The 57,671-nt window shown below is 70.5% G+C and carries 44 protein-coding genes and 3 pseudogenes; 20 read left to right on the top strand and 27 right to left on the bottom strand.

Annotation, left to right across the window (positions count from 1 at the left end):
• Positions 1 to 12: 12 nt before the first annotated feature.
• A complete protein-coding gene (locus QOZ89_RS11325; protein WP_071054731.1) occupies positions 13 to 1,182 on the bottom strand; it encodes a thiolase C-terminal domain-containing protein in 1,170 nt (389 codons plus the stop codon).
• A complete protein-coding gene (locus tag QOZ89_RS11320; protein WP_071054734.1) occupies positions 1,179 to 1,580 on the bottom strand; it encodes a Zn-ribbon domain-containing OB-fold protein in 402 nt (133 codons plus the stop codon). The genes QOZ89_RS11325 and QOZ89_RS11320 overlap by 4 nt, the downstream gene beginning before the upstream one ends.
• 54 nt (positions 1,581 to 1,634) lie before the next feature.
• Here QOZ89_RS11320 and QOZ89_RS11315 point away from each other — a divergent pair, with 54 nt between their 5' ends.
• Positions 1,635 to 2,687, top strand: coding sequence for an amidohydrolase family protein (locus QOZ89_RS11315; protein ID WP_071054737.1), 1,053 nt, complete (start codon positions 1,635 to 1,637; stop codon positions 2,685 to 2,687).
• Positions 2,684 to 3,382, top strand: coding sequence for a TetR/AcrR family transcriptional regulator (locus QOZ89_RS11310; protein ID WP_083420144.1), 699 nt, complete (start codon positions 2,684 to 2,686; stop codon positions 3,380 to 3,382). Before QOZ89_RS11315 ends, QOZ89_RS11310 begins: the two co-directional genes overlap by 4 nt.
• Before the next feature lie 127 nt (positions 3,383 to 3,509).
• Here QOZ89_RS11310 and QOZ89_RS11305 read toward each other — a convergent pair whose 3' ends face one another.
• The 3 genes from QOZ89_RS11305 to QOZ89_RS11295 all read right to left on the bottom strand — a co-directional run bounded on the left by QOZ89_RS11305 (position 3,510) and on the right by QOZ89_RS11295 (position 6,510).
• Entirely contained in the window at positions 3,510 to 4,397 is an 888-nt protein-coding gene (locus tag QOZ89_RS11305) for a nuclear transport factor 2 family protein (RefSeq protein WP_071054742.1), read from the bottom strand.
• Positions 4,398 to 4,932: 535 nt separating this feature from the next.
• Positions 4,933 to 5,844: a crotonase/enoyl-CoA hydratase family protein gene (locus QOZ89_RS11300; protein ID WP_071054744.1), complete on the bottom strand. Its 912-nt coding sequence runs from the start codon at positions 5,842 to 5,844 to the stop codon at positions 4,933 to 4,935.
• Positions 5,845 to 6,042: 198 nt separating this feature from the next.
• Positions 6,043 to 6,510, bottom strand: a complete 468-nt coding sequence (locus tag QOZ89_RS11295; RefSeq protein ID WP_083420151.1) for an SRPBCC family protein — start codon at positions 6,508 to 6,510, stop codon at positions 6,043 to 6,045.
• A gap of 357 nt (positions 6,511 to 6,867) precedes the next feature.
• Here QOZ89_RS11295 and QOZ89_RS11290 point away from each other — a divergent pair, with 357 nt between their 5' ends.
• The 3 genes from QOZ89_RS11290 (at position 6,868) to QOZ89_RS11280 (ending at position 10,152) form a co-directional block, all read left to right on the top strand.
• Positions 6,868 to 8,205 carry an aldehyde dehydrogenase family protein gene (locus QOZ89_RS11290; RefSeq protein ID WP_312623720.1) on the top strand — a complete coding sequence of 446 codons (1,338 nt, stop codon included), beginning with the start codon at positions 6,868 to 6,870 and terminating at the stop codon, positions 8,203 to 8,205.
• Between the two features lie 127 nt (positions 8,206 to 8,332).
• Entirely contained in the window at positions 8,333 to 9,199 is an 867-nt protein-coding gene (locus tag QOZ89_RS11285) for an SDR family NAD(P)-dependent oxidoreductase (protein ID WP_157910644.1), read from the top strand.
• Positions 9,200 to 9,327: 128 nt separating this feature from the next.
• Positions 9,328 to 10,152 carry an SDR family NAD(P)-dependent oxidoreductase gene (locus tag QOZ89_RS11280; protein ID WP_071054750.1) on the top strand — a complete coding sequence of 275 codons (825 nt, stop codon included), beginning with the start codon at positions 9,328 to 9,330 and terminating at the stop codon, positions 10,150 to 10,152.
• Between the two features lie 124 nt (positions 10,153 to 10,276).
• Here QOZ89_RS11280 and QOZ89_RS11275 read toward each other — a convergent pair whose 3' ends face one another.
• From QOZ89_RS11275 to QOZ89_RS11240, 8 genes are all read right to left on the bottom strand, one after another.
• A complete protein-coding gene (locus tag QOZ89_RS11275) occupies positions 10,277 to 11,350 on the bottom strand; it encodes an amidohydrolase family protein (RefSeq protein WP_083420148.1) in 1,074 nt (357 codons plus the stop codon).
• A gap of 68 nt (positions 11,351 to 11,418) precedes the next feature.
• Complete coding sequence (locus QOZ89_RS11270) at positions 11,419 to 13,932, bottom strand: CaiB/BaiF CoA transferase family protein (RefSeq protein WP_312623719.1); 2,514 nt, start codon at positions 13,930 to 13,932, stop codon at positions 11,419 to 11,421.
• Between the two features lie 616 nt (positions 13,933 to 14,548).
• Positions 14,549 to 15,163 carry a TetR/AcrR family transcriptional regulator gene (locus tag QOZ89_RS11265; protein ID WP_312623718.1) on the bottom strand — a complete coding sequence of 205 codons (615 nt, stop codon included), beginning with the start codon at positions 15,161 to 15,163 and terminating at the stop codon, positions 14,549 to 14,551.
• On the bottom strand, positions 15,160 to 17,022 hold the full coding sequence (locus tag QOZ89_RS11260) for an acyclic terpene utilization AtuA family protein (RefSeq protein WP_312623717.1): 1,863 nt from the start codon (positions 17,020 to 17,022) through the stop codon (positions 15,160 to 15,162). The genes QOZ89_RS11265 and QOZ89_RS11260 overlap by 4 nt, the downstream gene beginning before the upstream one ends.
• Entirely contained in the window at positions 17,019 to 17,918 is a 900-nt protein-coding gene (locus QOZ89_RS11255; protein WP_312623716.1) for a TIGR03084 family metal-binding protein, read from the bottom strand. Before QOZ89_RS11255 ends, QOZ89_RS11260 begins: the two co-directional genes overlap by 4 nt.
• 1 nt (position 17,919) lies before the next feature.
• Positions 17,920 to 18,729 carry an enoyl-CoA hydratase/isomerase family protein gene (locus QOZ89_RS11250; protein WP_312623715.1) on the bottom strand — a complete coding sequence of 270 codons (810 nt, stop codon included), beginning with the start codon at positions 18,727 to 18,729 and terminating at the stop codon, positions 17,920 to 17,922.
• Positions 18,726 to 20,726, bottom strand: coding sequence for an ATP-binding protein (locus QOZ89_RS11245; protein WP_312623714.1), 2,001 nt, complete (start codon positions 20,724 to 20,726; stop codon positions 18,726 to 18,728). The genes QOZ89_RS11250 and QOZ89_RS11245 overlap by 4 nt, the downstream gene beginning before the upstream one ends.
• 4 nt (positions 20,727 to 20,730) lie before the next feature.
• Entirely contained in the window at positions 20,731 to 22,338 is a 1,608-nt protein-coding gene (locus QOZ89_RS11240) for an acyl-CoA carboxylase subunit beta (RefSeq protein ID WP_241842461.1), read from the bottom strand.
• A 355-nt stretch (positions 22,339 to 22,693) separates the two neighbouring features.
• Between QOZ89_RS11240 and QOZ89_RS47280 the strand changes: the two are divergent.
• The 4 genes and pseudogenes from QOZ89_RS47280 to QOZ89_RS11220 form a co-directional block, all read left to right on the top strand.
• Positions 22,694 to 22,949: pseudogene (locus tag QOZ89_RS47280) on the top strand (amidohydrolase family protein); the annotation flags it as partial.
• 108 nt (positions 22,950 to 23,057) lie between these two features.
• A pseudogene (locus QOZ89_RS11230) lies at positions 23,058 to 23,411 on the top strand (integrase); the annotation flags it as partial.
• Positions 23,412 to 23,872: 461 nt separating this feature from the next.
• Positions 23,873 to 26,311: an ABC transporter permease gene (locus QOZ89_RS11225; RefSeq protein WP_312623713.1), complete on the top strand. Its 2,439-nt coding sequence runs from the start codon at positions 23,873 to 23,875 to the stop codon at positions 26,309 to 26,311.
• Positions 26,312 to 26,658: 347 nt separating this feature from the next.
• Positions 26,659 to 28,401: a protein kinase domain-containing protein gene (locus QOZ89_RS11220; RefSeq protein WP_312623712.1), complete on the top strand. Its 1,743-nt coding sequence runs from the start codon at positions 26,659 to 26,661 to the stop codon at positions 28,399 to 28,401.
• Between the two features lie 163 nt (positions 28,402 to 28,564).
• Here the strand turns inward: QOZ89_RS11220 and QOZ89_RS11215 are convergent, their stop codons facing one another.
• The 3 genes from QOZ89_RS11215 to QOZ89_RS11205 all read right to left on the bottom strand — a co-directional run bounded on the left by QOZ89_RS11215 (position 28,565) and on the right by QOZ89_RS11205 (position 32,120).
• On the bottom strand, positions 28,565 to 30,820 hold the full coding sequence (locus QOZ89_RS11215) for a bifunctional polysaccharide deacetylase/glycosyltransferase family 2 protein (RefSeq protein WP_312623711.1): 2,256 nt from the start codon (positions 30,818 to 30,820) through the stop codon (positions 28,565 to 28,567).
• Positions 30,817 to 30,942: a hypothetical protein gene (locus QOZ89_RS11210; protein WP_274536643.1), complete on the bottom strand. Its 126-nt coding sequence runs from the start codon at positions 30,940 to 30,942 to the stop codon at positions 30,817 to 30,819. The genes QOZ89_RS11215 and QOZ89_RS11210 overlap by 4 nt, the downstream gene beginning before the upstream one ends.
• A 98-nt stretch (positions 30,943 to 31,040) precedes the next feature.
• Positions 31,041 to 32,120 (bottom strand): LacI family DNA-binding transcriptional regulator, encoded by a 1,080-nt coding sequence (locus QOZ89_RS11205; protein ID WP_312623710.1) that lies wholly within the window; start codon positions 32,118 to 32,120, stop codon positions 31,041 to 31,043.
• Between the two features lie 212 nt (positions 32,121 to 32,332).
• Here QOZ89_RS11205 and QOZ89_RS11200 point away from each other — a divergent pair, with 212 nt between their 5' ends.
• Entirely contained in the window at positions 32,333 to 32,473 is a 141-nt protein-coding gene (locus QOZ89_RS11200; protein WP_312623709.1) for a hypothetical protein, read from the top strand.
• A gap of 10 nt (positions 32,474 to 32,483) precedes the next feature.
• Here QOZ89_RS11200 and QOZ89_RS11195 read toward each other — a convergent pair whose 3' ends face one another.
• The gene (locus QOZ89_RS11195) at positions 32,484 to 32,960 is read right to left on the bottom strand and encodes a helix-turn-helix domain-containing protein (protein WP_071054784.1); all 477 of its coding nucleotides are present in this window, start codon (positions 32,958 to 32,960) and stop codon (positions 32,484 to 32,486) included.
• Positions 32,961 to 33,091: 131 nt separating this feature from the next.
• Between QOZ89_RS11195 and QOZ89_RS11190 the strand changes: the two genes are divergently transcribed.
• The 3 genes and pseudogenes from QOZ89_RS11190 to QOZ89_RS11180 all read left to right on the top strand — a co-directional run bounded on the left by QOZ89_RS11190 (position 33,092) and on the right by QOZ89_RS11180 (position 37,644).
• Positions 33,092 to 34,825, top strand: a complete 1,734-nt coding sequence (locus QOZ89_RS11190) for an ABC transporter ATP-binding protein (protein ID WP_312623708.1) — start codon at positions 33,092 to 33,094, stop codon at positions 34,823 to 34,825.
• Positions 34,822 to 36,774 carry an ABC transporter ATP-binding protein gene (locus QOZ89_RS11185; RefSeq protein ID WP_312623707.1) on the top strand — a complete coding sequence of 651 codons (1,953 nt, stop codon included), beginning with the start codon at positions 34,822 to 34,824 and terminating at the stop codon, positions 36,772 to 36,774. Before QOZ89_RS11190 ends, QOZ89_RS11185 begins: the two co-directional genes overlap by 4 nt.
• Before the next feature lie 97 nt (positions 36,775 to 36,871).
• A pseudogene (locus tag QOZ89_RS11180) lies at positions 36,872 to 37,644 on the top strand (SDR family NAD(P)-dependent oxidoreductase).
• 145 nt (positions 37,645 to 37,789) lie between these two features.
• Here QOZ89_RS11180 and QOZ89_RS11175 read toward each other — a convergent pair.
• The 3 genes from QOZ89_RS11175 to QOZ89_RS11165 all read right to left on the bottom strand — a co-directional run bounded on the left by QOZ89_RS11175 (position 37,790) and on the right by QOZ89_RS11165 (position 41,425).
• On the bottom strand, positions 37,790 to 38,632 hold the full coding sequence (locus QOZ89_RS11175) for an acyl-CoA dehydrogenase family protein (protein WP_491723649.1): 843 nt from the start codon (positions 38,630 to 38,632) through the stop codon (positions 37,790 to 37,792).
• A 74-nt stretch (positions 38,633 to 38,706) separates the two neighbouring features.
• Positions 38,707 to 39,894, bottom strand: a complete 1,188-nt coding sequence (locus tag QOZ89_RS11170; RefSeq protein WP_312623706.1) for a cytochrome P450 — start codon at positions 39,892 to 39,894, stop codon at positions 38,707 to 38,709.
• Positions 39,895 to 40,234: 340 nt separating this feature from the next.
• Positions 40,235 to 41,425 carry an amidohydrolase family protein gene (locus QOZ89_RS11165; protein WP_071054794.1) on the bottom strand — a complete coding sequence of 397 codons (1,191 nt, stop codon included), beginning with the start codon at positions 41,423 to 41,425 and terminating at the stop codon, positions 40,235 to 40,237.
• Positions 41,426 to 41,583: 158 nt separating this feature from the next.
• Here QOZ89_RS11165 and QOZ89_RS11160 point away from each other — a divergent pair, with 158 nt between their 5' ends.
• The 4 genes from QOZ89_RS11160 (at position 41,584) to QOZ89_RS11145 (ending at position 46,044) form a co-directional block, all read left to right on the top strand.
• A complete protein-coding gene (locus tag QOZ89_RS11160) occupies positions 41,584 to 42,342 on the top strand; it encodes a TetR/AcrR family transcriptional regulator (RefSeq protein WP_312623705.1) in 759 nt (252 codons plus the stop codon).
• A 288-nt stretch (positions 42,343 to 42,630) separates the two neighbouring features.
• Positions 42,631 to 43,467, top strand: a complete 837-nt coding sequence (locus QOZ89_RS11155) for a mycofactocin-coupled SDR family oxidoreductase (protein WP_071054796.1) — start codon at positions 42,631 to 42,633, stop codon at positions 43,465 to 43,467.
• Between the two features lie 150 nt (positions 43,468 to 43,617).
• Positions 43,618 to 44,916, top strand: coding sequence for an acyl-CoA dehydrogenase family protein (locus tag QOZ89_RS11150; protein ID WP_312623740.1), 1,299 nt, complete (start codon positions 43,618 to 43,620; stop codon positions 44,914 to 44,916).
• Positions 44,917 to 44,949: 33 nt separating this feature from the next.
• Positions 44,950 to 46,044, top strand: coding sequence for a phosphotransferase family protein (locus QOZ89_RS11145; protein WP_071054800.1), 1,095 nt, complete (start codon positions 44,950 to 44,952; stop codon positions 46,042 to 46,044).
• A 105-nt stretch (positions 46,045 to 46,149) separates the two neighbouring features.
• Here QOZ89_RS11145 and QOZ89_RS11140 read toward each other — a convergent pair whose 3' ends face one another.
• From QOZ89_RS11140 to QOZ89_RS11120, 5 genes are all read right to left on the bottom strand, one after another.
• On the bottom strand, positions 46,150 to 47,868 hold the full coding sequence (locus QOZ89_RS11140; RefSeq protein ID WP_312623703.1) for an AMP-binding protein: 1,719 nt from the start codon (positions 47,866 to 47,868) through the stop codon (positions 46,150 to 46,152).
• A gap of 335 nt (positions 47,869 to 48,203) precedes the next feature.
• On the bottom strand, positions 48,204 to 49,379 hold the full coding sequence (locus QOZ89_RS11135) for a CaiB/BaiF CoA transferase family protein (RefSeq protein WP_312623739.1): 1,176 nt from the start codon (positions 49,377 to 49,379) through the stop codon (positions 48,204 to 48,206).
• A 77-nt stretch (positions 49,380 to 49,456) separates the two neighbouring features.
• Entirely contained in the window at positions 49,457 to 50,554 is a 1,098-nt protein-coding gene (locus QOZ89_RS11130) for an NAD(P)H-dependent amine dehydrogenase family protein (RefSeq protein ID WP_312623702.1), read from the bottom strand.
• A 100-nt stretch (positions 50,555 to 50,654) separates the two neighbouring features.
• Positions 50,655 to 51,569 carry a TIGR03564 family F420-dependent LLM class oxidoreductase gene (locus QOZ89_RS11125; protein ID WP_312623700.1) on the bottom strand — a complete coding sequence of 305 codons (915 nt, stop codon included), beginning with the start codon at positions 51,567 to 51,569 and terminating at the stop codon, positions 50,655 to 50,657.
• Between the two features lie 106 nt (positions 51,570 to 51,675).
• Entirely contained in the window at positions 51,676 to 52,239 is a 564-nt protein-coding gene (locus QOZ89_RS11120) for a nuclear transport factor 2 family protein (RefSeq protein ID WP_071054806.1), read from the bottom strand.
• A 361-nt stretch (positions 52,240 to 52,600) separates the two neighbouring features.
• Between QOZ89_RS11120 and QOZ89_RS11115 the strand changes: the two genes are divergently transcribed.
• Both QOZ89_RS11115 and QOZ89_RS11110 read left to right on the top strand, forming a co-directional pair.
• The gene (locus QOZ89_RS11115) at positions 52,601 to 53,206 is read left to right on the top strand and encodes a TetR/AcrR family transcriptional regulator (protein ID WP_071054808.1); all 606 of its coding nucleotides are present in this window, start codon (positions 52,601 to 52,603) and stop codon (positions 53,204 to 53,206) included.
• 582 nt (positions 53,207 to 53,788) lie between these two features.
• Positions 53,789 to 54,910: a phosphotransferase gene (locus tag QOZ89_RS11110; RefSeq protein ID WP_083420157.1), complete on the top strand. Its 1,122-nt coding sequence runs from the start codon at positions 53,789 to 53,791 to the stop codon at positions 54,908 to 54,910.
• Positions 54,911 to 54,933: 23 nt separating this feature from the next.
• On the opposite strand, the gene QOZ89_RS11105 is transcribed toward QOZ89_RS11110, so the two are convergent.
• The gene (locus QOZ89_RS11105; RefSeq protein WP_312623697.1) at positions 54,934 to 55,545 is read right to left on the bottom strand and encodes a TetR/AcrR family transcriptional regulator; all 612 of its coding nucleotides are present in this window, start codon (positions 55,543 to 55,545) and stop codon (positions 54,934 to 54,936) included.
• Between the two features lie 82 nt (positions 55,546 to 55,627).
• On the opposite strand from QOZ89_RS11105, the gene QOZ89_RS11100 reads away from it, so the two are divergent.
• Positions 55,628 to 56,863: an alpha-amylase family protein gene (locus QOZ89_RS11100; RefSeq protein WP_312623696.1), complete on the top strand. Its 1,236-nt coding sequence runs from the start codon at positions 55,628 to 55,630 to the stop codon at positions 56,861 to 56,863.
• An 82-nt stretch (positions 56,864 to 56,945) separates the two neighbouring features.
• Here the strand turns inward: QOZ89_RS11100 and QOZ89_RS11095 are convergent, their stop codons facing one another.
• The gene (locus QOZ89_RS11095) at positions 56,946 to 57,596 is read right to left on the bottom strand and encodes an NAD(P)-dependent oxidoreductase (protein WP_312623695.1); all 651 of its coding nucleotides are present in this window, start codon (positions 57,594 to 57,596) and stop codon (positions 56,946 to 56,948) included.
• Positions 57,597 to 57,671: the final 75 nt, after the last annotated feature.

The raw sequence follows: 57,671 nt of genomic DNA, 5'->3' as shown, positions 1-57,671 counted from the left end.
CCCATGGACCGGTCAGTCCCGGGTCAGGATGGCGCCGGTGCGGCTCGCGGTCACCAGGACCCGCGCCGCATCGGGCACCTGGTTCACGGCCGTTCCCCGCAGCTGGCTGACCGCCTCGAGCACGAGGTTCAGCCCGTGGATGTAGCCCTCGCCGATGAGTCCGCCGTTGGTGTTGGTGGGGAGCGCGCCGCCCGGGGCGAGGCTGCCGGCGGCGACGAAGTCCTTCGCCTCGCCGAACCCGCAGAACCCGAGGGCCTCGAGCTGCATCAGCAGGATCGGTGAGAACGCGTCGTAGATCATGGCGGCGTCGAGCTCGTCGCGCCGGAACCCGGACCGCTCGAACAGCCGGCGGCCCAGCGCCACCGACCCCTCCATCACCGCCAGGTCGCGGCTGTAGTGGTCGGACGCGATCTCCTGCTCGAAGAGGCCGGCGCCCGCCGCGGCGGCGATGAACGCGGGCCGGTTCGGCAGGTCGGCGGCGCGCTCCCGCGACGTGATGACGAGGGCGACGGACCCGTCGGTCTCCTGGCAGCAGTCGAACAGTCGGATGCAGGGCTCGGCGATCCAGCGCGACGCCTGGTGGTCCTCGAGCGTCATCGGCCGCTGGTATCCCCAGGCCGCCGGATTCGTCTCGGCGTAGGCCCGCAGCTGCACGACGGCCCGCCCGATGTCGGCGCTCGTCACGCCGTAGGTGTGCATGTACCGGGTGGCGTTCAGCGCCATCCACGACGCCGGCGTCAGTACCCCGTAGGGCATGCACCACTGCATCGCCGTCGTCCCCGAATGCCCGGACGTCGGTGACGCCGCCGTCTTCGCGCCACCGAACCGGGTCGCGCCCGACCGTGCCCGGATGGCCCGGTAGGCGACGACGACCTCGGCGGCGCCGCTGGTGATCGCGGCGGCGGCGTGCAGCAGGGTGCCCATGGAGCCGCCGCCGCCGTAGGGCACCCGGGACGAGAACCCGATCTCCTGGAAGCCGACGGCCCGCACGAGCTCGGTCTCCTCGACGGGGTCGACCGTGTAGCTGACGATTCCGTCGACGTCCGCGGCGGTCAGCCCCGCGTCGCGAAGCGCGTCCCGGATCGCCTCGCACGCCAGCCGCAGCTCGGTCCGGCCGGCCTGGCGCGAGAACTCGGTCGCGCCGACCCCGACGATCGCGGCCCGGCCGCCGAACCCGCTCACGACGCGCTCCGTGCCGGCCGGAACACCGGTACCGACCCGTCGCCGGCCGTCGGCTCAAACGCGACCTCCAGCCGCATGCCGATCCGGATGTCCCCCGGCGCCACGTCCACCAGGTTCGACACCAGCCGGATGCCCTCGTCGAGGTCGACGAGCGCGGCCAGGACCGGGTAGTCGAAGGCAGGGTTGCGCGGGTGGTGCAGCAGGGCGTAGCTGTACAGGGCGCCGCGACCGGACAGCTGCTCGGCCTTGTAGTCGAGCGACTGGCAGTGCGGACACATCGGACGGGGCGGATGACGCAACACCCCACACCCGCCACACCGCTGCGCGACCAGCCGGCCCTCGGCGGCCGCGTCCCAGAAGATGGCCGAATCGTCCGTGACGACAGTAGAAGGTCTCACACTGCTAGATAGTAAGTGCTATGGTTCCCGGGACGCAAGATCTTGGGAGGACACATGGCCAAGCTGATCTCAGCGGACTCGCACGTGGCGGTGAGCCTCGACGCGATCCGAGAGCGGGTGCCACGGTCGCTGCACGGCGCGTTCGACGACGCCATCGCCGCCCAAGCCAGGATCGATGAACACCTGCGGGCCGGGCGGAAGATCTCGATGGATGACTGGGACCTCGAGGCATTCCGTGACCCCGGTTACCGCGACCCGGTGGCACGCCTCGCCGCGATGGACCGTGACGGCGTACGGGCCGAGGTCCTCTACTCCGAGGTGAGCGCGTTCCGATCGTTCGGCCTCGTCAAGGGCGACTGGAAACCGATCAGCCGCGCCTTCACCGACCACCTCGTCGAGTTCGCCTCCCACGACCCGGACCGGCTCGCGGTGTCCTACCAGGTCCCCATCCTCGACATCGCCTACGCCGTCGCCGAGGTCGAGCGCCTCGCCGGACTCGGCGCCCGCTCGGTGCACCTGCCGAACTTCCCGAGCGAACTCGGCCTGCCCGACTACCACGAACCGCTGTACGACCCACTGTGGGCCGTGCTGCAGGAGACCGGGATCTCGATCAGCCACCATCTCGGCAACCGCCACTGGCTGTACGACATCATGCGCCGCGACCCGACCCCACAGGCAGCGATCTTCACGTCGATGCCAGCCCTGGCGCTGTCAGAGGTGATCGCCTGGTGGATCCTCACCGGCACCCTCGAACGGTTCCCGGACCTCAAAATCGTCTTCGTCGAGCCCAGCCTGTACTGGGTGCCGGGCTTCCTGGCCAGCCTCGACCGCAAGGCGGACGTCTACGACCTGCCCGGGGTGCGGCGAAAGCCCAGCGAGTACTTCCGCCGCAACATGGCGCTCACGTTCATGGACGACGAGGTCGGACTCGGGCTGCGTCACCTGATCGGGATCGAGAACATCCTGTGGTCCACCGACTTCCCACACCCCGCGACCACCTGGCCGCACTCCCAGGAGATCGTGGCCCGCCAGTTCGCGGACATCCCCGACGACGAACGCGACCTGATCTGCGCCGGCAACGCGGAACGGATCTACGGCCTGGCATGAGCGGATCGGGGTCCGGGCCCGTGGACGCGAGCCGCCGCCCGCGGCCGGACGGCGCCGCCACCAGGGCCCGCGTGCTCGACGCCGTCGTCGAGTGCATCCTGAAGAACGGCTATTACCAGGCCAGCTCCAACGCCATCGCCCGCCACGCCGGAGTCACGTGGGGCACCATCCAGCACCAGTTCGGAACCCGCGAGGCACTGCTGCTCGCCGTGGTCCAGGACCGATGGCAGCGCCTGACCAGGCACCTCGGCACCGCCGCCGTGTCCGGTGAGACCCTCGAGGAGCGCCTCGCCGGCGTGATGGGCGCGCTCGAAACGCACTACGGCTCCCCCGAGCACCTGGCGATCATGCAGATCATGCTCGACCTGGCCCAGTCGCCGGCCACCGCCGAGTCGACGAAACGCGCCGTGGAGACCCACGCCGCCGAGCTTTCCCAAGTGTGGCACCCTCTGCTCGCGAAGGCTCTCGGGGACGCGGCAAGCGACGAAGACCTGGTCCGTTACGCCTTCCTGACCATCCGCGGCTACCTCAGCGCCAACGCCATGGCGGCCCGGCTTGGCCCGCAGCCTCCCGACGGAGCCGTGCGCGCGCTGCTGCTGCAGGGCATCGCCCGCGCGATCCGAGAACACGCGACGCGAACCGGCCGGGCGCCGGGCCCGGCGACCGGCAGTTCGAATTCTCCGGCAGGCGGATGACGGGCTGGATCACCAGCCAGGGACACAGGAAGGAATCGTGCAGGTGCGACCGAGCTCGGCCGGCGAGACCCGGTGGCGCGGCATGGGCCTGCGGGACGAGTGTGGGTGTAGGTCCGTCACTCGGGCGTCAGTCGGCCATCCAGACGTCGAAGAGCAGCAAGGTGTCCTGGTACTCGCGGAGTTCAACGATCTCGCCCGCGCGGCAGACGAACAGGTGGTGGTACCGGTTGTCGTACGTGCGTCCGTTCGCTGCGTTTACGGCGTAGCCACGGGCCTCGACGGCGACGCGGTCGTCTTCGGCCGTGAGGGTGCGCGCGATGAGGTCGAACCGACCGTCCACGCATCCTTTGACCGTGTTTCTGAAGATCTCCAGCGTCTCGGCCTTGGAGTAGCCGATGTCCGCATTGAGCGCGGGCGCCGCGGCGAGCATCGACGACTGGCGCCGGCCGCTGGTGGGCTGCCGCCACCGGAAGTCCTCGCTGAGCAGCTCTGCGAGGGCAGTCCAGTCACCTGCTGTGTAGAGCTCGCAGAAGCGGCGCGCCAAGCCCTTGTTCGTCGCGAGATGGTCGCCATCTCCTCCGGTACGAGGGTTGCCATAGCGCCGCATGAAGGTCACGTTGAAGCCGAACCATTGAGCAGGATCGCAGACCAGCTGATAGACCGCCTGCGCTTGCTCGCAGTCGTTGCCGAGACGACTGTCGTACTCGAAGACGATCCGGTACCCGTGTTCCTGCAGCCAGCTCCTGGTCTCGTCGACATCGGCGACCTCCCAGACGAGCGGCCCGATCTGCCCAGGACCTCGCCGGAGCTTCTCCCCGAAGCCGCCCGCCGCTCCGATCGGGGCGACCAGCTCGATGAATCCACCGAAGTCCGTCGCAGAGAGGACCGGCCGGCCATCGATCGCGTGCGGCTTCGGTAAGCACAGGCCCAGGACCTCGTTGAACTGTTGGACCGCCCGATCTATCTCGCTCTCGGCGACGACCAACTCGACGCGGTTGAATCCCTCGATCTTCATACGCCACCCTGTCCGGCGCACGCTCCGCGGAGCAGTCATCCCCCGCGGAGCGTGCGCACCCTGGCACCTGAAAGTTCAGTTATCTACGACGTCGGCGCGTGGCCGGCGGTGTCATCCGTTCGCGGTGAACCGGTCGGAGGTCGCCCGGATCCACGTCTGGTCGGCAGGCCGTCAGGCGGCCAGCGGACCCGACGTGGGTGCCGCCTCAGTAAGCCAGGGCCTAGAGGGCCAAAGGGTGTGCGAAAATGATCTTCCTTCGCACACCCGGCGGCCGTTGTCCCCAGGATCACTGACGGCCGATCTCGCTATTGCGACAGCGGCCAATTCCAAGGGAGGCCTCGCGATCACCATCAGATCGTTAACACGACATAGTAAACACTATCTCACATGGATGGACTGGACCAGTATTCGTAGGCAGGGACTGCTACCAGGCCGGACCGCTCCCTACCTACGAAGGGGTGTGGGCCGTCTCCACAGCGGCACCGCGCGGGCTCGCGACCGGACCAGGATGCGCCGCGGTACGTCCGTTGCCGTCCTACGCGTCCGAGCGAGATCCGGCGTTGGGCTCGGTCGACCGGATCCAGTCGTCGTAGAACGGCGGCAGGTCGGTCGCCGCGGAGGTCGTGAACCGTGCGTCGCGCTTCTCGCGGAACGCGGCGACGCCCTCGGCCCCGTCGCCGCGGCTCGTGTAGAACATCGACAGCGAGTCGATCCGGTGCGCGTCGGCCGGGTGCGCAACAGCCGCGTTGCGGTACATCATCTGGCGCGTCAGTGCGACGCCGACGGGCGACCGGCCCGCCGTCCAGCTGTCCGCGAGCGCTCTCGCCGCGACCAAGAGCTCGGCGGGGTCGTGGACCGAGCCCGCCAGCCCCACGGCCACGGTCTTCTCCGCGTCGAGGATCTCCGCGCTGTAGACCAGATCGAGCGCGGTCGCCATGCCGACGAGCCGCGGCAGGAACCAGGTCGAGCAGGCCTCCGGGGTGATCCCGAGACGCCCGAACACCAGGCCGAACCGGCCACGGGTCGACATCAGCCGCGCGTCCATCGCGAGCGTCATCGTCGCCCCGATGCCGACGGCGGCCCCGTTGATCGCCGCGATCACCGGCTTGCGACAGTCGTAGATCGCCAGAGTCACCCGGCCACCCGTGTCCCGGATCCGCCGAAGAGCGGGATCGTCAAGGTTCACCAGGTCCGCGAGCGTCGGCGTGGCCGTCTCGTCGAGGCCGAAGGCGTTGCCCCCGACCGCGAGGTCCATGCCCGCGCAGAACGCGCGACCAGAGCCGGTGACGATGACGGCACGGACGCGGTCATCGTCGTTGACATCGCGGAAGGTCGTCTCCAGTTCGTCGGCCATCTCGACGGTGAACGCATTGAGCGCGTCGGGACGGTCGAGCCTGACTGTGAGAACCCCGTCACTGACCTCGTGCTGGAGGGTCGTGAAACCCACGAACAGACCTCGTTTCACCGGGCGCCACGACGGCGCCGAGAGCCGCCCGCCCGGCGCGGCCTCGGCGATGCCAGTTGCTAGCTCGGGCGATCTCGGCACACGACGGTCCGGCACCGGGCGGCGGCTGGCCGCCCGCCGCGCGAACCTCGCCGGGGCGCCGCTGGCTATTCGACGGTGCTGGTTATTCGACTGTGCTGGTTATTCGACGGTGCGGGCGAGGATTCCGAGGGTGGCGCGCAGCGCGGCCTCGGGGATCACGGGGAAGATCCCTTTGCCGCGGTAGGCGTCGGGGATCTGTGACCAGTCGTAGTACGAGGTGACCCGGGTACCGGCGCCCTTAGGTTCCAGGCGGTAGCCGTACAGGTGCCGCAGCGGCTGGTCGTTCACCTTGCTGCCGATCGTCCATTCGATGAGCGCGTCCGGCTCGTACTCCGTGATGATCACGGTCACGTCGTACTGACCGAGCGGGTAGTCGTTCAGCGCCTCGCGGTCCATGTGCACGACGAACGAGTCGCCGACCGTACTCACCGGCTCGCCGTCGGCCGACTGAAGCATCCCGGAACTGTCGATCTTCACATGCCCCGCGGGATCCCGCAGCACGGCGAACACCGTCGAGGGCGACGCCGTCACCTGCCGAGAGACCTCGAACCGCTCCGCTTCCATCATGGACACCACCCTGCCACGGCGACCAAACGCAGGCCAGAACAGAACATTCACCCAGGCCACGGCCATCTCGACAGACGTCCGCAGAGAAGCGAGCTCCACCTTCATCACGTTCGGTAGCCGGTCGGCGCCGGGCGACACCTACCGGAAGACCTGCGATCTTGGGAGGTCCCGCACTATTCGCACCGGACTGTTGCATTACTACATAGCGATAACTATCTTGTATGTGGTCACAGATGGCAGGTGGGGCGCGACATGCGCATGGCCGACGGATGAGGCGACTTCCTGATGAGTGCGCAGGCAACGGTGAGTGAGCTAGGTCAGCTGATCAACGGCGCGCTGGTAACGAATGATCGATCCATGCCCGTCGCTGATCCGTCCACCGGGGAGCTGGTCGCGCACTTCCCGGCGGCGACGGTCGCGATGGTGGACGACGCGATGTCGGCGGCGTCCGCCGCTCTCCCCGCATGGTCGGCCAGGCCGCAGGCAGACCGTCGCGCGGTGATCAAGGCGATGGCCGAGGCGATTGGGGCCAACTACGCGACGATCGAGGAGCTCACCGCGCTGGAGAAGGGCGCCACCTCGATCGCGCTGGAGGCGTTGGCCGCGCCCTGGTTCGGCAACCACATCGCCGAGCAGGAGCTCCCCGTCGACGTCATCGAGGACTCCGCCGAGCGCACCGTCAAGGTGGTTCGCGCCCCCGTCGGCGTCGTCGCGGCGATCATCCCATGGAACGCGCCAATCCTCATTCTCGCCGAGAAGGTCTTCAGCGCCCTGCTGGTCGGAAACACGATCGTCGCGAAGCCCTCACCGTTCACGCCGCTGGCCACGCTCTACGTCGCGAAGATCTGGAAAGACCTCGTCCCACCGGGCGTGGTCAACATCCTCGCTGGCGACGACGAGGTCGGAAAGGCGATGGTCTCGCACCCGACCACCCGGCTGATCAGCTTCACGGGCAGCGTCGCGGCGGGCCGCGCGATCGCCGCCGCCGCCGCGCCGGGCCTCAAGAACCTGCTGCTCGAACTGGGCGGCAACGACGCCGCTATCGTGCTCGACGACGTCGACCCGAAGAAGGTCGCGCAGCGAATCTTCGATTCCGCGTTCACCGGCCACGGCCAGGTCTGCGCCGCGATCAAACGGGTGTACGCCCATGAGACGGTCTACCAGGACCTCGTCGACGAACTCGCGGTGATCGCCCGGGAACGGGTTGCCGGCATGATCCCGCTATCCACCAAGCCCCAGTTCGACCGTGTCAGCGCGCTCGTCACCGATGCCCTCGACAACGGCGGGAAGGCGGTCACCGGCGGCGCCGCGGTCAACGGCTCCGGCTACTTCTACCCGCCGACCATCCTGACGGGCGTCGGCCCTGGCGTGCGGGTCGTGGACGAAGAGCAGTTCGGGCCGGTCCTGCCGGTCATCCCGTTCAGCGACGTCGAGTGGGCCGTCAAGCAGGCCAACGCCACCGAGTACGGGCTGTGCGCCTCCGTCTGGACCTCGGACCTCGCACGGGGCGAGCAGCTCGCCACCCGCCTCGAAGCCGGCACCGCCTGGGTGAACCAGCACACCGAGATCGACCCGAAAATCCCGTTCGGCGGCGTGAAGTCCAGCGGCATCGGTCGGAACAACGGCCAGGTCGGCCTCGACGCCTACGCCGAGCTCAAGACCGTCATCGTCTACAAGGACCCGGAGCGGGTCTGATCGAAATCTCATTTCGTCTCCGCGGGTAAGAAGGCTCACCCCAATGAGCCAGACAGAAGCCAGAACAGCGGCCGCTGTAGCAAAGCCGCACCGGGCGAGGCCGCCGCAGAATGGAATGGAGAAGTGCGTGGAGGACCTCGAAGGAAAGGTCGCCGTCGTCACTGGCAGCGGCGGGCCGCACGGCATCGGCCGGGCCACGGCCCGGCTCTTCGCGCAGCAGGGCTGCAGGGTCGTGCTGTCCGACGTCGACGCTGCGGCGTTGGCGGACGCCGTCGGGGAGCTGCACGACCTCGGTCACGACGTGCTCGGCGTGCCGACCGACGTCGCGGACTTCGACTCGGTCCGACAGTTGGCCGACGCCGCCTTCGAGCAGTACGGACAGGTGGACATCCTGTTCCTCAACGCCGGTGTCGCCGGGGGCGGCGGCCTGTTCGACGACGAGATCTCCGACTGGCGCCGCATCTACGACATCAACTTCTTCGGGATCCTGCACGGCATCAAGGCGTTCGCCCCACGCATGATCGCCCAGGGAACTCCCGGCCATATTCTCGGTACGTCGTCCGGGTCCGGAGCCGTTGGCGTCATGTACCAGACGCCTGCGTACTCGACCTCCAAGCAGGCTGTCTGCACGCTGATGGAATGCCTACACGGCCAGCTACGCGACCAGCGGTCACTGATCCAGGCGCACGTCGTGCTCCCTCCCCTGACGAAGACGAACCTGGCGGGCGACCGCGAGACTATGACGTTCGTGCAGCGAGGCCTTGAGGCGGGCGGCGTGGCGGCCGTGCTCGCGGAGCCGGCGGAAGTCGCGACGACGGTGCTGGAGACCGTGCGTAGCGGGAACTTCTGGGCTCACCACGACCACGAGGCCGACAAGCGGCTCCACGGTGGCCGGTTCGCCGCCGATATCGACTGGCAGGATGAAGTGATTCGCCGGCGGGCGGCGGCCATCATCGACCGGTCGGCTCCCGATCCCTACCTGTGGGGAATGTGACGTAGCGGGACTGGGCTGCTGCCTGCAGGTCCCATATCAGGACCCAGGTCGGAAAGGCACCAGCTCGCGGGACCACATCCAGGTCGACAGTCGAGGCTGCGGGCTTGGCCAGCACGGGGAGGAACGTCGTGGGAGATCAGACCATCGTCATCACGGGCGGAAGCAGTGGTGTCGGTGCCGCCGCCGCCCGACAACTGGCGGCCAAGGGCGAGCGGGTGGTGCTGGTCGGCCGCTCCCAGGACAGGACGGCGGCGGTCGCCGCCGAGATCGACGTTCCCTACCACCTCGCCGACTTCGAGGACCTCGAGAGCGTCCGCGGCCTCGCCGACCAGCTCTCCGCCGGGTATCCGCGGATCGAGGTGCTCGCCAACAACGCCGGCGGCATCTTCGGGGACCGGGAGGTCACGAAGGACGGCTTCGAGAAGACCTTCCAGATCAATCACCTCGCGCCGTTCCTGCTCACCTACCTACTCATGCCGACGCTCGTGTCGTCGCGAGCCAAGCTGCTGCAGACCTCCAGCGTCGCGGCGAAGCGCTACGGCCACCTCGACCTTGACGACCTGCAGAACGAACGGAGGTACTCGCCGAACAAGGCCTACGGCGACAGCAAGCTGGCCAACATCCTGTTCACGAGCGAGCTGCACCGCCGGTACCACGACCGGGGTGTCTCGGCGGTCGCGTTCCACCCTGGCAACCTCGCGACCAACTTCGCCAGCGAAACCACCAGCTGGTTTCGTTGGATCTACCGTCCTCCGTTCTCGCGATTGCTTCTCAAGGGAGCGGACGAAGGCGGCGACGCCCTGGCCTGGCTCGCCGAGGGAACCCCTGGCTCGACCTGGGAGCCCGGCGAGTACTACTCCGGCAACAAGCTCGCCCGCAGCGCCCCCCAGGCGGAAGACGCTCGCCTCGCGGAGGAGCTGTGGGACCGCAGCGTCTCCATGCTCGGGCTGTAGACGGCCGTATTGGGCCGGGCCGCGCGTCGTCCCGGTGGACGGCAGCTGCCACCGGCGACGGCTGCTCCCCCGACCCCCGGCGCCGGGGGTCGGCTCCGCGACAGTGGGTGGCCCGGGCCCGGGCTCAGAGGTGGAAGACCCGCTTGGCGTTGCCGTAGACGAGCTTGTGGGCCTCGTTGGCGGGGACGTCGCGCATGAGTTCGGCGACGACCTTGCGCGAGTTGGGCCAGGTGCAGGCCGGGTGGGGGAAGTCGGTGGACCACATGATGTTGTCGATGCCGATGTCGTGGCGCATGTTCACGCCGCGCCGCTCGTCCATGAAGGTGAGGAAGATGTTGCTCTGGAAGTAGGCGCTGGGCTTCTGCTTCAGGGCGGGGAACTCGTAGCCGTGCGTGGTCATGTAGTCGAGGATGTCGAGGTAGTACGGCACCCAGCTCAGGCCGGGCTCGACGAAGACGAACTTCAGCCCTGGGAAGCGCTCGAACAGACCCGACAGCAGCAACATGCCGAGCTGTTCGGACAGCCGCATCGGCGGCTGGGAGGTGAAGACACCCAGCTGCGGGGTGGGGTCGACGGCGGCGAGCTGCCAGTACTCGTCCTCGACGCCGAGGTGCAGGCAGACGGGCATGTCCAGCTCCTGCAGCCGCGCCCACAGCGGGTCGTAGCGGGGGTCGTAGTACTCGGGCAGGCCGACCGAGCCGGGCTTGGTGGGCAGGTGCACGGTGCGCGCCTGGTGGTCGGTCACCAGCCGTTCGAGCTCGGCGACCGCCTGGTCGATGTCGAGCAGGGGGAGCTGGTAGGCGACGAGCAGCCGGGCGGGATCGGCGGCGGCGAAGGCGGAGCTGATGTCGGCGAAGGCGCGGGCGGTCTCCTTCCAGCCGTCGAGCATCTTGTGGAAGATCCGGAACGCGGACAGGTCGCTGAAGAGAATCTCGACGTCGACGCCGTCCTCGTCCATCGCCGCGAGCCGGGCGGTGGGGTCGGAGTACCCGGGGTGGCGGGCGGCCTCGTGCAGGTAGGAGCCCAGGCCGAGCGGCGGGGTTCCGCGGCGCTGCATCGCGGCCAACCTGGGTGCCTCGACCAGTCGGTTGGCGTGGTCGATCCCGTCGTGGAAGCGGGCTGGTACCGCTTCCTTGAGCTGGTCGATCGTGACCCGGTAGTGGGAGTCCACGGAGATGAGTCGATCGAGTCCGGGCACAGGGCACCTCCTACGGTGATGGTGGCTTTGGTCCCGTGGGGGAACACAGCTGGTTGGGTGTTCCGGGTTCAGGGGGTGGGCGCGGTTTCCAGCACGGTCCGGGAGGCGATCAGCGCGTCGATCGCGTCGGACTGGTAGCCGAGCTCGGCTAGCACCGGTCGGGTGTGTTCGCCGGCGAGGCAGGGCGGCCCGGAGACTCCGCCGGGGTGAACCGTGAGGTCGACCAGGACGCCGGGCTGCTCGAGGCGGCCGACCCCGGGGCGATGGGCGGTGGCGATCCAGCCGCGGGCGCGGATGTCCGGGTCGTCGAACAGCTGGGTGGAGTAGGTCGTGGAGGAGATCTCGCAGGGCAGGTCGCGTTTGTCGAACGCGGGGACGATCTCCTCGGCGGTCCGGCGGGCAAACAGCGGCTCGAGTGCGGCCCTCAGCTCCGCGTCGTGGGCGCGGCGAGCGGCAAAGTCGGCGAACCGCGGGTCGTCTCGCAGCTCGGCGGCCTCCAGCACGTCACACAGGTCGGACCAGGCAGGCGCGGCGAGGACGGCGATGGACAGCCAGCTGTCGTCGGCGAGCCGGTACAGCCCGTGCAGGGCTGAAAGGCCACGTTGGGCGGCGTCGATGCGTGGCCGCTCGACCGGTGTGCCGTCGGCCAGGCTGTAGGCGTAGGACGTCGCCAGTAGGGCGGCGTTGATGATCGCGGTGCCGACCCGCTGCCCCTCGCCGGTGCGCTCGCGATGGTAGAGCGCCTGCATGACGGCGATCGCCCAGAGGTAGCCGTTGCCGGTGTCGCCCATGTTGACCCGGCTCCAGAGCGGCGGGCCGCCAAGCCGGCAGGCGCCGTCCTCGTACTCGGTGCCGGCCAGCGCGTTCGCGGTCTGGTCGGTGCCCGGCTGCGACGAGCGCGGCCCGTCCTCGAAGCCGCGGGTGTGGCAGTAGATCAGCCCGGGGAACCGGGTGCGCAGCTGTTCGTAGCCGATGCCGAGTCGCTCGGCCGCGCCGGGGCGCATGTTGTGGGCGACGACGTCGGCGGTGGCGAGGAGGCGGTCGAGCACTTCGCGACCAGCTGGGTCCTTGAGGTTGAGGGCGATGCTGCGCTTGCCCCAGTTGGTGCCGAGGCCCAGGTGGGTGGTGGACCAGTAACCGTCGTGCAGGGCGTGCACCTTGATCACATCGGCGCCGAGGTCGGCGAGCACCCGGCCGCCCCACGGGCCGGCCACCCCGATACCGAGGTCGAGTACCCGCACGCCGTCCAGCGGTCCGCGCCGCAGCGGCGCGCCCTGCCGGGTGGCCGCGGGAGTCGACGCCTGCCCGTGCTGGCCGCCTCCGTCAGCGAGGCCGACGCCGGCGGAGGCGGCCAGGACCTGGTGGGTGTGCTCGCCGGGGCGCGGTGCCGGGCCGGTCACGGCGCCGGGGGCGGCCGCGAACTCCAGGAGGACTCCGGCGTGCCGGATGGGCCCTACCTCGGGGTCGGCGACCTCGACGACGCATCCGTGGTCGAGCAGCGCCTGGTCGGCGAACGCCTCCTCCGGCGAGCGGACCAGGGCGATACCCAGGTTGCGCGCCGCGCCGAACGCGACCCACTGCTCACTGGGAAACTTCCGGAACGCCTCGACGAGCTCCTGGTGGAACAGGTACAGGATCGGCAGCTCGTCCGCGTCCATGCCGATGCGCACGCCGCCTCCGCCCCGCATGTCGTCCCGCGGACCGTCGAGCATCAGCTCGTCGCCGACCGCCGCGTCGAGCACCAAGGTGGGACGAATCGTCCAGAAATGCACCCAGCGACCGTCGGCGCATTCGAACAGGCCCTCGGGCGCTCGCCGGTCGGTCACCCACATCCAGTAGCCGGGCGCGTCCGCGTTGTCCACCCGCTGCCAGTTCGGCCCGGCCGCGGCCATCGCGCCCTGCAGGAGGGACGTCTGGACGTGCTCGCCGAGCCCGGTCACCTCGCGGGCGCGCAGCGCCGCGCTGATGCCGGCGGTGGCCAGGTAGGCGGCGCCCAGGCTCGGCCACATCGAGCGGGAGAACACCGGTCCGTCCTGACCGAACCGGCTCGCCGGCAGGTCCGGCACCTCCAGGTCCGGCAACGGGATCCCCGCCCGGCTGATCCGGTTCAGCGCCGTCCCCGGATAGCCCCGGACCTCCCACTGCAATCCGGTGCGGGCGGCGACGAGGGAGTCGTAGCCCGGGCGGTGCGCGTCCGGGCCGTCCGGCCCGTAGCCGGTGATCGAGCAGTACACCAGCCGTGGGCTGCGCCGGCGCAGCGTCGCCTCGTCGATACCCAGCCGCTCGGTCACGCCGGGCTCGAACGACTCCACCAGTACGTCGGATCGCTCGGCCAGCCGCAGGAACGCCGCGCGCTGGTCGTCGTCGCGCAGGTCGAGGACGGCGCTGCGCTTGCCCCTGTTCCACACCCGGTAGGCGACCTCGTCACGTGCCGGATCTCCAGCGGGCGACTCGATCCGCAGCACGTCCGCGCCGGAGTCGGCCAGCAGCATCGTGGTCATCGGACCGGCCGCGCCCCAGGACAGATCGAGCACACTCAGGCCGGCGAGCGGCCCGCCCCGAAGAGGCGTCGGATCAAGCACCAGATCCTCCCGGAATCGGATCGGCGTACCAAGACGGCGGGGGCGAGCATGCCCGCGAGGGCGCGGGCGTCCCCTCGGACGGCAACAGCGGGCAGGATCCGCCGATCGACGATCACGCGATCCAGCCACTCAGCTACGAAGATAGCATGCACTATGTGGTGGGCACCATAACTGCGGTGAGCCGTCGCGGCCTGCTCCGGCGCTCCCGGAGCACACCGTGCTCCTCCGGGAGGCGGCCAGAGAGGGCTCGCTTGTCCCACGGCGGTGCGGGCTGCGGCATCCCCCGGCGACCGCCTGCCCGGCGCGCCAGTCCCCGATCAGTCCAGCCGCGAGACTGGCGCGCGGGCGGCGGGTATCGCGACCCGCGTGGTCTCGATCCGACCGGATGGCGTCACTCCGTCGACGCCGGACGACGTCGCCACGAACAAGGTCCGCCCGTCCCCGCCTCCCAGCTCACAGGAGTACGCGGTGGCACTGGTCGGGACGACTCAGTACGACCGTGGCAGGCCGAGCGTGTGCTGCGCGACAGCAGCTCCGCGTCCTCAGCGAACTCCACGGGTGCCTCCAGAAGAGTAGGAGATTCGGCTCTCATCCACCGCTCTCACCCATGCCCTCCTCACGTGGTCATCCGGGAAAGACCCAGGCAGGCGTGAGCCACGCCGGTCAGAACGGCTGCGAGGTCGCCACGCGGCAGGCCGCTGTCATGGTTGACCACTGACTGGATCGCGCCGATCGCGGCGTGCACCAGAGTCCGCGCTTCGGCCTCGTTCAGCTCGGGCCGGGCCTCGTGGAGGTTGGTCACCCATTCCTCGATGTAGCGCCGCTGCATGCGCCGCAGCCCGCGGCCGCGATCGGGTGGCAGCGTGGCGGCCTCCCGCAGGTAGAGCGCGACCAAAACCCGACGATCGATGGAGAAGTCCACCTGGGCCGCGATCAGTTGGCTCAGCGTGGTCGCCGGGTCAGCGCCCGCGTCGACGATCCGCATCGCGTCCGCCCACAGGTTGTCCATGACGCCCTCGAGAAGGGCCGCCAGCACCTCGGACTTTCCGTTGAAGTGTCGGTAGATCCCGGAGCCGACGATCCCGGCGGCCTCACCGATGTCCGCCATGGTCACCGCGTGGTAGCCACGGGCGGCGATCAGCTCGGCCGAGGCGGCCAGGATCCGCTCCCGCCGTTCCGGGTCACGCACCCGAACGCGGGTCGCCGGCGCGGCCTGCCCACCCTCGCTCACTGGGCAGCCCGGGTCCGACGCGTGGTCGGGGCGGCGGCGTCCGGGACGGCGTTTGCCGGAACCAGGGCTACCGGGACGGCGAGGTGACGGGAGCGCATGTACTCCCCGAGCCCCTTCGCCTGCGGGTCGGGACGGGTCGACGAGGCGACGCCCTCTCCCAGCAAGCCGACGATCACGAAGTTGAGCGCCCGCAGGTTGGGCAGGTCGTACCGCCGGACCACCAGCCCCCGCGCCTCCGGCAGCAGCTCGGTGAACCGCTGGATGGTCAGTGTGTCCCGCAGCCAGTCGTAGACGGCGTGGTCGCTGGCCCAAAGCCCGACGTTCGCGTTGCCGCCTTTGTCTCCCGACCGGGCACCGACCAGGCGGCCGAGCGGTATTCGTACCGTCGAGCCTTCATCGGCTGTCGGCCGCGAAACGGGCTGCCTCTCGGTCGTCAGCGCGGGGCCGCCTTTTTCCAGGGTGCCGAGCGCGACATCGGTTCCCTGGCCGCGCGGGCTGTGCGGGATGACGGACGACGAACCGTCGGCGAACGCTACTCGATGCTCGACGGCATCCCTGGCCACGGTCGTCGGCCAGTACACGCCGTAGGCGCTCTCGGGACCGGGCGGGGTGGTGGTGTGGAAGCCGGCGTATCCACCCAGGGCCAGCGCCTGGGTCGCGTTGGAGAACGCCCGGCCGACCCGACTGCGGTCGGCGTCCTTGACCGTGATTCTTAGGTGTGCCGTGGCATGGGCGTTGGCGTCGGCGTCCAGCCGGTCGAAGCGCAGCAGCCGCACGTCGACCTCGTCGAACGACTCCTCGCCGCCGAGGAGATCGAATAGCTCCCGGCGGGCCCACGCCGCCTTCCGCTCGATGTCGAGACCGGTCAGGACCAGCGTCATCGTGTTGCGGTAGCCACCCAGATAGTTCAAGGCCACCTTGAGACGGCCCGACGGCGCGCTGCCCCGCGTTCCGGACAGGCGCACCCGGTCGAGTGCATCCTGGGTCAGGCGCACAGTGTCAAAGTGGGTGGTGACGTCCGGGCCGGCGTACTCCGGTCCGGCGATCTCGTACAGAAGCTGGGCGGTCACGGTTCCCACCGATACCAGGCCGCCGGTGCCCGGATGCTTCGTGATGACGCTGGAACCGTCGGCGGCGACCTCGGCGATCGGGAATCCTGGGTAGCGCAGATCGGTGATCTCGTCGAGGAACGCGTAGTTGCCGCCGGTCGCCTGGGGCCCGCATTCGATGACATGCCCAGCGGCGACCGCGCCGGCCAGCCGGTCCCAGTCCGTCCGCCCCCAGCCGTGCCACCAGGCGGCCGGGCCGACGACGAGGGAGGCGTCGGTGACCCGGGAGGTCACGACGACGTCGGCGCCGCCGGCCAGGGCCGCGGCGATGCCCCATCCCCCGAGGTAGGCATTGGCGGTGAGCGGCTCCACGGCGGCCGCGGCCAGGTCCCGCCCGGTGTCGAGGTGCGTGAACCGCTCACCGGTCGCCTGCAGGTCGCCGAGCCGGCCCACCAGGTCATCGCCGGTGACGTACGCGACGTTCGGCGCCAGCCCCAGCTCGGCCGCGACCCTCGCCACTCGCTCGGCCAGCCCGGCGGGGTCGAGCCCGCCCGCGTTGGTGACGATCCTGATCCCCCGGTCCAGGCAACTACCGAGGACCTCGGTGAGCTGGTCGACGAAGGTCCGGGCGTAGCCAGCGCCGCCGCGGGCGCGGGCCTTCCACAGGATGAACATGGTCAGCTCGGCCAGGTAGTCACCGGTGAGGACGTCGATCGGCCCGCCATCCACCATGAGTCGGGCGGCATCGATCCGGTCGCCGTAGAACCCGGAGCAATTGGCGATGCGCACCGGCCGCCTGAGTCCGCTCACGACTGGCTCCCGCCAGTCGATCCGCCGGGGACGCAGCGGGCGGGGCCGGCGCCGCCGGCCAGGATCCGGTCGCCGCCCGACGGGTCAGGGACGTTGGCACCAGGCGGTCGGCCAGGCCCCGGTGGGCCGGCGAAGATCTGGGCCACCTCCAACCAGCGCCGCGCCGGCTCGCCGGTCGCCTCCAGCCGCAGGTCGTCGCGGTGGCGGCGCTGGGTGACGAGCAGGCAGAAGTCCAGGGCCGGTCCTCGCAGGACGGAGGTGGCGGAATCGGGGCCCCACTCCCATCGGTCGCACTCGGGCGCGGTGAGCTCCACCCGGACTGGATCGGCTGGGATGGGCCGGCCGCGCACGGTGAAACCCCAGGCCATGGTGGCCACACCCAGATGGGCGATGGGGCGGAGCCGGACGGTCGGGACCCGCTCCCGTCCCAGCGCGTCGGCGACGTCCTGACCGTGGGCCCACGTTTCCATCAGCCGCGCCGTGGCTGACGAGGCGGAGTTCATTGGCGGGCCGAACCACGGCAACTTCACGGTCGGATCTGCTGCCAGCAGGGCCGCCGACAGCGCGGCCCTGGCCTGGATGAACCAGTCGAGGGCGGCGGGCCCGGCGAGATCACGGCAGCGCGCGGCGATCACGTCGCTGAAGTCGTCGCCGAGTCCGGTCAGCTCCCGTGCCCTGGCCGCGAAGGCCTCGGGGTCGGTCGCGGCGAGCGCCGTCGCCTCATCAAAGTAGGCCAGGTGCGTGACCTGGTCGCGGATGTTCCACCCGGCGGCTGGAGTCGGGGTGAGCCAGGCGTCCTCGTCCAACGGCTCCAGCAGCGCCAGCAGATCGACGGTCTCGGCTGTCAGATCGTCACACAGCGCGCGGACCCGCGCCGCCCTCGCGTCGTCCCCCATCTCAGCGTCCCTTCCATACCGGCCGGCGGCCCTCTCGGAATGCCCGCGGCCCCTCCTGGGCGTCGTCACTCAGGTAGACCAGCTCCCACAGCCGCTCGGCCTCCTCGTAAGCACGTTCCACCGGATACCGGGCCAACAGTCCGACGGTCTGCTTGGCCAGCCGGACCGACAGTGGTGCGTTGGCGGCCACGCGCAGCGCGAGGTCGTGGGCGGCCGCGCGCAGCTGATCGGCCGGCACGACCTCGTTGACCAGGCCCAGCTCATAGCCGCGCCGCGCGGAGACCGGCTCGCCGGTCAGCAGCATGTGCATGACCACCCGCGGGGGCAGCAGGTAGGGCAGCGACGCGGCCCATGGTGTTCCCCGCCCCACCTTCGCCTCGGTGATCGCGAAGCGGGCATGCTCGGCGGCCACGACCAGGTCGGCGCACTGGGTCAGCAGGAAACCGCCGGCATATGCGACGCCGTTGACCGCCGCGATGACCGGCTTGTCGATCTCGATGTTCCGCCCGATCTGCGGGAGGTAGTCGGGTGGCGGGACCCGCAGTGTCTCGGTTGCCATCTCCTTGAGGTCGCCGCCCGCGCAGAAGGCCCTGTCCCCGGCCGCGGTCATGACGAGCACCGCGGCATCGACGTCGTCGCGGAACCGCCGCACGCCCGTCCACAGCCCCGCGCGGACCTCGGCCGACAGCGCGTTGCGGCGTTCTGGACGATCGATCGTCAGCCAGGCGACCGGCCCGTCGAGGGCGTAGCCGACCGCCGGACGCTCGCTGCCGTCCGCCGCGCCCTCGTCCGGCGCGGCCTCACCGGTCACGCCGTGCCGTCCGCGGTGACGATGGCCAGGATGTGCCCGCTGTCGACGGTGTCGCCCGGCCCGGCGGAGATCTCGGTGACGACGCCGTCGACCGGCGTGCGGACGGTGTGCTCCATCTTCATCGCCTCCAGCACGAGGATTGGGTCACCTGCAGTGACCCGGTCGCCTACGGCCACGGCCAGGCGCACCACGACGCCGGGCATGGGCGCCGCGAGCGAGCCCGGCGCCTCGGCCGCCCCCGGCTCGACGAAGCGCGGCACTTCCCGGGCGGCCGTCGAACCGCCCCGGCCGTCGGCATACCACCAGCCGTCGGCGGCGTGGGTGAGGTGCACCGTCGCGCGGATCCCGGCTACGGTGAGGTCCACCGTCTCGGCCTCGGTCCGGTGCGCGAGCACCTCGTAGTCCCTGCCGTCGACGGTCGCCTCGATCCGATCGGCGCGGCGTCGATACAGCACCTCGATCTGCCGGCCGTCGACCTCGAAGGCGACCCGCTGGGGGACGACGGCGACGTTGCGCCAGCCCGCAGGGGCGGTCGGCAGGACGGCGGCCGCCCGCCGCCGCTCGACCCCGGCGAGGGTGGCCGCGAGCAGATGGGTGGCCACCACCGCGTCCGGCAGTCCGCTCGATCCGAGCGCGGTGAGGTCCAGGCCGTCGAGGTAGCCGGTATCCACCTGGCCAGAGCGGAACCGCTCGTCGCGCAGGATCGCCACCAGCAGGGACCGGTTCGTGGTCAGCCCGTGCACGCGGGTCCGGTCGAGGGCGCGGGCCAGCCGGCGGATCGCCTGGTCCCGGGTGGCTCCGTGGGCGATCACCTTGGCCAGCATTGCGTCGTAGTGAACGCCGACCACCGACCCGTCCGCCACGCCCCGGTCGACCCGAATGCCGGCGAGCGCGGGGACGTCGAAGCGGTGAACGGTACCGATCGCGGGCAGGAATCCGGCCGCGACATCCTCGGCATAGAGGCGGGCCTCGATCGCGTGCCCGTCGATGCGGGCCGCGCGCAGCTCATCGGGCAACGGCTCGCCTTCAGCGACCCGCAGCTGGGCGCGGACCAGGTCCAGGCCGGTGATCTCCTCAGTGACCGGATGCTCGACCTGCAGGCGGGTGTTCACCTCGAGGAAGAAGAACCGGCCCCGCGGGTCGAGCACGAACTCGACGGTGCCCGCTCCGACGTACCCGATCGCCTTGGCGGCGGCGATCGCGGCCGAACCCAGACTCCCCCGCAGCTCGTCATCGACGGCGACCGACGGCGCCTCCTCGATGATCTTTTGGAAGCGTCGCTGAACCGAGCACTCACGCTCGAACAGGTGCACCACGTCACCGAACGCGTCGCCGAAGATCTGCACCTCGATGTGGCGGGGCCGCTCGACGTAGGTCTCAAGGAAGACCGCGCCGTCGCCGAACGCCGCCGCCGCCTCGCGGCGCGCGCCCGCGACGGCCGTGGCCAGCCCGGCCGGCTCGCGCACGATCCGCATGCCCCGACCGCCACCGCCGTAGACCGCCTTGACCAGCAGCGGGAACTCCAGACTCGCCGTGGCCTGTACCAGTCGCGCGGGGTCGGCGGCCAGCTCGTCGTCGACCACCAGGCCAGCGAGCACCGGCACACCCGCCTGCGCCATCAGCGTCTTGGCCTGGGTCTTGGAGCCCATCGCCTCGATGGCCTCCGGCGGCGGCCCGACGAACACGAGCCCGGCGTGCGCGCAGGCACGGGCGAAACCGGCGTTCTCCGACAGGAACCCGTAGCCGGGGTGGACGGCATCGGCGCCGGTCCGCCGCGCCGCGTCGAGGATCGCGTCGAGGCGCAGGTATGTCTCGGCCGGCGTCGCGCCGGGGAGCCGGACAGCCTCGTCGGCCTCGTCGACGAAAGGAGTCTCCGCGTCCGGGTCGCTGAACACAGCAACCGTCGCGATGTCCATCTCGTGGGCGGTGCGAAGGATCCGGGAGGCGATCTCGCCCCGGTTCGCGACCAGCAGCTTCTTGATTCGGTTCACCGGCATCGCCTCACATCCGGAAGACGCCGTAGCCGCGGCGTCCCTCGACCGGTGCGGAGTGGACGGCCGACAGCGCGAGGCCAAGCACCGTGCGGGTGTCGCGCGGGTCGATGACGCCGTCGTCGTACACCTTGCCGCTCATGAAGAAGGAGTGGGACTCGGCGTCAATCTGCCGTTCGATCTCGGCCCGGCGCCGCGCGTCGGCCTCCTCGTCGAACGGTCGGCCGGCGGCGCTCGCCGAGGCCCTGCCGACGATCGACAGCACGCCGGCGAGCTGAGCGGAGCCCATCACCGCGCACCGAGCGCCAACCCAGGTGAACATGAACCGAGGGTCGTAGGCTCTGCCCGACATGCCGTAGTTGCCGGCGCCGAACGATGCCGCCATGTTGACCGTCAGATGTGGCACCGCGCTGTTCGTCACCGCGTTGATCAACTTAGCGCCGTCCGGGATGATGCCTCCCCGCTCGTACTGGGTCCCGACCATGAAGCCGGTCGTGTTCTGCAGGAAGACCAGGGGGGTGTCGATCTGGTTGGCAATCTGGATGAACTCCGCGCCCTTCTTGGCCTCAGCGCTGAACAGCACGCCATTGGCGTTGGCCAGGATGCCGACACCGAAGCCGTGGATCGAGGCCCAACCGGTGACCAGGCTGGTGCCGAAGTCCGGCTTGTACTCGCCGAACCGAGAGCCATCGACCACGCGGGCGATGGCCTCCCTCGGGTCGAACGGCACCCGGAAATCGGCCGGGGCGATGCCGAGCAGTTCCTCGGGATCATGGAGGGGCGGGTCGGCCGGCAGTCTCGGCCCGGGGCCGGCCTTCCGCCAGTTGATCTCCGACAGAATGCGCCGGCCGATCCTGATGGCGTCGTGTTCGTCGACCGCGAAGTAGTCGCCGAGCCCTGAGATCCGGGTGTGCATGGCGGCGCCGCCGAGCTCTTCGTCGTCGGCCTCCTCACCGGTCGCCATCCTGACCAGCGGGGGCCCGCCGAGGAACACCTTCGCCTGCAGGTCGACGAGCACCGTGTGGTCACACATCCCGGGCACGTAGGCGCCGCCGGCGGTCGAGTTGCCGAACACCAGCGCGATCGTCGGGACGCCCGCCGCCGACAGCTCGGACAGGTCATGGAAGATCTTTCCTGCCTGCACGAAGAGATCGGACTGGCTCGGCAGGTCCGCGCCACCGGACTCGACCAGGTTGACCACCGGCAGGCGGTTGCGTCTGGCGATCTCGAGCGCGCGCAGGGTCTTGCGCAGCGAATATGGGTTCATCGCGCCGCCGCGGACGGTGGGGTCATGCGCGATGATCACGATCTCGACGCCGGACACCTCACCGATACCGGTGACCACGCTCGCACCGACTGTGAACTCGCTCCCCCAAGCCGCCAGGGTCGACAGCTCGAGGAACGGGGCGTCCCGGTCGAGCAACAGCTCGATGCGCTCCCGGACCAGTAGGCGCCCCCGCTCCCGGTGCCGGGCCTGGTAACGCTCGCCGCCGCCCGCGCTGGCCAGCTCGAACTGCTCTTCCAACGCGGCGAGGTTGGCGAGCTGGGCGTCGCGGTTGGCCCGGTAGCCCTCCGACGACAGGTCGACCCGCGACCGCAGGACGACCCCCTCGTCCATGCGGGGACAGCTCCGACCGTGCAGGATGCCGACGCTCATAGGTCTCCCGCCATGCCGTTAGTGAATGATCGATATTCGCCGGCTCTTACCCCGGCCGCCACTTGCGGGCACAATGCCCGACTCTGAAGCACTATCGGACCGACCGCCGGGTGCCTGAACAGCGAACTAGTGAATCCGCATTCTCTACAACCGTTTGTGGCAGGGATCACATCCCAGGGCGCCGAGAAGCGGCGGCGCGTCAACGGCCGCCGAAAGACGGTTGCGAGGCTCATCTGGCCTCGGTGTAGCGAACGACCGCTCCAGACGGAGCCGGGAGCCAACTTCTCGACCTGGTTCCGTCCTAGCTACACGGCCGATCGGCCCCTGGCGGTCCCTCGTCGTTCGTCGCTTGGACGCAGACCTGGAGGACCGCGATGTGCTGGCCCACGGTCGCCGGGAGATCAACACGACGGACCTGGTTGTCACGCCAGGCTTCGTCGACGGCCACATCCACCTGGATGCCCAGCTTTACTGGGACCCGGCCGGCACCCCGTCGTGCTGGCACGGCGTCACCTCGGTCGTTCTCGGGAACTGTGGCGTGACGGTTCGCGCCCTGCCGGCCCGGCGACGAGCATCAGCAGGGCGTGCCAGCCGTCGGTGGCCTGTACCGTGCCAGAACTCGGCTTCAGGCCGTTGACCTGTGGCTTCGCCGCCCAGCCCGTGGCGCATGACCGTGTCTCATGGTGGTGCGGTTGGTGTACCTGGCGATCGTGCGGATGTTTGGCTGGCTGGTGCTGCTGGCGCGTAGCGACGCAGCGAGGACGACGGAACTGTTGGTACTGCGCCACGAGGTCGCTGTGCTACGTCGCCAGGTTGGATGGCCCCGATTCACCTGGCCAGACCGCGCGGTCCTGGCCGCGCTGGCCCGACTGCTACCCCGCGAGGTCCGATCGTGCCGGCTGGTCACCACGACGACGCTGCCGGCCTGGCACCGCCGCCTGGCCCGCCGACGCTGGACCTACCCACACCGGACGGGCCACCCGCCGGTGGACGATGACCTACGGACGCTCGTGATCCGCCTGGCCCGCGACAACTGAGCTTGGCCCCCGAGTACCGACAGTGTCCGCCGTAGGGGGCCGAGCTCAGCGCCCGCTGGCCGCGTGTGATGTTTCCCGACGCTCGCCGCCGGATCAGGTCGGGCAATGCGACTTGCCCGGCATCGTGTCGTAGTCCGCGAAGTAGAAGCCGCTACCCGAACCGATCACCGCCCCCGACCGGCTCACCCACCTCAACATCCGCTGACGCGACCACCTCGGCGGCATCCTGCACGAGTACGAACATGCCGCCTGACCTGCCCGGACGTACTTTTCGGCAAGTACAGGGTGCTAGCACGCGGAACTCCGGGTTCTGGCCACCCTTGGCAAGAAGCACCGCGGTGCGTCTGAATGGTCGCCATGCAGCGAGCGCGCCGATCCGGCGGTTCATGCTGGTCAGGTCATCGCCATCGCCGTCAGATGAATGGGGCGATCCTCCAACGAGGGGAAACGAGATCGTCATGATGCGGTCCGTCAGTGCGGCGCTGGCGCCTGTGTGGGGGTGGCTGTGGCTCGACCTGCGCCGCCGCGCCCGGTCGCTGGTGGTACTGGCGCTGATGGTGGCGCTGGCGTCCGGCACGGTGATGGCGGCGACGGCGGGGGCGCGGCGCGGCGATTCGGCGATGGACCGGCTGCTCGCCCAGACCCTGCCGGTAACGGTGCTGATAATCCCGAGCCAGCCGATCGTCGACTGGGCGCCGGTGCGGAAGTTGCCCGGCGTCGCCGCGCTCGGCGAAATCGTGAGCAGCAGCTCCAATCTGAGGTTGGAGGGAATCCCGGAAGACGGGGTCAACCCGGTAACGCCGGCAGACGGCGGGCTGATGGGGACGATCGAGCGGCCGGTGGTGCTGTCGGGCCGACTCGCCGACCCGGCACGGGTGGACGAGGTGGTCGTCAGCCCCGCCTTCCTCGACTACAACCACCTCAAGCTGGGGGACACGGTCACCGCGAGGCTGTTCACCCCGGCGGAGGTCGACCATGGCGGCACGGGCGAGGAGGTAACCCCGACCGGGCCCCGCCAGCCGCTGCGGATCGTCGGGGTCGTCCGGTCGAACGTCTTCATCAACGAGCCCGGCGGGTCCGGAGATCTTCCCCGGCGGCTGGTCACGACCGAGGCGTTCACCGCGAAGTACCGCGCCAACCTGCTGGGCAGCACGGGCGAGATCTGGGCTGTGGTCCGGTTGACCGTCGGCGAGGCCGGCATTCCCGCGTTCCAGCGGGCGTTCGCGAACCTGACCGGCCGCGACGACAGCAGTTTCCAAAACTGGTGGCGGGACGCTCGCCAGAATGAGAAGGCGACCGGCTTCGAGGCCGGTGTCCTGCTGGCGTTGGCGCTGGCCGCCCTGCTGGCGGCGGTGGTGCTGCTCGGCCAGACGGTCCTTCGCTACACCGCGGCGTCCGTCGCCGACCTGGAGACGCTGCGGACGCTGGGGATGACGTCCAGGGAGGCGGTGCTGGCGTCCGCGGCCGGGCCGGCGCTCGCCGCCGTCGCTGGGGTGGTCGCCGGGGCGGGTGCGGCGGTGGCGGTGTCCCCGCTGTTCCCGATCGGCGCGGCGAGCTATGTCGAGCCCGATCCGGGGGTGGATGCGGATCTGGCGGTGCTGGCCGGGGTGGCCGGTGTCGTGGTGGTGGCGATGGTGGCGGCCGCGGTGGGCTCGACCTGGCTCGCGTTGATGGTGAAGCGGGCCGCCGCGCCCGCTCGCCGGTCGGTGGTCGCGGCGGCGGCGTACCGGCTGGAGCTGCCGGTGCCGGTCGTGGTCGGCATCCGGTTCGCCCTCGAACCGGGCCGAGGCCGGGCGGCGGTGCCGGTGCGGCCGGCGCTGGTCGGCGCGGTGGTGGGTGTGCTCGGGGTGCTGGCCGCGCTGACGTTCCGGGCCGGGGCGGTGGACGCGGCGGGAAACCCGGCGCGGTTCGGCCAGGTGCCGCTCGCTGCCTGGGTCGGCAATGACAGCGCGGACTTCGGACCGACGCGGCCGGTGCAGGAGGCGTGGGCCCGCGACCCGGACGTGGTGGGGGTCAACGACACCCGGGTGGGGTCTGCCCTGGTGGGCAGCGCATCTATCACCGTCTTCAGCTACGCGCCGGTGGGCGAACGTCCGCTGCCCGTGGTGACGCTGTCCGGCCGGATGCCCACCGGGCCGGGCGAGATTGCGCTGGCGCCGGAATCGGCCCACGAAGCGGGGGCGAAGGTCGGAGACCTGCTGACCGTCAATGCCGGGGCGCCGACCCGGCTGCGGGTGACCGGCATCGCGTTCGTCCCCGAAAATCCCCAGAACTCCTACGCCGAGGGGGCCTGGCTCACCGCCGAGGGCTACGAGCGGGTGTTCCCCGATGGTTTCTTCATGTTCCACGAAACGCATCTGGCGCTCGGTCCCGGCGCGGACGTCGCGGCCGTGACGGAGCGGCTGACCGCGACGATCGTCCAGGTCGCCGGGGCGCCGGTGATTCCCATCGGCGAGAACCCAATCGTTCCGGGCGAGATCACCCAGGTCCGGAACGTGCGGGTGCTGCCGCTGGCGCTGGGGGTGTTCCTCGGCCTGCTCGCGGTGGGCGCGACCGGCCATGCGCTGGCCACCGCGGCGCGCCAGCGCAGACATGAGGTGGCGGTGCTGCGCGCGTTGGGTGTCACCCGGAGGCAGAGCCGGCTGATCGTGGTCACGCAGGCCATCACGATCGCCATCGTGGGGCTGGCCTTCGGCGTGCCGCTGGGGGTGGCGCTGGGCCGGATGGTGTGGCGGTGGGTCGCTGAGAGCGTGCCGTTGCAGTACGTGCCGCCGGTCGCCGTCCTCGCGCTGGCGCTGGTCGGGCCGGCGGCGTTGCTGGTGGGCACCCTGCTGGCCACGCTGCCGGCCCGCCGCGCCGCCCGCCTCCGCGCCGGCGACGTCCTGCGGGCGGAATGAGATCGCGCGATAGGGAGCGTCGATGCAGTCGACGTCAAACGCGGAAGCATGGTCATGCCCATGGTGACCAGCGACATCGCCGACAAGGTTCACGTCCACGGCTACGACGCCGAAGCCGAGCTGGAGCCTGGCGCGGAACGCGTCGTCACCCTAGTCGCCGACCGCGGCGCCTCCAAACGAAGCGCTGCTCGATCACGCGCAGCGCGTGGCCGGCGACGGCGACGGCGTAGCGCACGGCCCTGCCGGGCGAGATAGATCCCCGGGGCTCGGTGGAGACGCTGGCGATCGGAACGATAGTGTCAGGCCAGCGCCCAGGATGTACTCGACGAGCTCCGTGCGGGAGACCGATGACCAGTACGTTGGGAGCAGACCACGTCGGCTCGGCGGGTGGCGTACTGCCTGCTCCGGCGAACGCCGCCAGTGGGGCGGAGCCACCCTGGGAGGTGGTGTTCACCCCGCTCGCCCCCGACGACCCCCGCGAGATCGGCGGGTACAGACTGCGGGCGCGGATTGGCCAGGGTGGTATGGGCGCGGTGTACTTCTCGTACACCCTCGGTGGGCAGCCGGTGGCGCTCAAGGTAGCCCGGCCCGAGATCGCCGCCGACCCTGAGTTCCGCCGGCGCTTCGCCTCCGAGGTGGCGATCGCCCAACGGGTGCAGGGCGTTTACACCGCTTCGGTCATCGACGCCGACCCGCACGCCGTTCGACCCTGGCTGGCCACCGCCTATGTCGCCGGCCCCTCCCTGGCCGTCGTCCTCGCCCGCCACGGCCCGCTCCCGGTGGACACCGTCCTGGTACTGCTCGCCGGGGTCGCGGAAGCGTTGTGTTCCATTCATTCCGCCGGCGTTATCCACCGTGACCTCAAACCGGGAAACATCATTCTTGCCGGAGGCGGTCCCCGCGTCATCGACTTCGGGATCGCCCGGGCGGTCGAGGCCGCCACGACGGCGCTCACCCGAACCGGTGCATGGGTCGGCACCCCGGCATTCATGCCCCCGGAGCAGGTCCGGGGACAACAGCTGGACACGGCCGGGGACGTCTTCTCCCTCGGCGCGACGGCCTATTATGCGGCCACCGGCGCGTTGCCGTTCGGCTCGGACGCCGCAGTCTTTCACCGCATCATGAACGAACAGCCCGACTGGGACCGCTGCCCGGTGCGGATCCGCGGCGTGCTGCAGCAGTGCGTGGCGAAGGACCCGGCGGCTCGCCCCGCCACGGCGGCGCTGATCGAGTTGTGCCGGGAGGCGTCCGTTGGTGAGTGGCGACCGATCGGCGAGGGTTGGCTGCCCCCGACCGTGACCGCCGACCTCACCCGATACAGCCTCACCCCGCCCGAACCGCCACCTGGGCCGTCCTCGACAGCCGAGGCGGTCCGTTCGCGGTCACCGGAACCGGCCACACCCGCGGCCCCCGACCGGCCGGGCCGCCGACGGTCGTTCTGGCTTGCCGGCGCGCTCGGCGCGGCCGTACTCGCGGCCACCCTCGCGGTCACGTTTCTCGTCGTGTCGAACAAGGGATCGGACCAGTCGAAGGCCGGTCGCACGGCGACCGCGGCGGCCCTCGTGAACAGTTCCGCCGACGCCGCGACGCCCGGGAACCCGGCCAGCGGCGGTGTCGTCGCCGACAATCCCGTCACGGCACCCATGACGGCACCCGCGGCGAACACCTCGGCCTCATCCTCGACCGCGGCGGCCGGGGCCTCGCCGGCCGGCTCCGGCATCATCTACAGCGCTGCTCTGAAGAATCAGAACTCCGGGCTCTGTATCGGCGACAGCGTCTCGCAGGGGCTTCGCCACAACACGTGCAACGGAGGCGCCTACCAGCGGTGGAAACTCACCCACCGGAGCGACGGCAGCTACCAACTCCGAAACGAACAGTCCGGACTGTGTATCGACGACAGCGTCTCGCAGGGACTTCGCCACAACACCTGCAACGGAGGCGCCTACCAGCGGTGGAAACTCACCCTCCAGAGCGACGGCAGCTACCAACTCCGAAACGAACAGTCCGGACTGTGTATCGGCGACAGCGTCTCGCAGGGACTTCGCCACAACACCTGCAACGGAGGCGCCTACCAGCGGTGGTACCGCTGACCGGTGAGCCTTTTCACCTGGCGGGTGTACCTGCCAGAACTCGGCCTCGGGGCGTGACCTGCTCGAGTGCGACGCGCAGTAGCCGTATCCGGCCCAGCCGGCAAGTTCGGAACGGGCCACGGTCGCCCCCGGCTCCCACGCGCCGACCGCCCTCGGACGCTTCCTACATCCGTCCTGCCGATCCGACCGTCGAGCGGCCGTCCAGCGCCAAGCCGGCACTGCCGGCACGAGCAAGTTTGTGCCAGCGCAGCCGGCTGCCCAGTAGCGCGCTGACCACGGACTGGATGATCACCAGGTACATGACCTGCCGGTAGACGATCTGTTGGAACGGCAGTGCCCAGAGCGGGCCAAGTGGTTCGGCGTCCAGGCGGAAGGCGTATGCGGTGCTGGCGAGCTGTATGCCGAGGAAACCGAGATAGAAGGCGAGGACCAGACCGCGGTCGGCGAACAGCAGGCCATAGACGGCCATCAGGTCGACCGCGGGGGCGAGCATCGGCAGCAGCACCTGGAACATCAGCAGGTAGGGGAGCCCACGGCGGCCGAACCGACCAGCCGCGCCGTGTTCCACGAGGGCGTGCCGGTGCTTCCACATCGCCTGCATCGTGCCGTAGCACCAACGGTAACGCTGCCGCCACAGGGCGCTGAGAGAGGACGGTGCCTCGGTCCAGGCGCGGGCGTCCTCGGCGTACACCACCCGCCAGCCCGCCCGGCACAGGGCCATAGTCAGGTCGGTGTCCTCGGCGAGGGTGTCGTCGGAGACGCCGCCCACCGACTCCAGGGCATCGCGGTGGAACGCGCCGATGGCACCGGGCACCGTGGGCATGCATTCGAGCACGTCGAACATCCGACGGTCGAGATTGACGCCCTGCACATATTCGATGTGCTGCCAGCGCCCGAGCAGCCGCCGCCGATTGCCGACCTTGGTGTTGCCGGCGACGGCGCCGACAGCGGGGTCGGCCAGCGGCTGGATGACCTTGCGAACCGTATCCGGTTCGAAGACCGTGTCCCCGTCGACGAGGACGAGCACGTCGTGCGAGGCGACCGCGATGCCGTGGTTGAGGGCGGCCGGCTTACCCTGGTTGTCCTGCCGGACCACGATCACCTCGGGCAGGTCGAGAGCTTCGACGATGCCGGCGGTGCCGTCGGTGGAACCGTCGTCGACGACGATCACTTCCAGGTCCTCGTGATCGCTGGCAACCAGCGACAGCACCGTGTCGGTGATTCCGACCGCCTCGTTGTAGGCGGGGACGATGACACTGACCGGTGGGGCGATCTCACCACTGTGCCGCAGTCGGCGCCGCTGCCGGCGGGTGTTCCGCCGGTGTCTGCGTGCGATCGCGACAACGATCAGCGTCCGGACGAGCGTGAGCGCGGTGAGCGGAACAAGCAGTACGGAAAGCGCCCAGGTGATGCCGTGGGAGATCGTGTAGGCCGTCAGCAGCGCCTGACCCCGCAGCCGGGTGACACCGCCCGAGGGCCGCGTCGCCGCATCGGCGGGTAGTCGCAGCCCTTGGGAGACGGTGACGAAGTGGTAGCCCCGCGCATCCAGCGAGCTGAGCAGCCGGTCGACCGCGGCGACAGTCTGGGCACGGTCGCCGCCACCATCGTGCATCAGGACCACCGCACCGCCGGTGCCGGCGGGAGTCGCGGCCTGCACTATCGCGTCGACGCCGGGGCGAGTCCAGTCAAGGGAGTTCAGGTCGCTGAGGACGATCAGATAACCCTGCTCGGCGAGTTCCCGATAAACGACCTGATCGACGCCCGAGACGGCGTCCGGCGTCGATGAGTAGGGCGGACGCAGCAGGCTGGAGGTGGCGCCGGTGCCCGCGAGGGCCGACTGCGAGAGGGCCAGTTCGGTCCGGCGACGCCAGTCCGGGACGGCAGTGAGGTCACTGTGGGTGAAGCTGTGCACGCCCACCTCATGGCCTTCCCGTCGGATGCGCCGGACCAGGTCGGGGTGCTCCAGCACCCGAGTGCCGACAACGAAGAAGGTGGCATGCGCCCCATGCCGACGGAGCACGTCGAGGATGGCCGGTGTCCATCGCGGATCCGGTCCGTCCTCGAAGGTCAGCGCTATGGTCCGGTCCGGCATGCTCCGGGCCTGGCCCGTCACCGGGATGCCGAGCGGCTGCTCGGCCGCGATCCGTTGGATCGCGTTGTGCCACGCGGCGAACGCGCGGCCGTCGGGCGGCCTGCCGATCAGGTTGAAATGAGTGAGGCGGTGCTCGGTGAGCAGCGCACGGATCGACGGAAGCCCGAAGAACGGCACCGGGTCGTCCACCGTGGGGACCGCGGCGAACGTGTGGAACAGCAGGCCGGCCTTGAGTTCGAGGGTCATCCGGCCGAGCAGGTCCTCGACCCGCGCCTCGACGCACAGCGAGGCGTCCTGGTAGGGAAACCTGGCGCCTTCCGCCGTCATCGGGCGTCGTTTCCGGTAAGAGTGGCTGGCCCGTCCTCGATGATGGTCCTGGGAAACGCGTCGAGGACGCCGGCGACCATGGAGAGCGTCCATGCGTCGCGCTCCGCGCTGGCGGCAATCACGTCATCGCATCCTTCTGGTCCTGGCCCACCGCCATATTTAACACATGTTCAGCAGTCTGGACAGACCCCTGGACAGGACGCTGGAGACGATGGGCGTCCTAGAGCGCCAGTGGCGACGCCGCCAGGGCGGGCCCGCGCCGTCGCTGGCGCACGTCCCGATGACGCTCGGCGGTCGAGTCGCGCACCACGAGCCGTACCGGCAGCACCCCCGGCTGGCCGGTCCGGCCCCGGCCGCCCTCGATCATCCCGAGCACATGCCTGGCCGCCGTGACCCCCTGGGTGTACAGCGGCGCGGCCACCGTCGTGAGCCCGGGGGTAACGAGGTTGGCGGCGGCGATGTTGTCGAAGCCCACCACGCTGACGTCGCCCGGCACCCCGATCCCGTGGGCGGCGAGGCCCCGGATGAGGCCGATGGCCAGCTGGTCGTTGTAGGCGACCACGGCGGACGTCGGCTGCGTCTGGAACTGCTCGGCCGCTTGGACGCCACCCCGCACGTCGGGAGCGAACGGGCCGATCCGCCGGATGCGCAGCGACAGCTGCGCGGCCGCGTCCCGTAACGACCGCCATCGCATCCCGTCCGCCCAGGACGCCTCCGGTCCGGCGACGTACGTGACGTGTTCGTGCCCGAGCGCGCCGAGGTGCTCCGCGGCGTGGCGCGCCCCGCGCGCGTTGTCCGTCACCAGGCACGGGACGTCGACGAGCGCCCGGTTCAGCACGACCACCGGCTTCTGCTTGGAGATCATCCGGATCGCCGAGTCGGACATCCGGGAGCTTGCGAGGACGATCCCGTCGACCGCGGTCACGGCGCGCTCCAGCGCCGAGCGCTCGAGCCGGTCGGACTCCTGGGCGTCGGCCAGGACGACCGTGTAGCCCGCCGCGGCGGCCGCGGCCTGCGCTCCCCGGACGATCTCGGCGTAGAAGGGGTTGGCGATGTCCAGGATGACCACGGCGATCATGTTGGTGCGGGCGGTCGACAGCGCCCGCGCGACCGGGTTCGCGCGGTAGCCGAGCTCGTCGGCGACCCGCCGGATGCGTTCGGCGGTCGCCGCGTTCACCCGGCCCGGCCGGGAGAACGCCCGGGAGACGGTCGAGGGGGCGACGCCGGCGTGCCGGGCCACGTCGTAGATCGTCACCGCGCGCGGCCCCCACGGCACGTCCAGCACGTTCGGCTCTGCCATCGGTCGACTCCTTCGGCCTCGCATCTGGAGGGCCTCCGAGCGGGCGTGGCCTCGCCGCCGCCGCGCGCCCTTCAGCCGGGGGCCCGGGGCGGCCACGGTAGGCGTCCTCCGCCACCCAGGCAACCGGTCCCGGCCAGATCCCGCAGGAGGCGACGCGTCTCTGTCGCACGAGTGGCAACTCACGGCAACCGATTGCCTCACCGATCGGCCGTGTGACCTCCTGCGCAGGCGCCGCGCGGATCTGGCCGGGACCGGTCGCGGCAGCCTCGAACAGGAAGGGCGTCTTCACCCGCGACCGCCGGCCCAAGGCCGCCGCCTTCGCGCTACGCCGCCGCTGGCGCGGCGCCACCTGACGACCGGGCGCTACCTGACGACCGGTCCCGCCCCGTTCCGGGCGGCGGCCGCGTCGCCGCCCGGGTCCCGCGGCGCCAGCAGGCCGGCCAGCGTCTCGAGGGCGTCCTTGACCCGTTGAACCTCGGCCGGGTCGGTGCTGCCGATCGCCGTGGCGAGGGCGTCGTCGATCTCGGCCGGGGGACGGTCCTGGGAGCGCCGCAGCGCCTCGGCCGTGGGGCGCACCAGCGTCCTGCGGCGGTCGGCGGGGTCGGTGACCGCCTCGACGACACCGGCCTCGCGCAGCCGGGCCACGCACGCCGAGACCTGGCTCTGCGGGAACCTGACCCGCGCGGTGATGTCCGAGATCGAGCTGCCCGGGTTCCCGAAGACGTCGAACACGACCGCGCGAGTGGGCGCGGACAGCTGGTGGAGCCCGACCTCGGGGATCGCCTGCTCGCCGAGCTTCATCAGCCTGCGGCCGAGCTGGAACAGTTCGAATCCGTCCATGACAACCTTACACTAATCAATCAACCATGATGCATCTATCTTGATGTAACCCGCCTCGCTGGCCTAGTCTCGCAGGCGCACAGCCCGCTCCCCCGGCTGCGCGCTCTCCCCGACGACCGTTGTGAGGCCCCGTGCTGCTTCGTCTTCTGCTGCCTTACGCGCGCCCGTACGGACGGGACGTCGCCCTCGTGGCGGCTCTCCAGGTCGCCCAGACCGGGGCCGCCCTCTACCTTCCCTACCTGAGCGCCGACGTGATCGACAACGGCGTCCTGACCGGCGACACGGGCTACATCTGGCGCCTGGGCGCGCTGATGACCGGCGTGTCGCTGGCGCAGCTGCTGTGCGCGGTCGGCGCCGCGCGGGTCGCGGCGCGGATGTCCACGTTCCTGGCCCGCGACCTGCGCGCGGCGATGTTCGACCGCGTGCAGTCCTTCTCCGCGCGGGAGCTGCACCGGTTCGGCGCGGCCTCGCTGACCGTCCGCACGACCAACGACATCCAGCAGGTCCAGATGCTCGTGCAGACGACGCTCACGTTCATGGTCACCGCGCCGATCATGTGCGTCGGCGGGATCGTGTTCGCCCTCACCCAGGACGCGCCGCTGTCGCTCCTGCTCGTGGTCGTCGCGCCGGTACTGGGCGGTCTCGCCTGGGCGGTCCTGCGCCGCATGACGCCGCTGTCGGTCACCCTGCAGGACACGACGGACTCGGTGAACCGGATCATGCGCGAACAGATCATCGGGCTGCGGGTCATCCGGGCGTTCGTCCGGGAGGAGCACGAGCACACGCGCTTCGAGGTGGCCAACGACCTGCTCACCGACACGTCCGCCCGCGTCGGCCGGATCATGGCGCTGATGTTCCCGCTGGTCACGGCGGTCGCCAGCGTCTCGAGCGTGGCCGTGGTCTGGTTCGGGGCGGGGCGCGTCGAGAGCGGGGCGATCGGCGTCGGGGCCCTGTCGGCGTTCCTCGGCTACGTCCTGCAGATCCTCGGGGCCGCCGTCATGATGACCTACCTGCTGCGGATGCTGCCCCGCGCCGAGGTCTGCGCCCGGCGCATCGGCGAGGTCCTCGCCACCGAGAGCACCGTCGCCCCGCCGGCGGCTGGAGTGGCGGCACTCCCCCACCCCGCGCGGGTCGAGCTTCGTGACGTGGAGTTCCGCTACCCCGGCGCCGAGGCCCCCGTCCTGGCCGGCGTGAGCCTCACCGCCGGCCCGGGCGAGACCGTCGCGGTCGTCGGCGGCACCGGCAGCGGCAAGAGCACGCTGCTCAGCCTGATCCCCCGGCTGGCTGATCCGTCGGCGGGCGCGGTGCTGGTGGGCGGCTCGGACGTGCGCCGGCTGGACCGGGCGCTGCTGAGCCGCACGGTCGGCTACGTCCCGCAGCGTCCGTACCTGTTCTCCGGGACGGTCGCCTCGAACCTGCACTACGGGGATCCCGACGCCACCGAGGACGACCTGTGGCGGGCGTTGGACATCGCCCAGGCACGCGCGTTCGTCGAGGCGCTCCCCGAGGGCCTGGCGGCACCGGTGACGCAGGGCGGCACCAACCTCTCCGGCGGCCAGCGCCAGCGGATCGCGATCGCGCGCGCCCTGGTCGGCAGGCCCGACGTGTACCTGTTCGACGACTCCTTCTCGGCGCTGGACTACGCCACGGACGCGCGGCTGCGCGCGGCCCTGACCCGGGAGACCTCCGGGTCCACCGTGGTCATCGTGGCCCAGCGGGTGAACACGATCAGGGGAGCGGACCGGATCGTCGTGCTCGACGAGGGGCGGGTGGTCGGCACCGGGACGCACCGCGAGCTGTTCGCCGGCAACCCGACGTACCGCGAGATCGTCCTGTCGCAGCTGACCGAGACGGAAGCGGCGTGAGGCGGGCCCGAGGCTCCCGCGGCCCCGGCGCGGCCGCCGCCGCGGTCCCGACCCCGCGGCGGCCCGACCGGTCCAGCGACACGCGCCGCACGGCCGGACGTCTCTGGCGCGCGGTACGCCGGCAACGGGGCCTGCTGGCGGGAACGGGCGTGTTCGCCGTCGTCAGCGTCGTCCTCACCGCGGCCGGCCCCTGGCTGCTCGGCCGCGCGACCGACCTCGTCCTGGCCGGCGCGATCGGGCGCCAGTTCGAGGCAGGCACCACCCGGGTCGAGGTCATCGCCGACCTGCGGGCACACGGCCACGGCACCGTCGCGCGGACGCTCGGCACCGTGGACTTCACGCCCGGCCACGGGATCGACACCGGCGCGCTCGCGCGCACCCTGCTGTACGCGACGCTGGTCTACGCCGGCGCCGGGCTGTGCGCCTTCATCCAGGGATGGATGGCCAACCTCGCCGTGCAGCGCGTCATCCGCGGGCTCCGCCAGGACGTCGAGGTCAAGATCTCCCGAGTACCCGTCTCCTACATCGACCAGCACCGCCGCGGCGACCTGCTCAGCCGGGTCACCAACGACATCGACAACCTCAGCCAGAGCCTCCAACAGACGTTGAGCCAGCTCGTCATCCCGCTCGTCAGCATCGCGGGAATGCTGGCCGCGATGTTCTGGGTCTCCTGGCTGCTGGCGCTGATCGCCCTCGTCACCACCCCGTTGTCGCTGCTCGTCGTGGTGCTGGTCGGCAGGCGGGCGCAGCCGCTCTACCTGGAGCAGTGGAAGCAGACCGGACGGCTGAACGGCCACATCGAGGAGATGTACACCGGCCACGCGGTGGTGAAGGCCTTCGGGCGCGAGCGGCAGGCGGCGGATGCCTTCGCCGAGGGCAACGAGGCGCTGGCCGAGACGACCCGCCGGGCCCAGGCCACCTCGAGCGTCCTACAGCCCGCGATGGTGTTCCTCAGCAACCTCAACTACGTCCTCGTCGCGGTGGTCGGCGGGGTGCGGATCGCCGCCGGCGCGCTGACGGTCGGCGACATCCAGGCGTTCATCCAGTACTCGCGCCAGTACAGCCAGCCGCTCGTCTACCTGGCGAGCATGGCCGGCATGGTGCAGTCCGGCATCGCCTCGGCCGAGCGGGTCTACGAGCTGCTCGACGCACCCGAGCAGTCGCCGGACCCGGTCGGGCCCGACCGGCTGGCGACACCGACGGCGAGCCGCGTCGCGTTCGAGGACGTGACCTTCCGCTACACCCCCGCCAGGCCGCTCATCGAGAATCTGTCGCTGGTCGCCGAGCCGGGGCAGACGATCGCCATCGTGGGCCCGACGGGCGCCGGCAAGACCACACTGGTCAACCTGCTCATGCGCTTCTACGAGGTCGGTGCCGGGCGCATAACGCTGGACGACGTCGACGTCGCCACGCTGCCGCGCGCCCGGCTGCGGTCCCGCATCGGAATGGTCCTGCAGGACACCTGGCTGTTCGGCGGGACCATCGCCGACAACATCGCCTTTGGCAGGCCCGACGCCACCCGCGAGCAGATCGTCGCCGCGGCGAGAGCCGCGCACGCCGACCGGCTCATCCGAACCCTGCCCGACGGCTATGACACCGTCCGCGACGACGACGGTTCAGGCGTCAGCGCCGGGGAGAGACAGCTGCTCACCATCGCCCGCGCGTTTCTCACCGAGCCCGCCGTTCTCGTGCTCGACGAGGCGACCAGCTCGGTGGACACGCGCACCGAGGTCCTCATCCAACGGGCCATGGCAAGTCTTCGAGAAGGCCGCACGGCGTTCGTCATCGCGCACCGCCTGTCCACGATCCGCGACGCGGACACGATCGTGGTCATGGACGAGGGGGCGATCGTCGAGCAGGGCACGCACGACCAGCTCATCGCCGCGGGCGGCGCCTACGCGCGCCTGCACGCGGCACAGTTCGGCGACGCGACGTCGGCACTCCTGTGACGGCGATTCGGCGACGCTGACCGTCGCCGGGCACCAGCCACGGTGGCGCGCAGGGTTCACTTGCCCGTTCACAGCAGTCCCTGCACGGTCGTTCAGCATGAATCCGTTTCCGGCGTGGGCCGAACCCAGGACCGCCATCGTCACCGGCGGCGGCTCGGGTATCGGGCTGGCCATCAGCAGGCGGCTGGCGGCCGAGGGCGCGGCGGTCGCCGTGTGGGACCTCGACGGCGACACGGCCAAGGCCACGGCCGCCCTCATCGAGGAGGCCGGTGGCCGGGCGGTGGGTCTGGCCGTCGACGTCGCCGACCGGTCACGGATCGACGAGGCGGCCGCCGAGGTGCGGGCCGTGTTCGGCCCGGCGACGATCCTCGTGAACAACGCGGGCATCTCGCCGTTCAAGCGCTTCCTCGACATCACCCGGGAGGACTTCGACCGGGTGTTCGCCGTGAACATGCGCGGCACCTTCGACTGCTGTCAGGCGGTCGTCCCGGACATGATCGCCGTGGTTGGGGGCGCATCGTGAACATCGCGTCCTCGGCCGGACAGGTCGGCAACGCACTGCAGACCCACTACGCGTCGACCAAGGCCGGCGTCATCGGCCTGACGAGGTCCCTGGCCAAGGAGCTCGGGTCCAAGGGAATCACGGTGAACGCCATCCCGCCGAGCTTCATCGACACGCCGACGCTGCAGAGCAGCAGCGCCGCCGGCTACCTGGGCAGTGGGGTCGAGACGCACGTGCGCTCGACGCCGGTGCGACGGGTGGGCCAGCCCGACGACATCGCCGCGGCCTGCGCCTACGTCGTGCGCGACGAGGCGAGCTTCGTCACCGGCCAGGTGATCGGGGTCAACGGCGGCCGGACGATCGGCTGAGCGGCGGGCCGAGCCGGTCGCAGGCAATTCCGAACGACGCCCAGAAGCCCCGGAGCCAGCAGACCCAGAGGAGGTGCGATGGCTCGCATAACCCCGCTCCCGCCACGCGAGTGGCCGGCCGAGATGCGCGCGGTGCTGGACGCGATCAACCCGACCCTGCACGGCCAGCCCGAGCCCGACCTCGGCAAGCGGCCGTCGGGTCGCGACGTGCTCGCCTCGTTCGCCCCGTCATGTCGAAGGCGGCCTGCAGGGCGCCGACCGCCTCCGCGTTGCCGAGGACGGCGGCGAGCTGCGCCTGCCGCTCTATCTGCGCGGCGGCACCGCCCAGCTCGCCGACCACGGCGCTGGCCGGAAGCCGGACGTCGTTGAAGCGCACGACCGAGAATCGGCGCGTCAGGTCGATGGTGCGCATCGGTTCCGTCGACACGCCAGCCGTGTCAACCGGAACCACCACCTGCGTCAGTCCCTCGGCCGCACGTCCGGTAACGAGAAGGTAGTCGGCCTGCCCGGCCGCCTCGACCGGACGCTTCACGCCGTTCAGCACGACGTCGCCGCCCTCGGCACGGCACCGCAGGGCCACCTGCCGCGGGCCGGCCTGCGAGGACGGCTCCGCGTGGCACCACGAGGCGACCGAGGCGCCGGACAGCAGGGATTCCAGCACCGGCGCGAAACGCTCCTCACCGGCGGCGCTCAGCGCGGCCGCGACGACGTTCGTCGCCACCAGCGGTCCCGGCGCCGCGCGGGCGCCGAACTCGTGCGCGATCATGCACAGGTCCGCGAGCGCGGACCCACTGACCGATCCGCCGCCGTCCGCCTCGGACACCAGCAGCGACGTCCAGCCAAGTTCGGCACCGCGGCGCCAGAAATCCAGGTCGAACCCGGCCGCGTCGGCGCGGAGCCCTCGGATCTTGTCTACCGGTACCTCGGCGGCGAGGAAACGCGCGGTGGTCTCACGCAGCATCTCCTGGTCGGCGGTCAGCTCCGTCAACAACGGGTCACCCCCTTTCTCTTTTGAGGCGTGGCGAGCGGTTCGATGTACCTTTGACTTGCCTTTGATTACAGTCAGAAGGTGATGGGCAGCTTCTCGTAGCCGCGGACGGTGCTGGTGTGCACGCGTACGGCGTTGTCGTGGTCGACATCCCAGGCCGGGAAACGCCGCAGGGCCTCCTCCAGGGCCAGCCGGCTTTCGAGACGAGCCAGCCCCGCGCCGAGGCAGAAGTGGATGCCGTGACCGAACGACACATGGCTGTCGATGACACGGTGGATGTCGTAGCGATCGGGGTCGGGGTACCTGCGCTCGTCCCGCCCCGCGGATGCCGTGAGCAGCAGGACCTTCGACCCGGCCGGGATGGTGGTGCCGTGCAGCTCGACGTCCCGCTTGGTAACCCGGCCCTGGACCGGGGACGGCGCCTCGTAACGCAGCGTCTCCTCGAGCGCGTCCCTGATCAGTGACGGGTCCGCGGCGAGCTGGGCACGCTGGTCCGGATGGGCGGCCAGCAGCGCGCCGGCCCAGCCAAGCAGCCGGGCTACGGTCTCCGTCCCCGCGCTGACCAGCAGGTTGGTGAAGTCGGCCGCCTCGGAGGTCGACAGCCTTCGGGTACCACCGTCGGCCGCTCTGACCTCGGCCTGGACGAGCGCGGTCATCATGTCGTCGCGCGGTGCCTTGCGCCGGGCCTCGATCTGGTCGGAGAAGTAGCCGTGCATCTTGATCTGAGCGGCGAAGGAGACATCGTTGACGATCCCCTTCTCGTCGTCGATGTGCAGCGACTGGTCGATCGTCCGCCGGACCTCCTCGCGATCCGCCGGATCGACACCGATCAGCTCGGAGATCACCATCGACGGCAGCAGGGCCGCGAAGTCCTGAACGAAGTCGAAACCGCCGGAGCCGATCCGGGAGTCGAGCAGCTGGGCGGCGATCGCGCGGATGGCGCCCTCCATCCCGCCGACTCGTCGCGGAGTGAAGGCGCGGGACACCAGTACCCGCATCGTCGTGTGCGTGGGCGGATCCATGAAGATCATCTGCCCGACGTTCATCGGCTCGGGCGACATGATCTCCAGCACGGTGCCATGCGCCGAGCTGAACGTCGCCGGATCCAGATGCGCCGCGTCGACGTCCGCGTGCCGGGACAGCGCGTAGAAGTCGAACTTCTCATTGCGGTAGACCGGTGCCTCGTCCCGCATCCGCCGCCAGACGGGATACGGGTCGACGTCGATCTCCTTGTCGAACGGGTCCCAGTACAGGTCCGTCACGGATCCGTCCTTTCTCACGCAAGCTGTGCCTGCTTCTCGACGAACAAGCCACGCCCACTCGCTGCGGGAATGGATGGCGGCGTCCGCGTCGGCCGCTCCCGCTCGCGGCGCGCCCACGGGCGCCCGCTCCTTCGGGATCACCGCGAAGGGATCCCGGCGATCTCGTCGACCATCAGCCGGGGTCCCAGGTCGCCCCCGGCGGGCATGGGCACGGCCGGGGTTCGTGGAACAAGAAGTTCCGTCGGTACCGGGCGGTCCGACGCGCCGCGGTACCGACGGAAACTCTTCGGTGCGACCACGTCCGCACGTGGTCGGGGCCGGACGGGCGCGGAAGCCGCCGTCAGACCTTGACGCCGAGACCGAGGAGCCCCGCGAGGTTGCCACCCATGATCTTCTCGACGGCGTCCTGCTCGAGGCCCGGCGGCAGGTGGTCGATGAACGAGCACGGCTCGGCGAGGCCCTCGGGGTGTGGATAGTCCGAGCCGAACATGACGTGCTCGGCGCCCATGAGCTCGACCAGCTGGGCGAGGTTGTCCTCGTGGAACGGGCTGATGTACACGTTGCGCCTGATCACGTCGACGGGGTGCTCGTCGAACGCCTGGGGCATCTTCTTGTAGGCATCCGCCAGCCGGGCGAAAAGGCCGGGCAGCCATTCACTGCCGGCCTCGACCACCGCCACCTTCAGGTTCGGGAAACGCGACAGGACGTTCTCGCAGGCGAGCGCGGCCAGCGAGTCCTCCAACGGCCGGAAGCCCACCGACACCAGACCGAACGCGTTCGGCCGGAACGGCAGCATCTCCCCCGGGCCGGTCCAGTCGCCCTGGTACCGCGTGTAGCCGCTGTCCGACGAGTGCATCGCCACCAGCACTCCGGCGTCCTCGGCGGCCTTCCAGAACGGGTCGAACTCCGGCATCCCGAACGAGCGCGAACCGCGGAAGCCCGGCACCGGGGCGGGGCGGACCAGCACCACCTTGGCGCCGCGCTCCACGACCCACTCCAGCTCGGCGATGGCCTTCTCGACGATCGGCAGGGTGATGACCGGCGTCGAGAAGATCCGCGACTGGTAGTCGAAGCTCCACACCTCGTGGATCCACTCGTTGAGCGCGTGGATGGCGACGTGGGTCAGCTCCGGGTCGTCACGCATCCGCTCCTCGAGCAGGCTTGCGAGCGTCGGGAACATCAGCGCGCCGTCCACGCCGAGCTCGTTCATCAGCTCCAGGCGCGGTGCCGGCTCGCGGAACGCCGGGATGGCCCGCATCGGCTTCCCGATGATCTCCCGATACGACTTCCCCTCCGGGTTGCCGTTGCGGAAGTAGTCCTCCTGCGCGCCTGGGCGAGCAACGACGTCGAACGTCGGGTTCGGGATGTAGTCGCTGATCACTCCGCGGATCGCGATCTTCTTCCGGCCACGGACGTCGACATACTCGATCGCCGACCGGTACTGCTCCGGGAGATAGCGGGTGAAGGCGTCCTCTGTCTCGTACAGGTGGTTGTCGGCGTCGAAGACGGGGAAGCTCAGCCGGCTGCCCATGGTGAGATCAGCCCTTTCCACTCGAATCGAAGTGATGGCTCGACGCCGCCACGCGCCCATCGCGAGGTCAGTGCCGCCCGCGGGCTGGCAGTCCTGGACAATCCGTCGGCGACGGCCCACCGCTGTTTAGGCGGACGTCTAACGGTACGCTTAGGCGTATGTCTAACACCCCGCTGAGCGACCGGTCAAGGCCACGGCCCAGCACCGATGGCGCCGATGGCGCCGACGCATCGGCCAGCTCACCCGGGGATGGCGCGCCCGACTCGCGCCGCCGTGGCGCCCTGGACTCACCGACCCGGGTAGCACTGATCGACGCGGCCGAGCAGCTGATGCTCGAGGAGGGCTACGCCGCGGTCACCACGCGCCGGGTCGCGGCCACGGCGGCCGCGAACCCCGGTCTCGTCTACTACTACTTCGGCACCCTCGACGACCTGCTCCTGGCCGTCTTCCGCCGCGGCGCGGACAAGGCACTCGCCCGCCAGGCACGGGCCCTCGCCTCACCCCGGCCGCTGCACGCGCTCTGGGAGCTCGCGACCGACCCGCGAGGCACCGCGCTGCTGCTGGAGTTCATGGCGCTCGCCAACCACCGCAAGGCCATCCGCGCCGAGATAGCGAGCTACTCCGAGCGCTATCGCGAGGCGGAGCTCGCCACCCTGACCAGGCTCGTCGACCGCCGGGAGATCGATCTCGGCGGCGTCCCGCCCAGCGTCATGGCGATGCTCATGCCCAGTATCGCCCGCACCCTCGTGATGGAGGACACCCTCGGCGTCAAGGGCAGCCACGAGGAGACGATCTCCTACATCGAGGAATGCCTGCGGCGCGTCGAGGAGCACCTCGGACAGCCGTGCCTCCCGGCGCCAGACCCCGCGAGCGCGGCGGGCCGCGTCGACGTGAGCCACGACCGCGGCGACCGCTGACCAGGCAGGTCCCATCCAGCCCCGGCAGCCGGGCGACGGCAGTGCCGGGCAGATATTCCTGATCGTCGGGCGAACGGCGCCGACCATGGCCGAGTTCACAAACGGCCGCGCCGCGACGATGCGTGGCTCGAGGATTTTCAACGCGTGAGTCACGAAGCCTCACCATCCCTGTCGTCGCGCCATCCCTTCCAGCGCTTGACGGTGCCCAAGACCACATGCTAAACGAATGTTCAGCATTGATGGAGAAGTGTGCGCAAGATGGTTCGCTCAACACAAAGTGAGGTAACGATGGCTGGACGAGTCGAGGGCAAGGTCGCCTTCATCACCGGCGCCGCACGCGGTCAGGGGCGCGCCCACGCCGTCCGGCTGGCCCAGGAGGGCGCCGACATCATCGCGATCGACATTTGCAAGCCGCTCGACGGCGTGCGGTTCCAGATGTCGACGCCGGAGGACCTGGCCGAGACCGTGGGCCTGGTGGAGAAGACCGGCCGGCGTATCCACGCGGTCCAGGCCGACGTCCGGGACCACGACGCGATGAAGGCCGTCGTGGACGAGGGTGTCGCCGAGTTCGGCCGGCTGGACATCGTCATCGCGAACGCCGGCATCGGCGCGACCGGCGCGCTGATGCACAAGATGGACGCCAAGACCTGGCAGGACACGATCGATATCAACCTGACCGGCGTCTGGCTGTCGACCAAGGTTTCCATCCCGCACATCATCGCCGGCAAGCGTGGCGGGTCCATCGTGCTGACCAGCTCCGCCGGTGGCCTCATGGCCCACCCGCACATCGGCCACTACATCGCCCCCAAGCACGGCGTGGTCGGCCTGATGCGCACCCTGGCGATGGAGCTCGGCTCGTACAACATCCGGGTCAACTCGCTGCACCCGACCCAGGTGAACACGCCGATGACGATCCACGAGGGCACCTTCAAGATGTTCCGGCCCGACCTTCCGAACCCGACCATCGACGACTTCGCGGTCGTGTCGCAGAACATGCACCTGCTGCCCACCCCCTGGGTGGAGCCGGAGGACATCGCCAACGCCGCGCTGTTCCTGGTCTCGGACGAGGGCCGGTTCCTCACCGGCGTGCCCCTGCCCGTCGACGCGGGAGCCCTTCTCAAGTAGCCCGCCGGCCACGACCCACGGCGCGGCGCGGGCGGTGGCCGCGCGATGGTCCTCGGGTGCTGACCGGCGCGAATACCTGTCTCTGCGCGCGTGGGGACGATTGAGAACGCATCGTGGAGCATGCGAGCAGACGTCGGCAAGGGAGTACGCATGGGCTGGGGCTTCGAGACCGATCCCGACTTTCAGGTCGAACTCGACTGGATCGACGAGTTCGTCCGAGGCGAGGTGGCGCCGGTCGACATGCTGGTCCGAAACGCGCGCGACCTGCGGAATCCGCTGCGCGCCGAGCTGGTCCCACCGTTGCAGCAGAAGGTGCGCGAACGTGGGCTGTGGGCCTGCCACCTCGGTCCAGAGCTCGGCGGCCCGGGATATGGGCAGCTCAAGCTCGCGCTGATGAACGAGATCCTCGGCCGGTCCGCCGCCGCTCCGGTGGTGTTCGGCTGCCAGTCACCCGACTCCGGCAACGCGGAGATCCTGGCCCGCTACGGCACCGATGAGCTCAGGAAGCGCTACCTCGACCCGCTCGTCGCAGGCGAGATCGTGTCGGCGTTCTCGATGACCGAGCCCCAGGGCGGCAGCGACCCGACCCAGTTCACCACTCGCGCCGACCTCGACGGCGGCGAGTGGGTCATCAACGGCGAGAAGTGGTTCTCCAGCCACGCCCGGTACGCCTCGTTCCTCATCGTCCTGGCGGTCACCGAACCCGACGCCGGCCAGCACCGGCGGCAGTCGATGTTCGTCGTCCCGACGGACACCCCCGGCATCACGATCGTGCGCAACGTGGCCGTCGCCGGCCAGAACGATGCCGACGGCGCGCACGCCTATATCCGCTACGAAGATGTACGCATCCCTGCCGACCATCTGCTCGGCGACCGCGGACAGGGCTTCGCCGTCGCGCAGACCCGGCTCGGCGGCGGCCGGATCCACCACGCGATGCGCACCGTCGGGCTGGTCCGCGAAGCGTTCGACATGATGTGCGAGCGGGCACTCAGCCGGGTCACCAAGGGCGAGCCGCTCGCCCGCAAGCAGCTCGTGCAGGCGATGATCGCCGACTCGTGGATCGAGATCGAGCAGTTCCGCCTGCTCGTCCTGCGCACCGCCTGGCGCATCGACCGCTACAACGACTACGACCAGGTCCGCGCCGACATCTCCGCGGTGAAGGCCGCGATGCCCAAGGTCCTGCACGACGTGGCCTCGCGGGCCGTACAGATCCACGGCTCGCTGGGAATCTCGAACGAGATGCCGTTCGGCGCCTGGGTTTTGGAAAGCTTCCAGATGGGCCTCGCCGACGGCGCGACCGAAGTCCACAAGACCAATCTGGCGCGCACTCTGCTCGCACGGTGCGAGCCGGCCAACAGCCTGTTCCCGTCGGGTCACCTGCCGGCGCGCCGCGCCGCCGCGCGCGAGCGCTTCGCCGAGCAGATCGAGCAGGCCGTCCATGCCGGCTAGGCGACCCGCCCGGCCGGCGCTCAGGGGCTACCGATGACCGAGCCGGCGACCGAGTCGTCCACGGGCGGGATCCCGCCCGAACTCGCCCCGGTCCGGCCCGGCCAGGACCTGCCCTGGGAGCGGATCAGGGACTACCTGGCCCCGCTGCTCGGCGTCGACGGGCCGATGGACGTGGCGCAGTTCCCGAACGGCTCGGCCAACCTCACCTACCTGCTGCGTTTCGGTGATCGCCGCTTCGTGCTGCGCCGCCCACCGTTCGGCCTCATCGCCCCGGGCGCGCACGACATGCGCCGCGAGCACCGGGTGCTCTCCCGGCTGTGGCGGGTCTACGACCGAGCGCCGCGCGCATTTCTGTTCTGCGACGACGCGGACGTGGTCGGCAGCGACTTCCTGGTGTCGGAGTACCGGCCCGGCATCGTGGTGTGGGGAGTGATCCCTGACGGGCTCGGCGGGCCCGGTGTGGCCCACCAGCTCGGGCTCGCCACCGTGGACGCCCTCGCGGACCTGCACATGGTCGATCCCGCCGCCTGCGACCTGGACCGGCTCGGCCGTCCCGACGGATTCCTCGAGCGGCAGCTGGCCGGTTGGCGTGACCGCTGGCAGCGCGTCGCTCCGTGGGCCGATCCGGCGCACGACGCCGCGATGACGCAGACCGCCGACCTGCTGTCCGAGCGCCTGCCAGCCAGCCAGGCCGCGGCCCTCGTCCACAACGACTTCAAAATCAACAACTGTCAGTTCGCGCCTGGACGCCCGGACAGGGTCGCGTCCGTCTTCGACTGGGACATGGCCACGCTCGCCGACCCGCTCGCCGACCTGGGCACCCTGCTGAACTACTGGCCCGACCCGGCCGACACCGACGACGACCACGCCATCCACGACCCAGGCATGGACACGCTCGGCCTGCCGACCCGCGCCGAGGTCGTCGACCGCTACGCCGCTCGCAGCGACCTCGACCTCGCCGCCATCGCCTGGTACGAGGCGTTCGCCTGCTGGCGGGTCGCCGTCATCCGCCAGCAGCTCTACGCCCGCTACGCCCGCGGCGAGTCCACCGACGAGCGCATGGCCTCCCGAGGCCGCAGCGTCGCCATGTTGTCCGCCCGCACCCTACGCATCCTGCGAGCGGGCTGACCGCGCACCAACCGCTTGCCGGTCACGCACTGACGCGCGGATCAGGCGTCGAGAGGAGCTCCTGACTCACGGATGGCCCGCCGGCCGAGATCCAGTTCTGTGGGGCTATTGAGACCGGCCGGTGCTGCCCTTCAGCTCCGGGAAGTCGTCGTCGGACCAGCCGGCCTTCGTCTCTCCGGCGGCGAGGTTCTCCTCGCGCTGGCGGAGCTCGACGCGCCGGATCTTTCCGGAGATCGTCTTCGGCAGGTCGAAGAACTCGATCCGGCGGACGCGCTGGAAGGGCGCCAACCGGCCCCGCGCGAACTCCAGGATGTCCCGCGCCGTCTGGGCGGTGGGTTCGTGCCCGGGGGCCAGGACGACGTAGGCCTTCGGTACGGCGTGCCGAACCGGGTCCGGGGCCGGGACGACGGCGGCCTCCGCGACGGCGGGATGCTCGAGGAGCGCGCTCTCCAGCTCGAAAGGGCTGAGCTTGTAGTCGGATGCCTTGAAGATGTCGTCGGTACGCCCGGTGAAGGTGATGTAGCCGTCCTCGTCGATGGAGGCGACATCGCCAGTGTGGTAAAAACCGCCGGCCATCGCCTCGTTGTTGCGCTCAGTGTCGTCGAGGTATCCGACCATGAGGTTCAGCGGATCCTGGGACAGATCCAGGCAGAGCTCGCCCTCGCCTGGCGCGCTGACAGGCTTGTTGCTGACGGGATCGACGAGGACGAGCGGGACACCCGGCAGCGCGTGCCCCATCGAACCGGGCTTCACCGCGGCTCCAGGCGGGTTGCCGACGAGCGCCGTCGTCTCCGTCTGCCCGAACCCGTCCCGCACCGTGAGGCCCCACCGGTCCTCGATCCGCGCGATGACCTCGGGGTTGAGGGGCTCCCCCGCGCCGACGACCTCCCGCAGGGCGGAGGGGCGCTGTCCCAGGTCGGCCGTGATCAACATGCGCCACACCGTCGGCGGCGCGCAGAACGTCGTCACCCGCTCGGCCTCGAGCTGGGCCAGCACACCGGCGGCGTCGAACCGGGCGTAGTTGTAGACGAAAACGGTCGCCTCCGCGTTCCACGGCGCGAAGAAACACGACCACGCGTGCTTCGCCCAACCCGGCGAGCTGACGTTCTGGTGGACGTCACCGGGCCGCAGACCAAGCCAGTACATCGTCGACAGGTGGCCGACCGGGTACGACACCTGGCTGTGCTCGACCAGTTTCGGGCGACTGGTCGTCCCGCTGGTGAAGTACAGCAGAAGCGGGTCCGACGCGGCGGTGCCCGGATGAGGCAACGCGTCGTCGGCCTCGCCGGCCGCGTCGCGCAGGTCGCGCCAGCCCTCGGCGGCGCCCACCGAGAATCTCAGATAGGCGCCCGGCACCTGGTCGAACTTTGCTGTGTCCGCGGGGTTGCAGATGACCGCCGAGACATGCGCGCGGGCGACCCGGTCGGCGAGGTCGGCCGAGCCGAGCGCGGTCGTGGTCGGCAGAATGACGCCGCCGAGCTTCATGACCGCGAGCATCGACCCCCACAGCTCGACCTGGTTGCCCAGCATGAGCAGGACGCGGTCACCACGGCCGACACCTTGCCCCAGGAGATGGGCCGCCAGCCGGTTGGAACGGCGGCGCATCTCGTCGAAAGTCACCGCGGAACGTGAACCGTCCTCCTCGACGATGACGAGCGCCGGACGCGCCTGACCATCCGCCACCACGTCGAACCAGTCGTGCGCCCAGTTGAACGCTCCGTCGAACCGGGGAAACGAGAATGTGCTGGCCGCCTCGCCAGCACTGCCGCGCAACGAGAGCAGCTGCTCCCGCGCGGTCCGAAAAGCGTCGCCCACCGACGTCATGTCGTTTACCTCCATGGTGCCAAGCGGGATACCCGTCCACAGATGCAAGCATCTGATCGGCGCATACCCAGCGGAAAAGTCGACAACGCGTCATGGTCCACCGCGGGGCAACGTCGACTGTTACTGGCACGGGCTCGCCGCGCCACCGGCCGCGGCCGTACCGGCGGGAACTTCTGGACGTCAGGAATCGGGGGCGGGCGGGACACGCGTCGGCCCCGGTCAGCTGACAGGGGGCCGCAGGTCCTGCCGGAAGGGGCGCGGGCGGCGCGGGTCGCCGTTGACGGCGCGGACCCGTGCGCATCGCGGCGCCGCCCGGCCGCCCTGCCCGGGACGCGTCAGCTGGCGATGACGCCGTCACGGCGCCAGTCGGCGAGGTCGGCGGTGGAGTAGCCGAGCTCGGCCAGCACCGCCTCGGTGTGCTCGCCCAGGCCCGGCACCCGGCCCATCGGCGATGTCCAGCTCGCCGCGACCGGCGGCGGCAACACCGCCCGGAACGAGCCCTGCGGGGTTGGAACCTCCCGCCACCGGTCGCGGACGGCCAGCTGCGGATGGTCGATCACGTCCTGAACACCGTTGAGCCGGGCGTTTCCGAGCGCCGCCGCGTCCAGCACATCCTGGGCCTCCTTCAGGGTGACCGCGCCGGTCCACGCCGCGATCGCCTCGTCGACCCGGGCGCGCTCGGCCACCCGGCCGGCGTTGCTGGCCAACGCCGGGTCCTCGGCGAGGTCAGGGCGTTCGAGCACCGTGCGCGCCAACCGCTGCCACTCACCGTCATTGGTGGTCCCGAGCACCACCGTCTGCCCGTCGGAGGTCGGGTAGGTGCCGTAGGGCGCCACGGCCGGCGACCCGACCCAGGCCGGCTCCTGCTCGAGACCGGTACCCATCGTGTAGTTGACCTGGTAGCCCATCCACTCCGCGACGACGTCGAACATGCCGACCGTGATCGCCTCGCCCCGGCCGGTGGCGTGGCGGGCGTGCAGCGCGCCAAGGATCCAGCTCAGCGCGTACATGCCGGTGGCGAGGTCGACCATGGCGATGCCGGGCTTGGCGGGCTGGCCCGGCCCGCCGGTGACCGCGCAGGAGCCGCCCTCGGACTGCACGAGCAGGTCGTAGGCGCGTTTGTGGGACAGCGGCCCACCCTCGCCGTAGCCGGAGATGTCGACGGCGACCAGCCGAGGATGACGGGCGACGACCTGGGTCGCGGCGAGCCCCCGCCGCTCGGCAGCACCCGGCGCGAGATTCTGGATCAGCACGTCGGCACGGCCGAGCAGCCGCTCCAGCACCGCCGCGCCACGCGGGTCGGCGATGTTGAGCCCGAGCGACTCCTTGCCGCGGTTGCACCAGACGAAGTGCGCCGCCATCCCGGCCTGCGCGCTGTCGTAGTGCCGGGTCATGTCACCGCCGCGCGGGTTCTCGATCTTGATGACGCGCGCGCCCATGTCCGCGAGATGGCGGGTCGCGATCGGGGCCGAGACCGCCTGCTCCACCCCGACGACCAGCAGCCCCGCCAACGGCCGCGCCCCCGCCGTGGCGGGGGGCTCCTGGTCGAGCGCCTCGTCCCGCGCGTCACCCGCGTCGCGCGTGGTGGTCACCGGCCCGCCGACAACGGGCGCCGCCACGTCTCGCCCTCGTGGAACAGGCCTCGCGGGCGCCCGAGTGGCAGGTCCAGGTGCGTGCGGATGCCGGGTGGCGCGGCGACGACGTCGTGGATCATGTTCACCACGGACATGCCGGTCCAGATCCGGCCCGGATATCCGGGGTCACCGGTCGCGCTGGGCTCGAGATGCTCAAGGGTGATCTTCGTCGACGGCTCGCCGAAGAACTCGACGACGTAGCGGTTCCTGCCTTCACGGATGGCGGGCGTCAGGCCGTCCGCCATCTTCCACTCCGAGACGAAGACGATGGCCGGCCGGCCGTCGACGATCGCCTCCCAGCGGCGGCGGATGCCCGCGACGTTCCCGGCCGGGATCACGCCCGCGGCGATGGTGAGGTCCCTGTCGCCGACGGCCATGGTCAGCTCGTGGGTGTACCTGTCGACCTGGAGGCCGAGCCCGGCCGCCAGCATGGCGACCGACTCCTCGTACGGAGCGTCGACCTCGCCAGTGACCACGGTGGCGTGTTTGTAGGCCTCGTCGGGCGCCAGGCCGAAGCCGAACAGGCCGAAGAGCAGCTCGGCCTGGGGATGCTCGCTGAAGTCGCACACCTCGGTGACGACCACCTGGTCGACGCGGCTGAGCAGCCTCGACGCGAGCAGCGGAAAGATGTCACCGACGAAGCCCGGGTGGATGCCGCCGCCGTGCAGCGTCGTGCCGCCGTCCTGGCAGGCGGCCGCCAGCCGCCTCGTCCGTTCGTCGTCAGGCGACGGGAACGTGAGGCCCACGGCCGTCACCACGTTCTTCCCCGAGCGAAGGAGCGCCTCCAGGTCGTCGACCTCGACCGCCAGCGGCAGGTAGTTGACGCAGTCCGCCTCGAGGGCGAACAGCGTCTCCTTGTTCGTGGTCGCCGTGACGCCCAACGGGCCGATCCCGGCGAGCACCCCGGCGTCGACGCCCTCCTTCTCCGCGGACGTCGTGTAGACGCCGACCAGCTCGAACATCGGGTTCGCGGCGAAGTGCCGGATGGAGATCTGGCCGATCTTTCCGGTGCACCACTGAATGACACGGACGGGGCGTGACGAGTCAGTCATCGGTCGCCTCCAGAATCGCGGGTGACAAGGGCCCGGGCCGGGTGCGGTGAGCACCCGTATCCCGGTCAGGCATCGATCCGGGTGCGCCCGGATCGACGCCTCAGCGGGCCAGTTCGCGCAGCAGGTCCCGGGTGCGCTTCAGCGAGGCACGGACGTCGTCGCCGGCGGGGACGATGTGGGCGTGGATGTCGGTGGCGCCGGCGTCGAGCAGCGCGCGCAGCTGCGCCTCGACGGCCGTCTCGTCGCCGACGATCGCGGCCTCGGCCGGGCTGTCCGCGCCGCCGATCGCCATGATCCGCCGATAGGCCGGCGAGTTCGCGTACATGACCGAGCCCGCCGCCACCGCGGACCGGGCCTCCTGTTCGTCGTCGTGCACCACGACCGGCAGCCCGGCGACGATGCGCGGCGCCGGCCGGCCGGCCGCCTCGGCGGCCGCCGAGATGCGCGGCCCGACATGCTTCTCGATCGCCGCCACGGGGGCCATCCACAGGATCGCGCCGTCCGCGTGCTCGCCCGCGATCCGCAGCATCCGCGGCGACAGCGCCGCCAGCAGCACCGGGACGGGGTGGGCGGCCCGGACGGTCCCCGCCGGGGCGCGTGTGGTCCAGTCCTGGCCCTCGAAGTCCACGGCCTCGCCGCGCAGCAGCGCGGTGAGGATCTGGAGGTACTCCTGTGTGTTGCGGCCGGGATGGTCGTAGGACAGGCCGTACATGCCGCGGATGTTGGCTTCGTGTGACGGGCCCAGCCCGATCGTGAGACCCGGTCTGCCCATCGCCGCGACGGTCGCGGCCACCCGCTGCGCCTGCAGCATCGGGTGGCACGGGTAGGTCTGCAGCACCGCGGTGCCGAGCTCGATCGTCGAGGTCTCGCGGCCCGCGAGCGCCATGGACACCAGCGGGTCGCCCTGCACGATGCTCGCATACCACAGCGAGTGGAAACCGTCGGCTTCGGCCCGCCTCGCCTGATCGATGATCTTGTCTGGCGTCGCGGCGCCGCCCATGAGACCTATACGCATCCATCACTCCGGACAGTCAGAAGAGAAACGCTCGGCTGTTGCCGCGGCCGGCCACTCGGTTGGCGTCACCACGTGGGACACGCCGGGCATGAGCCGACCCGTCGCGTCACCAGCGTTGGGCCGGCTCGCTGTCGATGTTCAGCGGACGCTGGTAGGAGAGGTCGGTCTGGTCGCGGGTGCCCTTCAGGAACCCCTGGGATCTGAAGATCTTCGAGTTCACGAACGAGGAGTCGGTCATCCCGAGCCACTCCGCGGTGGAGCGGCGGACCACGATCTTCCACTCGCCGTCGCGGCGCTCCAGCCGGTCAAGATACCGGCCACCGAGCAGCGTCATCGTCTTGCCGTCCGGGCTGAGCAGCCCGCCCAGCACATAGCTCTCGGCATGCGCCACGTCGCCGTCGATCTCGCACGAGTGCGTCGTTATGTGGTGCAGGTGGGCCTGGGAGGCGGCGGCATGCGTCTTGTTGGCCCACTCGCCGTACTCGGGCCCGGGGTTCACGGCGAAGCCGTGCTCGTCGATGCCGTCCTCATGGAAGGTGCTGGTCATCAGTTCGACGTCGTGCCGGTCGTGCCCACGGGCGGCGCGCGCGATGCAGTCGAGGATCGCGGTCCGGTCCATCAGGTACGCGACCTTGCGGGTCAGCTCCTCGATCCGGTCATCGGCGCTCATCGTTCTCGGTGCCCCCTTGCTCGGTGGCAGGCGGCGGACGCCGCTCGCGGAAACTGTCGGATGTTCCGGACCCGCTCGAACTCCCCGCGCGCGCCAGGAACGTCCGCGCCGGGCGCTCGCCACCCCATCCGCTCGCGGAGTGGATACCGCCCGCCAGCCGAGCGGTATCCGCCAGGCGCCAGGACCGCCGCCGGGCAGGCCCGGACCACGGTTCGGCTTGCCCCAGGCGACGCCGACGCGCCCTGAGGTCACGCCAGACGCACGCGGTACCCCCGGGCGCGCACCGTCGCTGAGACCCAGCCCACGCGTGTTGAACGAAAGTTCAGCACGGCGAGGTGGCGGCGTCAACCAAAATGGAGGCATGACCAGCCCACGCCGCACCGGCACCGAGAGCTCACAGACCCGCGCGATCCTGCTCAACGTCACCGAACGACTGATGCGGCAGGAGGGCTATGCCGCCGTGAGCTCGCGCAGCGTCGCCAAGGCGGCCGGCGTCACGCCGGCACTGATCCACTACTATTTCCCGACGCTGGACGACCTGTTCCTCGCGGTCTTCCGGCGCGGCGCCGAGAAGAACCTCGAGCGGCACGCACGCATCCTCGCCTCAGCCCAACCACTGCGTGCCCTGTGGGAGTTCAGCATCGAGCCCGCGAGCACCTCGCTGCTGACCGAGTTCATGGCGCTGGCCAACCACCGCAAGAGCATCCGGGACGAGATCGCCCAGTACTCGAGAAAGTTCCGCCGCCAGCAGGCCGAGCTCCTCGCGAGCCGGCTGTCGGACTACGGAATCAACCCCGACGAGGTCCCGCCCGCCGCGCTGCTCTTTCTCATCGGCGCGGTCTCCGGCAGCTTCGTGGCCGAGGACCAGCTCGGCCTCACCGACGGCCACGCGGAGACCCGCGACCTCGTGGAGCGACTGCTACGACGGTTCGAAGGCGCCTCGCCCGCCGCACACGACGGCTCCTGACACGCGGTCGCCGCTCCGCCGCGACCATACCCGCGCCGCACCCGAGTGTGCTAAACAAGCGGTCAGCACTGCTGACCGTCCGTTCAGTACACGAACGGCGCCTGGGTGGTGCCGACGCGCTGGGGAACAGCCGCGCGCAGCGCGGCCTCCGGGGCGGGGTGACGCTGACCGCCGACCCGGTCTCCTGTCGCGGCCGGCGCGCGCCACCCACATGGAGATCACGCCGACGGTAATCAAGTCAGCAAGTGCAGTGCGGCGTGATTACGGGCGAGATCCCTCAAGATCATGAATCTTGTGGCCGACTCGGTTGTTCTGTTGGCTATCGCGCTGGGTGCCGCCTGTTGGCCGCGAGCGGGAGCCCGCGATGCGGCGACCTTCTCGTCGAGCTGGGTGCGGCGTTGGAGCTGCCGGTGGGGGCGGAGCCAACTGCAGTGTTCGCCGAATTGCGCGGCGGCGCCGACCTTGGTTGCTGGTGTTCGACAACGCCGAGAACCCTGCAGCAGGCAGGCGGGGCCCACTCTTGTCTGGATCCTTACCCGGCTCCGAATTCCCGCGCCTGCCAGGCTCCGGCATGATGCGCAAGTGCTGAGCGTGCCGCGGGGCTGGTCGGACGTGACCCCGCAGTGGATGACGGCGGCTCTCGCCGCCTCGTGCCCCGGCGCCGCGGTCGTGGCGCTCGAGATCGACGACCTGGTCGACGGGACGAACAGCCGAGCCCGGGTGCGGCTGCGCTACGCGTCGGGCAGCGGCCCGGAGCGCGTGTTCGTCAAGCGGGAGGGCCGGATGCTCAACCGGCTCGCGTTGACCGCTCTGGGCGCCCGGGAGGCCGAGGCCCGCCTGGCCGGCTCCGGGCCGGACCTACCGCTGGAGCATCCCGCTTTCTACGCCGCCGCCGTCGACCGGCGCAGGCTGGCGACGGTGACCGTGATGGAGGACGTGACGCTGCGCGGAGCGCGGGCGAATGTCGCCACCGTCCCCCTGGGGGTCGACCAGGTGCGCGACGGCCTGCTCGGCCTGGCCAGGCTGCACGCGGCCTACTGGGAAGATCCGCTGCCGCGGCCGCTGGATTTCGTGCGTCCCTGGCGGCTCGGGCGGGTCTGGGCGCCGGTCTCATGGGCGAGCCTGGCACGGGCGCTGCGGCGGCTGCGGTCCGGCGGGCACGGCCGGCTGATCCCCGCCGGCGTCGACGCAGGTGTCGTCGAGCGGGGATTCCGCGGCTGGGCGACGCTGGCGGCGGCGCACCCGCGGACGTTGCTGCACGGCGACCCGCACCTGGCCAACACCTACACCCTGCCCGGAGGCGTCACGGGCTTCTACGACTGGCAGCTGGTCCGGGCCGGCAACTGGTCGCACGACGTCGGCTACTTCCTGGTCTCCTGCCTGGACACCGCCGACCGGCGTGACCACGAGCGTGATCTCCTCGGCGACTACCTGAATGAACTCGGCGGCCAGGGGGTACCCGGCCCGGGTCTCGACGAAGCCTGGGAGCTGTACCGCCAGACGCCGGTGTTCGGGCTCGGCACCTGGCTGCACACGCTGTCCGGTGGCGGCTTCCAGCCGACCGAGGCGTGCCTGGCGGTCATCGAGCGTTTCGCCACCGCACTCGCCGACCACAGTGGCGCGGTCACGCCACCGCGACGCCGGCCGCGCGTGCCGCTGCCCCGGCCCCGCACCCCTGGGTCCTGTCAGCCTGTCATTCGTTGATCGCGGCGATGGTGAAACAGATCCTATGCGGCCCAGTCGCCGAGGGCTCCTTCGAGCGCGCCGAGGGCGGCGTCGATGAGAGGCCATCGATCGTCGTCGGGGCAGCCCTTCTCAACCCAGTGCACGCAGGCGGAGTCTAGGAAACCGAAGTATCCCCACAAGGCGTATTCGTGCCGGCGGTCGGCGCGGGTGGCGAGGAGGCTGCCGAGTCGGCCGACGTAGTCGCGGCGTGCGTGACCGCGGATTCTAGCGGCGAGTGGGGGTTCGCTGCCGGGCCGCTGGAGTGGGAGCGCCCACGCTGCCGGGTGGTGGGCGATGTGGTCGAGGTAGACGACGGTCGCGGCCCGCACCCGGTCGCGTACGGGCACGCCGTCGGCGAGCGCGTTGAGGGCCTCGCTCTGCCGGGTGAGCAGGTCGTCGATGGCCAGCCGGACGATCTCGGCGTAGAGCTGGTCCTTGCCGGTGAAGTACTTGTACACCAGCGCCTCGGAGGCGTCCGCGCGCGCCGCGATCGCGGTCATCGTCGCCGCGGTGTAGCCGCTGCGGGCAAAGACCTCCGCGGCGGCGGCCAAGATCGCCTCGCGCCGAGACCGCGGGTCGAGGCGCTGCCGCGGCTGGCGGTCTCGGCGGCTCACAGCCCCACCGTACGCCTAGTGGGCTACACTCACTAAGACTAGTGAGGATTCCTCACTAGTCTTCGGGCGGAGGTAGCGGCACGTGAACTGGGTCGAGCACGCCATCTGGTGGCACGTCTATCCACTCGGATTCTGCGGCGCCCCCATCCGCGAGGACCGATCCACACCCGAACCGCGGCTGCGACGTCTGCTCGGCTGGCTCGACTATGCGATCGAACTCGGGACGTCCGGGCTTCTGCTCGGCCCGATCTTCACTGCCCAAACGCACGGCTACGACACGCTCGACCACCACGGCATCGACCCACGCCTGGGGACGTTGCAGGACTTCGAGGACCTCCTCGCCGCCTGCCGCACCCGGGGACTGCGCGTCCTGCTCGACGGCGTCTTCAGCCACGTCGGCCGGCACCACCCCGACCTGCGCCAAACCCTGCAGGAGGGCCCGGCCAGCCCGACCGGTCCGATGTTCGACATCGACTGGCAGGCCCCGGGCGGCCCACACCCCCGCGTGTTCGAAGGCCACGAGAGCCTGGTACGGCTCAACCACCGCAGCCCGCAGACCGTCGACTACGTGGCCGACGTGCTGACCGCATGGCTCGACCGCGGAATCGACGGCTGGCGCCTGGACGCCGCCTACTCCGTCGACCCCGCCTTCTGGGCACAGGTGCTCGCACGCGTGCGCCCCCGCCATCCCGACGCCTGGTGGTTCGCCGAGGTCATCCACGGCGACTACGCCGCCTTCAGCGCCAGCTCGCGCGTGGACTCGGTGACGCAGTACGAGCTGTGGAAGGCGATCTGGTCCAGCCTGCTCGACCGCAACTTCCACGAACTCGACTGGGCACTGCAACGGCACAACGGCTTCCTGCGCCACCTCACGCCACAGACCTTCATCGGCAACCACGACGTCACCCGCATCGCCACCACCATCGGCCCCGACGCAGCGCTGCTTGCCACGGCGATCCTGATGACCGTCGGCGGGATCCCCTCGGTGTACTACGGCGACGAACAGGCCTTCACCGCGGTCAAGGAAGACCGCGAGGGCGGCGACGACGCCATCCGCCCCGCCTTCCCCGACGCCCCAGCCCAGCTCGCCTCCTGGGGACTGCGCACCTACCGCGCTTACCAGGACCTCATCGGGCTCCGCCGGCGCCACCCCTGGCTAACCACCGCCACCACCGAGACCCTCCACCTAGAGAACACCCGCTACAGCTACCGAGCACGCGCCCGCGACCACACCGACTACCTCGACGTGCACCTGGACCTGCAGACCCACCCGGCCGTCACCATCGGCGACCACAACCATCCGCTCTGGCACGCGTGACACGTCGAGGTGCGTCCCGGCCCGGTTCAGCCCTCGCCGGGTAGCGGTAGCGGCCGGGGCAGAACGGCAGTCGATCTGTCCCCTACTGGACGCTGACGGTGGCGCGGTGGTGGCGCGGTTCCTCGATCTCGTCGAGCAGCGCGATCGCGAAGTCCGCGTATCCGATGCGGCTGGCCGGGTCGCCATGCTCGGCGATCCGGTACCGGCCGGTACGCGCCCCGTCATGGTCGAAATCCCCGGCGGGAGCGACGTACGCCCAGTCGAGCTCGCTGGCCCGAAGCTCGTCGAGGCCCGCCAGGTGGCCGAGGGAGAAGGAACGGTACTCGTTCGGGTAGCCGGGCTCGTCCATCAACGCGGCGCCGGATGCCCCCGGCAGGACCGAGGAGAGGCCGACGACTACCAGGCGGCGCACCCCTGCCTTCGCCAGACCGGTGGCCAGCGCGCGAGACGACGCGGTGAAGAAGTCGTGTGCTGGCACGGACAGGTCCGCCGCGGCGCTGACGGCCGCGTCCTGTCCGGCCGCCGCACGCTCGACGCTCACCGCGTCCGTGGCGTCACCAGCCACCACCCGGATGTCGGACGGCAGGTCGCGGTGGCGTGCGGGGTCGCGCACCACGGCGGTGACCTGGAGGCCGCGCCGACGTGCCTCGGCGACGGCCTGCCGTCCCGCACGCCCGCCCGCGCCGAACACCACAATGTCTATGCCAACCGCGTCTATGCCAACCGCGTTCACGGCAACCGCCTCTCCTTGGGCCGGTGCTGCCGCGCCGGCCGGTGCGCGGACGCTATCGGGGATGGCGGTTACCAC

This window comes from Pseudofrankia coriaricola, assembly GCF_032027725.1.
Lineage (GTDB): Bacteria > Actinomycetota > Actinomycetes > Frankiales > Frankiaceae > Pseudofrankia.
Note: the sequence above shows the minus strand (reverse complement) of the source record. Positions and strands in the feature narration are given on the sequence as shown.

Excerpts from the sequence above, each read along its gene's own strand:
- QOZ89_RS11140 (WP_312623703.1), bottom strand. The coding sequence starts at position 47,868 with ATGACGTCGGTGGGCGACGCTTTTCGGACCGCGCGGGAGCAGCTGCTC.
- QOZ89_RS11150 (WP_312623740.1), top strand. The coding sequence starts at position 43,618 with ATGGGCTGGGGCTTCGAGACCGATCCCGACTTTCAGGTCGAACTCGAC.
- QOZ89_RS11155 (WP_071054796.1), top strand. The coding sequence starts at position 42,631 with ATGGCTGGACGAGTCGAGGGCAAGGTCGCCTTCATCACCGGCGCCGCA.
- QOZ89_RS11195 (WP_071054784.1), bottom strand. The coding sequence starts at position 32,960 with ATGGACGGATTCGAACTGTTCCAGCTCGGCCGCAGGCTGATGAAGCTC.
- QOZ89_RS11165 (WP_071054794.1), bottom strand. The coding sequence starts at position 41,425 with ATGGGCAGCCGGCTGAGCTTCCCCGTCTTCGACGCCGACAACCACCTG.
- QOZ89_RS11120 (WP_071054806.1), bottom strand. The coding sequence starts at position 52,239 with ATGAGCGCCGATGACCGGATCGAGGAGCTGACCCGCAAGGTCGCGTAC.
- QOZ89_RS11225 (WP_312623713.1), top strand. The coding sequence starts at position 23,873 with ATGATGCGGTCCGTCAGTGCGGCGCTGGCGCCTGTGTGGGGGTGGCTG.
- QOZ89_RS11160 (WP_312623705.1), top strand. The coding sequence starts at position 41,584 with ATGTCTAACACCCCGCTGAGCGACCGGTCAAGGCCACGGCCCAGCACC.
- QOZ89_RS11245 (WP_312623714.1), bottom strand. The coding sequence starts at position 20,726 with ATGCCGGTGAACCGAATCAAGAAGCTGCTGGTCGCGAACCGGGGCGAG.
- QOZ89_RS11315 (WP_071054737.1), top strand. The coding sequence starts at position 1,635 with ATGGCCAAGCTGATCTCAGCGGACTCGCACGTGGCGGTGAGCCTCGAC.
- QOZ89_RS11305 (WP_071054742.1), bottom strand. The coding sequence starts at position 4,397 with ATGAAGATCGAGGGATTCAACCGCGTCGAGTTGGTCGTCGCCGAGAGC.
- QOZ89_RS11205 (WP_312623710.1), bottom strand. The coding sequence starts at position 32,120 with ATGGCAGAGCCGAACGTGCTGGACGTGCCGTGGGGGCCGCGCGCGGTG.
- QOZ89_RS11215 (WP_312623711.1), bottom strand. The coding sequence starts at position 30,820 with ATGACGGCGGAAGGCGCCAGGTTTCCCTACCAGGACGCCTCGCTGTGC.
- QOZ89_RS11145 (WP_071054800.1), top strand. The coding sequence starts at position 44,950 with ATGACCGAGCCGGCGACCGAGTCGTCCACGGGCGGGATCCCGCCCGAA.
- QOZ89_RS11255 (WP_312623716.1), bottom strand. The coding sequence starts at position 17,918 with ATGGGGGACGACGCGAGGGCGGCGCGGGTCCGCGCGCTGTGTGACGAT.
- QOZ89_RS11290 (WP_312623720.1), top strand. The coding sequence starts at position 6,868 with ATGCCCGTCGCTGATCCGTCCACCGGGGAGCTGGTCGCGCACTTCCCG.
- QOZ89_RS11295 (WP_083420151.1), bottom strand. The coding sequence starts at position 6,510 with ATGATGGAAGCGGAGCGGTTCGAGGTCTCTCGGCAGGTGACGGCGTCG.
- QOZ89_RS11115 (WP_071054808.1), top strand. The coding sequence starts at position 52,601 with ATGACCAGCCCACGCCGCACCGGCACCGAGAGCTCACAGACCCGCGCG.
- QOZ89_RS11130 (WP_312623702.1), bottom strand. The coding sequence starts at position 50,554 with ATGACTGACTCGTCACGCCCCGTCCGTGTCATTCAGTGGTGCACCGGA.
- QOZ89_RS11220 (WP_312623712.1), top strand. The coding sequence starts at position 26,659 with ATGACCAGTACGTTGGGAGCAGACCACGTCGGCTCGGCGGGTGGCGTA.
- QOZ89_RS11310 (WP_083420144.1), top strand. The coding sequence starts at position 2,684 with ATGAGCGGATCGGGGTCCGGGCCCGTGGACGCGAGCCGCCGCCCGCGG.
- QOZ89_RS11125 (WP_312623700.1), bottom strand. The coding sequence starts at position 51,569 with ATGCGTATAGGTCTCATGGGCGGCGCCGCGACGCCAGACAAGATCATC.
- QOZ89_RS11240 (WP_241842461.1), bottom strand. The coding sequence starts at position 22,338 with ATGGACGAGGGGGTCGTCCTGCGGTCGCGGGTCGACCTGTCGTCGGAG.